This window comes from Lysobacter sp. P5_B12, from assembly GCF_056400425.1.
The window spans coordinates 113,186-169,758 of record NZ_JBFULG010000007.1 but is presented as its reverse complement, the minus strand read 5'-3'; the positions used below and the strand labels follow the sequence as shown (position 1 = coordinate 169,758).

Below are 56,573 nucleotides of genomic sequence, written 5' to 3'. Positions count from 1 at the left end.
CTGGGCGCCAACGACGAAACGCCCGCGCTCGCCTGGCCTGCGCCGGCGGCCACGCAGTCCCCGGACATGGCCGAGGCGCTCTCGCAGCGGCTGGTCGCCCTCGACGCCGACGCCCGCCTGCAAGGCATGGCCGCCTACGAACGCCTGCGCGCACGCCAGGCCATCGATGCGCTGGCGCAGGCGCGCAAGAGCGACCGCGCCCTGGCCAGCCAGGTCGCGCAGCAGCGCGTGGAAACGGCCGAAATCGCGGCCCGCACCGAAGCCACGCGCCGTGAAGTCGATCGCCTGGATCGCGAACGCAGCGAATTGCTGGTCGAATCCAGCCGCCAGGAAGCCGAGCGCGCCCGCCAGGAAACCGAGCGCCTTCGCCTGGAAACGCAGATCCAGATGGAAGAAGCGCAGCGCCTGCGCGCGGCCGCCGAATCCGAAGCGGCCGCCCGCGCCCAGGCCGACCAGATCGTCCTGGACGTCGCCGGCGACCAGGCCGCGAAGCTCGCGGCCGCCAAGGCCCGCGACGCGGAGCTGGCCCGCAAAGAAGCGCAGCTCACCGGCGCCATCGGCGACCTGCCGCCATCCAAGCGCACCTCGGCCGGCGAAGTCTTCACCCTCGGCAGCGATGCCTTCGCTTCGGGCAAGGCCTCGCTGTCTTCCAGCGGCAGCGGTAGCGTGCGCGCGCTCGGCGCGTACATCGCCGCCGCGCCCACGGGCAAGATCCGCATCGAAGCCCATACCGACGGACAAGGGGATGCCGCCGCCAACCTGGAGCTTTCGCAGCTCCGTGCCAATGCCGTGCGCGCCGCGCTCTCCGCGGCCGGCGTCCCGAAGTCGAAGCTGCAGGCCACCGGAAAGGGTGAATCGGATCCGGTCGCCAGCAACGACACCGCGCAGGGTCGGGCGCGCAACCGCCGCGTCGAGATCATTGTTGCCGACAAATAACCTTTTATTTTCAATACGTTGACATGGCCTTGCCGGCTGTCGGCAAGCGGCCGCAAATCGACGATCGTCCCCTTGCCGAGTCGTGGGGGGAGGAGTAGCGTCGATCTCCCGAGCAGACTCTTGCTCGGCTTGCGAGAGACCAGGCCGATGACGCAAACGCCCGCATCCGAGGAGCGTGCCGCCGGACGAAACGTCCGGTCAGGCGCCGAATCGAATGCCCCGGCGGCCTGCGGAACCATCGACCCGATGATCCTCGCCCCCATGGACGCCCCGTGCCCCAGGCCCGGGGCGTTCGCGTTTTTGAAGGTCGTGCGATTTTCAGGAGGCTGACATGTTCGAAGGGCAACCGCAGGCGGAACTCGACGCGCTGATGAAGACCAATCCCGAGTTCAAGAGCCTGTATCAGCGCCACAAGGAACTCGACAAAAAAGTGCTCGACGCCGAACTCGGCGTGCTGGCCGTCGACGACCTCACCTTGACGAAGATGAAACGCGAAAAGCTCGCCGCGAAAGACCGCCTCGTCACGATGTACGACGGACGACACTGACCTTTCCTACCGTCGTGGGCGGCACCGGCGTCCTCGTCCGCCGGTGCCGCCCGCGGGGGCATCAGCCGCGCCGATAAGCGCCGCCCTTCATAAGCGATAATCCGCCCTCTCGCCGCGCAACGCGGCCGCACCCGGGCGATCTCGCATGCCGATCCACCAATCCGTGCTCGAATTGATCGGGCAAACCCCGGTCGTCCAGGCCCAGCACCTCGACACGGGCCCATGCACGTTGTTCCTCAAGCTCGAAAGCCAGAACCCCGGCGGCTCGGTGAAGGACCGCATCGGCGTGTCGATGATCGAAGCGGCGGAAAAGCGCGGCGACATCAAGCCCGGCGACACCCTGGTCGAAGGCACCGCGGGCAACACCGGCATCGGCCTTGCGCTCGTCGCGCAGCAGAAGGGCTACAAGCTGATCCTCGTCGTGCCCGACAAGATGAGCCGCGAGAAGATCTTCAACCTCAAGGCGATGGGCGCGCAGGTCGTGCTCACGCGCAGCGACGTCGCCAAGGGCCATCCGGATTACTACCAGGACATGGCCGAACGCATCGCGCGCGAAACCCCCGGCGCGTATTTCATCAACCAGTTCGGCAATCCCGACAACCCCGCCGCGCACGAGTTCGGCACGGGCCCTGAAATCCTGCAGCAACTTGATGGCGACCTCGACGCGATCGTCTTCGGTTGCGGCAGCTCGGGCACGATGACGGGCCTGTCGCGTTGCTTTTCGCAGCACTCGCCGAAGACCGAGTTGATTCTCGCCGACCCCGTCGGCTCGATCCTCGAGGAATACATCAACCGAGGCACGCTGTCCGACAAATCGGCGAGCTGGATGGTCGAAGGCATCGGCGAGGATTTCCTGCCGCCGATCTCCGATTTCTCGYGCGTGAAGAAGGCTTACGCGATTTCCGACAAGGAAAGCTTCCTCACCGCGCGCGAACTGCTCTCGAAGGAAGGCATCCTCGGCGGTTCGTCGACCGGCACCTTGCTCGCGGCCGCGTTGCGTTACTGCCGCGAGCAGACGAGCCCCAAGCGCGTGCTCGTCTTCGTCTGCGACACGGGCAACAAGTACCTGTCGAAGATGTACAACGATTACTGGATGCTCGACAACGGCTTTTTGGAGCGCGAAACCCACGGCGACCTGCGCGATCTCATCCTGCGCCCGTACTCGCGCAAGGACACGGTCGTGGTCGCCCCGACCGACCTGCTCATCACCGCCTACCAGCGCATGAAGCTCTACGATGTCTCGCAGCTGCCCGTGATGGACGGCGAGAAGATCGTCGGCATCGTCGATGAATCCGACGTCCTGCTGCACGTCTACGGCAACGAAGACCGCTTCCGCGACCCGGTGTCCACCGCGATGGTTTCCAAGCTCGACATCCTCGACGTGCGCTCGCCGGTGGAAGCCCTGTTGCCCGTTTTCGACCGGGGGCATGTGGCGATCGTCACGGAGGGGACGACGGAGGGCACACGTTTCCTCGGCCTCATCACGCGCATCGACCTGCTCAACTGGCTGCGGCGCCGGGTCCAGTAAAGCGGGTATGGGCTAGACTTCCCGCCTTGATTCCACGAGGCGGGCAGGCATGAAGGACGCGAAAAACCACGGGCGGGGCACCCTGGCCATCCACGCTGGACAGTCTCCCGATCCGTCGACCGGCGCGGTCATGCCGCCGATCTACGCCACCTCCACGTATGCGCAGTCCAGCCCCGGCGAACACCAGGGCTTCGAATACTCGCGCACGCACAACCCGACGCGCTTCGCGTACGAGCGCTGCATCGCCGGCCTGGAAGGCGGCACGCGCGGGTTCGCCTTCGCCTCGGGCCTGGCGGCCACGTCCACCTTGCTCGAGTTGCTCGACACCGGCGACCACGTGGTGGCGATGGACGATGTGTACGGCGGCACCTTCCGTCTGTTCGAACGCGTGCGCCGCCGTTCGGCGGGCCTGGACTTCAGCTGGGTCGACCTCACCGATCCGGCGCAGTTCGAAGCGTCGATTCGCCCGAACACCAAGATGGTGTGGATCGAAACGCCCACCAACCCCTTGCTGAAGATCGTCGACATCGGCGCGATCGCGAAGATCGCGAAGAAGCACGGCCTGCTGGTCGTGGTCGACAACACCTTCTCCTCGCCGATGGTGCAGCGTCCGCTGGAACACGGCGCCGACATCGTCATGCATTCGGCGACCAAGTACCTCAACGGCCACAGCGACATGGTCGGCGGCATCCTCGTCGTCGGCGACGACAAGGCGCTCGGCGAACAACTCGCGTTCCTGCAGAACTCCATCGGCGCCGTGCAGGGGCCGTTCGACAGCTTCCTCGCGCTGCGCGGCCTGAAGACACTGCACCTGCGCATGCGCGCGCATTGCGAGAACGCGCTCGCGCTCGCGCAGTGGCTGGAAACGCAGCCTGCCGTCGAACGCGTCGTCTACCCGGGCCTGGCCTCGCATCCGCACCACGCGCTGGCCAAGCGCCAGATGGACGGCTTCGGCGGCATCGTCACGATCTTCGTCAAGGGCGGGCTCGAGGCCTCCAAGCGGTTCTGCGAACGCACGGAGTTGTTCACGCTGGCCGAATCGCTCGGCGGCGTGGAAAGCCTCGTCAACCATCCGGCGATCATGACGCACGCGTCGATCCCGCCCGAGCGCCGCGCGCAACTGGGCCTGTTCGACAACCTCGTGCGCCTGAGCGTCGGCGTGGAAGACCTCGCGGATCTGCAGGCCGACCTGGCGCACGCCCTGGGCTGACGGATGCAGGACGCGATGGAATTCACCGGCGAGCGTTACGTGCCCACGGAGCAGGGCGAAATCCGCCAGGAACACCTGCACCGCTACGCGTGGGCGCAACCGCTCGCGCGGGGGCGCGAAGTGCTCGACATCGCCAGCGGCGAAGGCTACGGCTCGGCGATGCTCGCGCAATCGGCGCGGAGCGTCACGGGCGTGGACATCGATCCCGACGCCGTGCGCCATGCCACCGCGCGTTATGCCGCGGCCAACCTGCGCTTCATCGAAGGCAGCGCCGCGCAGATCCCGCTGGCCGACGCGAGCATCGACCTGGCGGTCTCCTTCGAAACGATCGAACACCACGACCGCCACGAAGAAATGCTGCGCGAACTGCGCCGCGTGCTGCGGCCCGATGGCGTGCTCGTGCTGTCTTCGCCCAATCGCGTCGTGTATTCCGAACTCGCCGGGCACCACAACGAATTCCACGTCCGCGAGCTCGATTTCGCGGAACTCGATGCGCTGCTGCGCCGGCATTTCCCCGCGGTGCGCTATTACGGCCAGCGCATGTCCGCCGGTTCGCTCGTGGTGCCGATCGGCGCCGGCGACGGCACGACGATCGCGCCGCTGGCCGATGCGCCGGCCGGCGTCGTCGCGCGCGCACCGAAGATGCCCGACCCGGTGTATTTCATCGCGCTTGCCGCGGCCGACGAAGCCTTGCTGCCCGCGCGCGATGGCTCGGTGTTGTTCTCCGACGAGGAAGATTTGTACGCACGCACGCGCCAGGTCGCCGATTGGGCGCGCCAGCAGGACACGACGGTGCAGGCCCTGCGCGAACGCGTGGGCACGCTGACCGAGGAACACGCCGGTGCGGTGCGCTGGGCGCAATCGCAGGCCACCGAAGCCGACACGCTGCGCGCGCGCGTCGGTGCGCTCACGCAGGAGCATGGCCAGGCGGTGCAGTGGGCGCAGTCGGAAGCGGCGCGCGTCCAGGCGCTGACGGCCGAACACGGGCAGGCCGTGGCCTGGGCGAAAAGCCTCGAGACCGAACTCGAAGACCTGCGCCGCCAGCACGCGGCCCTGGTCGGTGAGCACGGCCGTACCGTCGCCTGGGCGCAATCGCTGGATCGCGACGTCCACGCATTGCGCGAGCGTGTCGTGCAGGCGACCGACGAAGTGCGCAACATGCTGCAGATGCTCGCCGATACGCATCGCGAACTCGCCGCGGAAATCGACGCGCGCGATCGTTATGCGTTGCAACTGCGCGGGGCCATCGAACAAATCCGCGGCTCGGCCGCATGGCGCATCACCGGTCCCTTGCGTCGCGCGTTGTCGAAACTGCGCGGCACCGCGCCCGAAGTGGCGCTGCCCGCGCCACCGGCGCCGGCGGGCCCGCGGTCGGTGCGCTTCGCCGACCTGCGCTTCGAGCCCGTGGACGCACCGCGCGTCACCGTCGTCGTGCCGACCTACGGCAATGCCGCCTACACCGCGGCGTGCCTGCGCGCGCTGATGATCGCCGGCGCGTCGGTGCCCTACGAAGTGCTCGTGCTCGAAGACGCCTCGGGCGATGCGGCGATGGCGGCCTTCGCCGAGGTGCCGGGCCTGCGTTACCACGTCAATGAAACCAATCTCGGCTTCATCCGTTCGTGCAACCAGGCCATCGCGCTCGCGCGCGGCGATTACCTGGTGTTCCTCAACAACGACACCGAAGTGCGGCCGGGCTGGCTCGACGCGTTGCTGGCTGTGTTCGCCAACAACGCCGATGCGGGCCTGGCCGGCTCGAAACTGATCTATCCCGACGGGCGCCTGCAGGAAGCCGGCGGCATCGTCTGGCGCGATGGTTCGGCCTGGAATTACGGGCGCCTGGGCGATCCGAACGCCGGCGAGTTCAACTACGTGCGCCGCGTGGATTACTGCTCCGGCGCCGCGCTGATGGTGCCGCGCGCGCTGTTCGAACGACTGGGCGGTTTCGACGAACGTTACGTGCCGGCCTACAACGAAGACTCCGACCTGGCCTTCCGCATTCGCGAACAGGGCCTGCAGGCGTACTACACGCCGTTCTCGGTCGTCGTCCACCACGAAGGCATCTCGCACGGCACCGACACCGGTTCGGGCATCAAGGCCTACCAGGTCGAGAACCAGCGCAAGTTCCTGGAGCGCTGGAACGACACGCTCGCTGCGCACTACCCGAACGCGCATTGCGTGGCGCGTGCGCGCGATCGCGCCTGGGATCGCCCGGTCGTGCTCGTCATCGACCATTACGTGCCGCAGCCCGACCGCGATGCGGGGTCGCGCACGATGGTGGCCTTCCTGCGTCGCCTGGTCGAAGCCGGCTGCGTCGTGAAGTTCTGGCCGGACAACCTGTACTTCGATCCCGCGTACACGCCCGCACTGCAGGCGCTGGGCGTCGAGGTGTACAGCGGCGGCAACTGGGTGCGCGGTCTGCCCGCGTTGCGCGAGGCGATCGGCGAGGAAGTCGACGCCATCCTGCTCTCGCGCCCCGACGTCGCCGATAAATTCCTGGCGCAGGCGCGCGAAGCGTTCCCGCGTGCGCGCATCGCGTACTACGGGCACGACCTGCATTTCCGTCGCGTGCGGCAGGAAGCGGACGTGCTCGGCCAGCCGGCCTTGCTCGCGCATGCCGACAAGCTCGAAGAACTCGAACGCGAAGTGTGGCGTGGCGTCGACGTCGTGCTCTATCCCTCGCAGGATGAAGCCGACGCCGTGCATTCGCTCGAAGGCAAGGTCGACGCACGCGCGATCCTGCCCTACGCCTACGACGCGTTCCCGCGCATGGACGGTCCGGCCGAGCGCATCGGCCTGCTGTTCGTCGCCGGTTTCGCGCATCCGCCGAACGTCGATGCCGCCGAATGGCTGGTCTACGACATCATGCCGCGCGTGTGGGCCAAGCGCCCCGAGGCGCGCCTGTCGCTCGTCGGCGCGAATCCCACGCCGCGCGTGCAGGAGTTGGCGGAAGAACGCGTCGAGGTGACGGGTTTCGTCAGCGATGAGGCTTTGTTCCGTCGTTATGCAATGGCGCGCGCATGCGTCGTGCCGCTGCGCTTCGGCGCGGGCGTCAAGAGCAAGGTCGTCGAAGCCTTCCAGCAGGGCACGCCGCTGGTGACCACGCCGGTCGGCGTGCAGGGCCTGCCCGGTGCCGAGGCGGTTTGTGCCGTCGCCGACGATCCGCAGGTCATCGCCGACGCGATCGTCGCGCTGCTCGACGACGATGCGCTCTGGACGCAGCGTTCGCACGCCGCCACCGATTACGTCGCGCAGCGTTTCTCGCGCGAGGCGATGGCGGCCACGCTGCTCGATGCACTCGGCCTTCCCGCGGGAGCCACGCGATGATCGTCCGCGCACGCGCGCCCCTGCGCCTGGGCCTGGCCGGCGGCGGCACCGACGTCGCGCCGTATTGCGACTTGCACGGCGGCTTCGTGATGAACGCGGCCATCGACAAGTACGCCTACGCGATCGTCGATCCCTCGCCCGATGGACACGTCGAACTGCACGCGCTGGACCGCGAATGCGCGGTGCGCTGCAAACCCGATGCCGTCGCCACGAGCGACCGCGACCTGCAGTTGCTGCTCGGCACCTACCTGCGCATCTGCCGCGATTTCCTCGACGACACGCGCCCCGCGATCCGCCTGCGCAGTTTTTCCGATGCGCCGCCGGGCTCGGGCCTGGGCTCTTCGTCGACGATGGTCGTCGCGCTGGTCGCCGCGCTCGCCGAATACTTCGGCCTGGCGCTGGGCGAGTACGAAATCGCGCGCCTGGCCTACGAGATCGAACGCCAGGACCTCGCGCTCGCCGGCGGCAAGCAGGACCAGTACGCGGCGGCGTTCGGCGGTTTCAATTTCATGGAATTCCACGCCGACGACCGCGTCATCGTGAATCCGCTCCGCGTGAAGGACTGGGTGGTCGCCGAACTGGAGGCCTCGCTGGTGTTGTATTTCACCGGCGTCTCGCGCGAGTCGGCGCGCATCATCGACGAGCAGGCGCGCAACGCGAAGGCCGGTACCGCGGCGCCGCTCGAAGCGATGCACCAGCTCAAGGCCGAGGCCGTGGCGATGAAGGAATCGCTGCTGCGCGGCGACCTGGCGGCGTTCGCGCGCACGATGCAGGCCGGCTGGGAAGCGAAGAAACAGATGGCGGCCTGCATCACCAACCCGATGATCGATGCCGTCGAAGCCGTCGCGCGCGCCCACGGCGCAACCGCCACCAAGGTGAGCGGCGCGGGTGGCGGCGGTTTCATGATGTTCGCGTGCGATCCGGCCGACCGGGTCGGCCTGTCGCGCGCGTTGTTGTCGCAAGGCGGCACGTTGCTGGATTTCCACTTCAATCCCGGCGGCGCGGTCGCATGGAGAACCCCATGAAGGACGTCATTGCAAGCGAGTTCTCGAAGGCGCTCGCCAATTTCTCGGCGATGGCCGGCGATGCGGCGCTTTCGAAGCGCATCGAAGACGCGGTCGAGCTCTGCATCAAATCACTGCGCGAAGGCGGCAAGATCCTCTTCGCCGGCAACGGCGGCAGCGCGGCCGACGCGCAGCACTGGGCCGGCGAGCTGGTCAGCCGGTTCTATTACGACCGCCCCGGCCTGCCGGGCATCGCGCTGACCACCGACAGCAGCATCCTCACCGCGATCGGCAACGACTACGGGTACGACTACGTCTTCGCGCGCCAGGTCGAGGCGCTCGGCAAGGCCGGCGATGTGTTCGTCGCGATTTCCACCTCGGGCAATTCCCCCAACATCCTGCGCGCGATCAAGGCGGCGAAGGAGCGCGGGATGCGCGTGATCGGTTACACCGGCAAATCCGGTGGCGCGATGGCGCCCGATTGCGACGTCTGCTTCCAGGTGCCGTCCAACGAAACGCCCCGCATCCAGGAAGGCCACGAATTCCTCGGCCACATGCTGTGCGCGCTGATCGAAGCGCGCATGCATCCGCGCGAAGCGGCGCCGGAAGCCAAGCCCGCCGCGGCGGCCGCGCCCGGCGAAGACGCGGCCTACGCCGCGCGCCTGGCGAAGGAACAGGATTACTACCGCGAAGTCGCCGACGTGCACGCGCTGCCGGACATCTTCCATTACTGGTCGCATACCCACCTGCGGCCGATGCTGGAGGAATTCGGCATCCACGGCATGGACGACTGGTTCGTCGCGCACCTGCTGGAGAGTGCGCAGCGCACCGGTACCGCCTCGCCGGTATTCGTCAGCATCGGCGCGGGCAACTGCGACACCGAGGTGCGCATCGCGCAACTGCTGCGCGAGCGCGGGCTGAAGGATTTCACGATCGAATGCCTGGAGATCAACCCGGCGATGCTCGCGCGCGGACGCGAACTCGCGCAGGCCGCCGGCGTGGCGCAACACCTGCGTTTCGTCGAGGCCGACTTCAACCGCTGGCGACCGACGGGCACCTACGACGGCGTGATGGCGAACCAGTCGCTGCACCACGTCGTGAACCTGGAAGGCTTGTTCGACGCGATCCGCGCTTCGATGCATCCGAAGGCCTACTTCGTGATCAGCGACATCATCGGGCGCAACGGGCACCAGCGTTGGCCCGAGGCGCTGGAGAAGTTGCATGCGTTCTGGCAGGAACTGCCGTCGGCGTATCGGTTCAACCGCGTGCTCAATCGCCAGGAAGACCTGTACGAAAACTGGGATTGCTCGACCGAAGGCTTCGAGGGCATCCGCGCGCAGGACATCGTGCCGCTGCTCGACGCGCGCTTCGAGTTCTACCGCAACATCGCCTTCGGCAATCTCGTCGACGTGTTGATCGACCGAGGTTTCGGCCACAACTTCGACGCGAAGGGGCAGTGGGACCGCGACTTCATCGATCGCGTGCATGCGGCCGACGAAGCGGGCTTCCGCGACGGCACGCTCACGCCCGCGCACATGATCGCGGTGCTGACCGTCGGCGAGCCGCCGGCGCGGCAGTATTCGCGCGGGCTCTCGCCCGAGCGTTGCGTGCGGCACCCCGGGTGACAGCGCGCATCGACGAAGCGATCGTGCTGGCGGGCGGTCTCGGCACGCGCTTGCGCACTGTCGTACAGGATTTGCCCAAGCCGCTCGCGCCGGTGGCCGGGCGTCCGTTCCTGGCCTGGGTGCTCGATCGGCTCGCAAGCGCCGGCATCCGCCGCACGATCCTCGCGACCGGTTACGGCGCCGCGACGATCCGCGACACGGTCGGCGACGCGTGGCAAGGCATGGACATCGTGCATTCGGTGGAAACCCAGGCGCTCGGCACCGGTGGTGCCGTTGCGCTCGCCGCACGCGCGTTGCAGGGCGATGGCGTGCACGTGCTCAACGGCGATACGTGGCTCGCGTATGACCCGCATGCGCTCGAAGCCGCCATGCGCGCGGCCGGAACGCGGGCGGCGATCGCACTCGCGCACGTCGACGACGCCGGCCGCTATGGCGCGGTCGATGTCGATGGCGGGCGCGTCGTCGCATTCCGCGAAAAGAGCGGGCAGGGCGGCGGTGCGATCAACGCCGGTTGCTATTGCCTGTCGCGCGCTGCGCTCGCGGCATTCCCGGAGCGCGATGCGTTCTCGCTGGAGCGCGACGTCCTGCCGGGCCTCGCGGCCGCCGGCGAGCTCGTGGCGTTCGACGACACCCGCGACTTCATCGACATCGGCGTGCCCGAGGATTACGCGCGCGCGCAATCGTGGTTCGCACGCACGTGAGCGATCCGATCCGCAGCCATCGCGATATCGGCGCCGACGCGCAACTGGCCGCCTGGCAGGGGCCGCGCCGCGCGCTGTTCCTGGATCGCGACGGCGTGATCAATGTCGACCACGGTTACGTGCACGCCGCCGCGAACACCGACTTCGTGCCGGGCATCTTCGATCTCGTGCGCGCCGCGCGCGCGGCCGGATACCTGCCGATCGTCGTCACCAACCAGGCCGGCATCGCGCGCGGTTACTACGACGAGGCCACGTTCCGCGATTACACCGCGTGGGTGCATCGCAGGTTCGACGCCGAAGGCGCGCCGCTCCTCGCAACGTATTTCTGTCCGCACCATCCCACCGCCGGGCTCGGCCCCTTGTTGCAGGACTGCCTGTGCCGCAAGCCGAAGCCGGGCATGTTGCTGCAGGCATCGCGCGATTTCGCGATCGACCTGGCCGGCTCGCGCCTGCTCGGCGATACGCAGGCCGACCTGGATGCCGCGCGCGCCGCGGGCCTCGGTGAGTGGCGGCGCCTCGTGGGAGAGGGCGCCGTGGCGCCGGATTTCACGGAACTGAAGCAAGCCACAGCCTGGGCCGGGCAGGCACGCTGATACACTGGGGTCCGAAATTGAAAGGTCTTTTTGCACGCATGCGCCAAGTCATCAACCAAGCCGTGGCCGCCGCGCCCGGCACGGACGAACATTCCCTCCTGAACCGCCTCGTCGGCCTCGCGCCGCGGCCCTGGCAACTGGATCGCGGTCGCGCCATCCAACTCGGCCATCTGCGGGGCTGGGGGCTGGAGTTCGGCACCCTCCAGCAGGAAATCGCCGCGCAGCCGGATTTCCAGGAAGCGCTGGCCCTCGCGCATGGGCGCGGTTCGCTGCTCACCCCGCACAAGTTGATGAACCTGTACCTGCTCATCAAGCTCGGCCTGCCCGAGCTCGAACAGGGCGACATCGTCGAGTTCGGCAGTTACAAGGGCGGCTCGGCGATCTTCATGGCCTCCCTGCTGCGCGCCAACGGGTCGAAGGCGCGTGTGTACGCGCTGGATACCTACGGCGGCATGCCGAAGACCGACGCCGTGCGCGACCTGCATTCGGAAGGCGACTTCCGCGACACCAGCTTCGAGGACTTCCGCGACGCCATCGCGCGCGCCGGCCTGGATGCGTGGCTGATCCCGGTGAAGGGCCTGTTCGACGAAACCTTCCCGGGCATCGTGGCCGAAGGGCGCAAGGTCGCCATCGCGCACGTGGACTGCGACATCTATGAAGGCGTGAAGTACGCCATCCTCGCCAGCAAGCCGCACATGGTGCGCGACGGCTACTTCGTGTTCGACGATCCGTTGTTCGGTTCGTGCCTGGGCGCGATGCAGGCCATCGAGGAAACGCTGCTGCACGAAGACCGCCTGTTCGCCGAGCAGATGTACCCGCACCCGGTCTACCGCTGGCCCCCGCTGTCCTGATCGAGCCGATGGACGTCTCCCTGCCGGCCGCCGCGCCCGCTCCTTCGCTCGCGGTGTCCGCGTGGCGCGACTGGTCGCGCAGCTTCAGGATGTGGCGCCTGTGGACGGCGTTGGGGATGGAAGACCTCTCCGACCGCTATCGCCGCACGCTGTTCGGCATCTCGTGGGTGATCACGTCCTTCGCGGTGTTCGTGTTCGTGAAAGTGGTCATCTTCGGCCAGATGTCGAAGGTGTCCTTCGCCGAGTTCGCGATGTTCGTGACCGTGGGCTTCGGCCTGTGGACCTTCATCAACAGCATGGTGATCGACGCGTGCATCGCCTACGCCGGTTCGGCGAACTGGCTGATGGGCACGTCGATCCCGTATCCGGTGTATTTCCTGCAATCGATCTATCGCAACTGGATCGTCTTCGCGCTGACGCTGGTGGTGATGTTCGCCGCGGTGGTGTGGCAGAAGGCGCACTGGACGCCGACGATGCTCTGGGCCTTGCCGGGATTGCTGGTCTACGTGATCACGCCGATGTGGCTGTGCGCGATCCTGGCGCCGGTGTGCCTGCGCTGGCGCGATGCGTACCACGCGATGCAGACCATCATGCGCCTGCTGTTCTTCGTCACGCCGATCATCTGGATGCCCGGGCAGACCCCGGCGCTGGAGAAGATCGCGGCGTACAACCCGGCGACGCATTTCATCGAGATCGTGCGCCAACCGCTGGTCTACGACACCGTGCCGTGGACCAGCTGGACGGTCGTCCTGGCGACCACCGTCGGCGGCCTGGCCCTGGGCGCGGTGGCGTATGCGACCACCCGCAACCGCATCGCGTTCTGGCTCTGACATGCACCTGCGTGCCCACGATCTATCGCTGAGCTTTCCCCTCCGCGCACGCCGCGGCGGGCATGCCGAATTCGCCGGCCTGCGCGGCAAGCTGGGCGGACGCGTGGAAGGAGGCGAGGGCCATCGGCGCGTGCTCGCGCTCGACGGCGTGAACCTCGACCTGCGCCAGGGCGAACGCCTGGCGATCATCGGCCACAACGGCGCGGGCAAGTCGACGCTGCTGCGCGTGCTCGCGGGCATCTACCATCCGCAGCGCGGCTACGTGGATGCGAGCCATCCGGTGTCGGGGCTGTTCAACATTTCCTTCGGCTTCCGCCAGGAAGCGACGGGCTATCGCAACATCGTCCTCAAGGGCCTGATCGCCGGGAAGACACGCGCCGAAATCGATCGCGCGCTTCCGGAGATCGTCGAGTTCACCGGGCTCGGCCCCTACCTCGACATGCCGCTGCGCACGTACTCGCAGGGCATGTCGATGCGCCTGGCCTTCGCCATCGCCACCGCGTTCTCCAGCGACATCCTCGTGATGGACGAATGGATCGGCGCGGGCGATGCGGCGTTCCGCGAAAAAGTCGTCGCGCGCATGAACTCCTTCGTCGAAGCCGCGCACATCCTGGTGGTGGCCTCGCACAGCGCCGCGCTGCTCAAGCGCATCGCCACGAAGGCGATCTGGATGGAAGGCGGGCGCATCCGCGCCGTCGGCGCACCGACCGACCTGATCGAAGAATACGAAGAAGAGGCGAAGGACGAATTGCGTCGCTCCACGCCGCCGATCGACAAGTCGCTGATCGACTTCAGCGCGCGCAACATCGCGCCGGGCACCGCGGAAATCGCCTGGGACGTGCGCGAGAGCGGCGCCCGCCACATCGAGATCGTGGTGCGCCGTCTCGACGGCCGGGAAGTCCACTGGATGCGGGGCGGTCACGCCGGCAAGCAGAAAACCGGCCCCTGGGTGCAGCCGGGCATGGAATTCCAGTTGGTCGCCATGGGCACCGACGAAGTGCTCGCCACCATCGTCGCGGGCGAAGCGGAGTCGGGCGGGGCGGTGCATCCTTCGCCCGTCGAACCGATCGTGGGTCGCGCCGTCGATCTCTCGCGCATCGACTTCCAACTGCGCAACGTCGCGCCGCGCACCGTCGAAGTGTCGTGGGACCTGCGCGACAGCGGCGCCGAAGACGTGCAAGTCGTGGTGACGCGCCCGGACGGCAGCGAAGTCAACTGGACGCGCGGCGGCCGCATCGGCCGCCAGGTGACCGAGGCATGGGTGCGGCCGGGCATGGCCTTCCATCTCGTCGCACCGGGTACCAACGAAGTGCTGGCGCGCGTGGTGGCCGGCCAAACCGAAACCGGAGAGATCGAACACTCGTGATGGATGGAATGCACGACCAGGATGCGACGCTGAACTTCGTCGTCGGCGGCATGCCGCGCGGCGGCACGACCTACTTGGGCCAGTTGTTCAACCTGCATCCGGACGTCTTCTGCTACGTCATGGAGACGGCGCTGTTCCGCGAGCTGTCGATCTTCGCCGCCGATCGCCCGTTGCCGCCGGAAAACATGCCGGTGCTCGAAGCCTACCTGCGCGCCGACCTGCGCATGACGGTGGTCGACGGCACCGAGGAAAGCCGCCTGGCGACGTTCCCCCGCCTGCCGAAGTACCGCAACCTGATGTTGTTGCATGGCCTGGCCGAGCCCTCGGGCCCGGGCCTGCGCGTGTGGGATGCCGCGCGTTTCGAAACCTTCCTGGAGGCCTTGCTCGCGCTGTTCCGCAACGGCCTGTACGGACCGGAATTGTTCGCCGAAGGCGCGCGCCTGCTCGCGCGGCAGTTCCGCCAGGTCACCGCGCGTCCGGTGCTCGGCGAGAAGACACCCGACAATCTGTTCCACCTGGATGCGCTGCACGCCGCGGATCCGAACCTGAAAGTCTTCGCCGCCGTGCGCGAGCCGCACGCGACGATCGAATCGATGAAGCGTCGCGCGCTGCGCAACCGCGGTTTCGGCGACAGCGCCTTCGCGGCGGAAGTGCGCGGCGCGATCGCCGACTACTACCACCACCTGCGTCCGGCCTACGAGTTCTCGCTCGAAGCCCCGCCCGGCGTCTTCCACGTGCATCGCTACGAAGACCTGCTGCGCGACCCGGCCGCCGAGATGGAGCTTGCGTTCGCGCAACTCGGGCTCGAGACGCCGAAGGTCACGCGCCGCATGTTGCCGCAGATGTCCTTGCCCACGCCCGAACGTTTCCTCACCGACGAGGGCGTGACGCCGGCCGAGCATCGCCTGGTCGAAATGATCTGCGGGCCGATGCTGCGTGCCTTCGGTTACGAGGACAACGCACCGCCGCTGGTGGATGCGGCAGGCTTCGAGGAAGGGATCATCCCGTTGTCGGGCTTCCACGCACCGCGCGGCGCACCGATCAACGAAGTGTGGATCGGCCGTCGCGCCGATCTGTACGTGCTGTACCAGGGCCATCGCAAGTCGCTGTACTTCAACCTCGGCGTCAACCTGCCGCCGGCGCTGAGCGTCTACGACGTCGCCGTCGAGTTCGAAGTCGACGGCGTGGTGATGCACGTCGAACGCGTGCCGGCGCAAACCCCGTGGTTCGTCGTGGAGTTGCCGTTGCCCACCGACGAGGCGCACCACGCGATCGGCGCCTTCTTCGGCGCGCGCATCATCGTGCGCGCCTCGGCCTGGTACGTGCCCATCTCCGTGGCGGGCGCCGGCCCGGACCTGCGCGAGATCAGCGTGCTCGTCCGCGAAGCCCGGCTGGTCTGATCGGTTACGCTTTCCGCCTGCTGCAAACCCATTCCCTTCCCAGGTCGTCGCCCATGCGCCTCCACTCGAAGCTCGCTGTCCTTGTCCTGTCCGTCGCCGCGGTCGCCGCCTGCCAGCGCGAAACGCCGGCGCCGGCTTCCAACGCCACCGTCGCCCCGGCCGCCACGATCGCAGCGCCCGCCACCGTTGCCGGCGCGCCCGCGGCAGCGCCCGCCGCCGCGCAGGTGTTGTGGTTCGAGCCGGCTGCGATCGAGACCTGCGACACCAAGGGCGTCGCGGTGACCGTCCATTGGAACGCCCGCACCATCGCCGGCGTGAAGACCGTCGAAGTCAAGGGCATCGGCCCGGGCGGCAAGGAATCGCTGTTCACCCGCGGCGGCCCGCGCGGCGAGCGCGAAACCGGCGCATGGATGACCGCCAACCGCGTGATGGTGCTGCGCGATGCCGACAACGGCAACGAACTCGCACGCGCCCGCATGGCCGGCGCGGCCTGCACGAAGTAAGACCACCGAACCGATCGCGATCGGAAACACGATGAGCCCCGCGCTGCGTCGCGCCGCGTTGCTGGTGCCGGCGATCGCGTTGCTCGTCCTGCCGATCCGATCGCTCATCGTCGAAGGTCCGTTCGACTGGCATCTCGCGCAGCCGGCGGCCATCGAAGGCGGGCTGGAAGCGATCGGCTTGTTCCTTTGCGTGCTGCTCGGCCTTGCGTTGCCGGCGCGTCGCGTGGGGGGCTGCATCGTGGCGCTCGCGACCTGGTGGGTCGCGCGACGCCACGGCGTGGATGTCTCGATCCTTCTCGTCGCGTTGTATGCCGAAGGCCTGTTCGCGCTCGGCTGGCGCCTGTTGCCGTTCGCGGGGTTCACGCAGCGCACGCGCGTGGACGTGTTGCCCGTCGCCGGTTTGCTCGGTGTCGTGGCGTGGTCGCTGATCGCGTGGACGCTCGCGCTCGTGGGCGCTGCCACGCCGACGGCGTTCCGTTTCGCGGCGATCGGCGTCCTCGGGGTCGCGCTGCTGTTGCATCGCGGTCCGACACTGTCGGCGCTCGCGTGGCGCGCGGCGCATCGCGCACAGGGTTGGTCGCGCGTCGCGGCTGCATTCGCCATCGCGTTCTTCGTCGTCCTCTTCGCCAAGGCGTCGGTGGCGATCGACTACGACTCGATGTGGTACGGGCTGCGCGGCGAATCGGTGTTGCTGGGCGAGCACGGCCTGTTCGAAAACCAGGGGCTGGTGGCGGTCGTCCACTACTACCCGAAACTCTACGAAGTGTTGCTGCTGCCCTTCGTCGGCCTGGACAGCACGTCCCTGGTGTTCGGCGTGGGCATCGTGGCATCGCTGCTCGCATCCGCCATGGTGGTCGCGATCGTGTCCACGCTCGGCGTGCGCGGGCCGCTGCGCCTGTTGGCGGGCTTGCTCGCGATGACCTTGCCGGCGCTCGCGAACATGGCGGTGTCGGCGAAGGGCGATGCGATGTCCGCCTGGTTGTTGCTGGTCGGCGTGTTCGCGCTGTTACGCCTGCGCCGTTCGCGTGCACCGCGTTGGCTCTGGGTGGGTCTTTCGGCGGCCGGGCTGTCGGTGATCTGCCGCTTGTCGAACCTGCCCTATGCGGCCTTGCTCGTCGTGCTGCTCGCTTTCGCGCTCGTGCGTGCCGATCGCTGGCGCGATGCATGGCGCGATCGTGGCCTCGCGGTGTTCGCCGGTGCGGTCGCGCTCGCCGCCATCGTCACGTGGCGCACCTGGCTGGTGGCCGGCGTGCCGTTGATCGCACCCAATGCGATCGTTTCGCTCGAACAGCAGATGGGCTTCGCACTCGCGTATCCGGTGTCCTTGTTGCCGGGTGGCGGCGCGCTGCCGCGGCTTCCCGTGTTGTCCGGCCTCTGGCAGTTCCTGTTCGCGCCTGCCGCGTTGCCGCACATCCTGATCACGTGGACGGGCAACGCCTGGGCGCTGCTGCCGTTTGCCGCGTTGCTGCTGGGCGGACGCGTGCGCCCGACATCGCGCGACTGGCCGCTGCTCGCGATCGGCCTGCTGTTCTTCGCGATCCTGTTCTCCTATCACTTCCTGGTGCCCGGGGGCGACGGCAACTATTTCATCGTGCCGATCCTCGCCCTGCTCGCGTGGGGCATCGTGCGCGTGGCATCGGTGCGCTCGCCGAACTTCGTGCCGGCCGTGCTGTTCGCCTTCGTGCTCGCGCAAGCATCGATCGCGTTCGTGACCGGGTCGTGGAGCGGCGGAACCCGTGGCATCGATGTGGTGTACACGCGCACGCCGACGGAATTGCGCACGCGCGGCGCCGCCGAAATTCCGCGCGCGAACCTGGCGGGCGTGGCGCGTTTCTTCGACGGCATGCCGGCGGGAACGCGCGTGGTCGGCATGCCCGATCCCGGCGTGAAGGCGCTCATGCCGGTGGAATGGTTCCTGGGCGTGCGCTACGAACCGCTGGATTCGATCGCAGGCTTCCGTCCCGAGCTCGTGCGCGACCTGCGCGCGCTCACGCGATTCCTGCGCACGACGCGCATCGCCTACGTCGTCCTGCCGGCGCGATCGACCGACGTGATCGACGCGGCGAACCCGCGCGAGGTGCTCGACGCGCGCGTGCGTGCGTCGCTCGCGGCGCTCGCCGCGGACGGCGTCGCGCGCGAGGTCTATCGCGACGCGCACTACGTGGTGTGGTCGCTCGACGCATCGCCGATCGCGACCGTTGCGCTCGCCGGCGGCGGCGAAGCGAGTCTCGCGTATGACGCATCCGCGCTGTGCGAGAGCGGGGCAGCGCAGGTGGCGACCGTGGCCTGGCATGGCGCGGTGCCGAACGTCGCGATCGAAGTCCGCGCACCGAATGCGAACAAATCCGTGCTGTTCGCGCAGGGCGCGAACCGCGGCCGCGCGAAGACGGGGCCCTGGGTCAAACCGGATGCGGCGTTCATCCTGCGCGCAGGGCGCGAGGGCAGGGTGCTCGGCGTGCTGCGCGCGCAGTGCGACTAGCGGTGCGTCAGCCCGGCCAGCGCTTGAAGACCCAGCGGTCCAGCAGCAGGAACACGACCACGGGGACGAAGGTCATCGTCGCGACGACGCCGTACAGGTAATCGGCGTGCAGGATCGCGACGATGAAATGCATCAGCGCCGCGGACGCGACGATGTTGCCCACATGCACCAGCAGGTAGCGTGGCAAGTCGCGGTGCAGCCGGTTTTCCGAACGGAAGGCGAAGCCGCGTTGCAGCAGGAAGTTGAGCGGTGCGGCCGCAAGGTACGCCAACACCGAAGCCGGCACCGGCGCCACGTGCGCATGCTCGACGAGCGCCCACGCCACCACGCCGTAGAACAGCGTGCTCACGCCGCCGACCATCGCGAAGCGGACGAACCGCGCCGCGACCGCGTTCAGATCCCGTGTCATTCGCGCGCCGTCAGGCGGCCGATCGTCTTGCGCACGACGTACTGCGGCTTGCCGTTGAGCGTGAGCAGCACGCGCCCGACGTATTCGCCGATCGCGCCGAGCGACAGCAGCTGGATGCCGCCGAGGATCAGCACGGTGACGATCATCGAGGCCCAGCCGACGACCCACTCGGGATGCAGCAACTTCAACGCGACGACCACGCCCGCCATCACGAACCCGACGATCGACGAAAGCGCACCGATCAGCGAAACGAAGCGCAGCGGCACGACCGAGAAACTGGTCGCCATCTGCGACCAAAGCGAGACGAGCTTGCCGAAGCTGTAACCCGAACGCCCGTCGCTGCGCGCGTGGTGCGCCACCTCGACCGTCGCGATGTTGCGCGTGGCCTGCAGGATCAAGCCGTCGACGTAGACGAAGGGCCCGTCGTAGCGCAGCACTTCATCGCGGATCTCGCGCCGCATCGCGCGGAAGGGCGAGAGGTACAGACCCTTGGGCTTCTTCAGCAAACGCTGCGCGACCCAATCGTTAAAACGGCTGCCGAGCACCTTCCACGCCGCGTGCTCGCGGCTGGCGAAGTGCGCGTAGGTCACGTCCGCGCCGGCTTCGATGGGCGCCACGAGCGAAGCGATATCGGCGGGCGAATGCTGCAGATCGTCGTCCATGGTGACGACGATCGCGCCGCGCGCATGCGCCAGGCCCGCCATCACCGCGTTGTGCTGGCCGGCGTTCATGCGCAGGTCGACGCCGCCGAGCCACGGATGTTGCGCGGCGAGCGATTCGATCACCGGCCACGCGTCGTCGGGACCGCAATCGTGTACGAGCACGGCTTCGAAACCCACGAGCCCGTAACGCGGCGCGAGCGCGGCTTCGAGCTGCCGCGCGAGCTCCGGGAGGATGCGCGCGCTGCCGTAGACGGGAATCACGACCGACAGGGCGATGCCTGGCTCAACCATAGTATTTCCCGATGACGCGTTCGAGGTAACCGTCGCCGAAGTCGATACGCAGGCGCCGTGCGATGTCGTGCGCGAGCGCGGCATCGATCGGCATCGGGCGTCCGAGATCCAGGGAGGTGAAGTTCGCCTTGCGGCCGAGCACCTGTTCGAACACCGGCACCAGGCGCGGCATCGGCGTGGAAACCGGGCAGGCGACGGCGATGGTCTGCATGTCGCGCGGCCAGTCGTCCAGCAGCGCGCCGAGGATGCGCGCGACGTCGTCGACATCGACGAGGTTGCGTTCGGCCTTCGCCCACAGGTCGAAGTGTTCGCCGCGCAGGATGCGATCGCGCAGGTAGTTGGTCAGCGTGTGCGGGTTGTCGGTGTGCCCGACGACTTGCGGCAAGCGGATGATGCGGCCGCCGTGCGCACGCACCAGGTCTTCCATCGCCTGCTTGTGGCGGATGTAGGGACGGCGCGCTTCGAAGGCATCGGCGACGCCGCAACTGCTGAAGTACAGCAGCGTGCGCGGGTCCTGGAGGTGTTCGCGCAGCAGCGCTTCTTCGCGTGCGAAGGCGGTCGGGTCGGTTTCCGTCGAATTGGAAACGCCCGAGGCGAACACCACGCAGCCGTGGCGCGCCTGCACGACGGGCGCCATCGCGCGCGCCAACATCCCGTGGCCCACGATGGCGGGCGCGTGTGCGTGTGCGCGTTGCGTCATGGGGTCAGGCACGTCCGCTCGCGACGTACTGCGCGCCCATCGGCACGCGCGTGAGCAGGCGTTCGAGGGGGCGCAACGCGGCGAGCGCGTGCGGGAAGAAGATCGTGTAGTCCACGCGCGTGCCGTCGAAGCCCGCATCGCGCAGCAGCCCGCGGGTTTCGATGCTGCTGAGCAGGATGGCGTCCTCGTCGAATTCGCAATCGCGCACGACCTTGCGCGTCAGCGGATTCCAGGGATTGTGTTCGAACACGAACAGGCGGCCGCCGGGCTTGAGCACGCGGCGCAATTCGCGCAGCCAGTGCGCGCGTTCGACCGGCGGGATGTGGTGGAAGACGCACGCGGCCACCGCCACGTCCATCGCGTCGTCCTCCATCGCCAGGCGCTCGCCTTCGATCACCGACAGCGCGACGTCCGGGTGCGCCTGGCCCGCCATCGCGAGGCTTTCGCGCGAGACGTCCATGCCGTGCAGCGTCGTGTTCGGCAGCGCCTCGCGCAGGAAGCCGAGCGTTCCGCCGATGCCGCAGCCGAAGTCGAGCAATTGCGCCGGCGGCCGATCGGCAACGGCGCGCGCCACGTAGGCGGCCTTGGAGGCGGCGAAGTACGCCGGCTCCTCGCCGCTGGCGCGGATGCTTTCGCCGTGCAGGCGCGCGTAATCGCGCGCGTAACGGTCGAATTCGGGTGGCTGCTCCATGGGCGCTTACAGCGCCTGCTGCAATTCCGGCAGCAGCTTGAACAGATCGCCGACCAGGCCGATGTCGGCGATCTCGAAGATCGGCGCTTCGGGATCCTTGTTGATCGCCACGATCGTGCCCGCGTCCTTGATGCCGGTCAGGTGCTGGATCGCGCCGCTGATGCCGACGGCGACGTACAACTCGGGCGAGATGATCTTGCCGGTCTGGCCGACCTGCATTTCGTTGGGCACGTAGCCGGCGTCGACGGCTGCGCGCGAGGCGCCGACCGCGGCGCCGAGCTTGTCGGCGAGCTCGTACACGATCTTGAAGTTCTCGGCCGAACCCACGCCGCGGCCGCCGGAGACGACGCGGCGCGCGCTCTGCAGGTCGGGGCGATCGGACTTGCCGGCGGCCAGACCCTGGAAACGCGTGTGCGTCGGCAGCGTCGCATCGGCGCTCGCCGATTCGACGGCGGCGTTGCCATCGCGCGCCACTTCCGGCCACGAGGCCGTGCGCACGGTCGCGACGACGGGGCGACCTTGCGGCGCTTCGACGGTCACGATGGCGTTGCCCGCGTAGATCGGGCGCTTGAACGTGTATGCGCCTTCGACGGCCATGACGTCGGACACCTGCGAGACGCCGAGCAGCGCGGCGACGCACGGCATCAGGTCTTTACCGAAGGTGGTGCTCGGGCCGAACACATGGGTGTAGCCGTCGGCGAGCTTCGCGATCTGCGGTGCCTGCACCTGCGCGATCGCATTCGCGTTCGCGGCGTTGGCAACGCCGAGCACGCGCGCGACGCCCTGCAGCTTCGCCGCTTCGCCGGCGACCGCGGCCGGATCGGCGGCGAGCACGAGCACGTCGATGGAGTCGGGATTCAGCGCCTTCGCCGCGGACACGCACTTGGCGGTCGACGCATTGAGCTTGCCGTCGAGATGTTCGGCAACGATCAGGACCTTGGACATCAGAGCAACCCCTTCGCTTTCAGTGCGGCGACCAGTTCGGCCGCGTCCTTCACCATCACGCCCTTGCTGCGCTTGGCAGGCGGCGCGTAGTGCGTGGTCTTGAGTTCGTCGCCGGCATCGACGCCGAGATCTGCCAACGGGATCGATTCCATCGGCTTGCTCTTGGCCTTCATGATGTCGGGCAGCTTGATGAAGCGCGGCTCGTTGAGGCGCAGGTCGGTGGTGACCACCGCGGGCAGGTCGACCTCAAGCGTTTCCAGACCGGCGTCGACTTCGCGCACGACCGTGGCCTTGCCGCCGGCGACGTCGAGCTTGGAAGCGAAGGTCGCCTGCGGGCGGCCCCACAGGGTGGCGAGCATCTGGCCGGTCTGGTTGGCGTCGTCGTCGATGGCCTGCTTGCCGAGGATGACCAGGTCGGGCTGTTCCTTCTCGACCAGCTTCAGCAGCACGCGCGCCGCGGTGAGCGGGGCGATGGCGCCGTCGGCGACCACGTGGATCGCGCGGTTGGCGCCCATGGCCAGGCCGTTGCGCAGGTGGGCCTGGGCATGGGCGGGGGCGATGGTGGCCACGATCACTTCGGTCGCGATGCCCTTGTCGCGCAACCGCAGGGCTTCCTCGAGCGCGATTTCATCGAAGGGGTTGGCCGAGAGCTTGACGCCGTCGGTGACCACGCCCGAGCCGTCGGGTTTGACCTGGATGCGGACGTTGTAGTCCACCACGCGCTTGTAGCCGACGAGGATCTTCATGGGGGGCGGGCAATCCGGTGAACGAAGCGGACCGCGATTTTAGCCCGGCCGGCGCTAGAATCCATGCTCTTTGCATCGGAGGTTCCATGGCCGGCAACAAGCTATTCCCGGACGCGGCCACGGCCCTGGCCGGCCTCGTGGCGGACGGACAGACGCTCGCGGTCGGTGGTTTCGGCCTGTGCGGCATCCCCGAGGCGCTCATCGCCGCGCTGCGCGACACCGGCGTGAAGGGCCTCACGGTCATTTCCAACAATGCCGGCGTCGACGGCTTCGGCCTCGGCCAGCTGCTTGCGACCCGGCAGATCCGCAAGATGATTTCCTCGTACGTGGGCGAGAACAAGGAATTCGAACGCCAGTACCTCGCCGGCGAACTGGAACTGGAATTCAACCCGCAGGGCACGCTCGCCGAGCGCCTGCGCGCGGGCGGCGCCGGCATCCCGGCGTTCTTCACGCGCACCGGCTTCGGCACGATCGTCGCCGACGGCAAGGAGACGCGTGAGTTCGACGGCCACAGCTATGTGCTGGAAACCGCGCTGCACGCCGACGTCTCGCTGGTGAAGGCGTGGAAGGCCGACAAGGCCGGGAACCTGGTATTCCGCAAGACCGCGCGCAATTTCAATCCGGCGTGCGCGATGGCCGGCAAGACGACGGTCGTCGAAGTGGAACAACTGGTCGAGGTCGGGCAGATCGATCCCGACCAGGTCCACCTGCCCGGCATCTACGTCGACCGCATCGTCGTCAATGCGACGCCCGAAAAGCGCATCGAACAGCGCACCGTCCGCCAGGGAGGCGTGTAATGGCCTGGACCCGCGATGAGATGGCGCAACGCGCCGCACAGGAACTCACCGACGGCGCGTACGTCAACCTCGGCATCGGCTTGCCGACGCTCGTTGCCAACTACATTCCCGACGGCATGGACGTGTGGCTGCAGTCGGAGAATGGATTGCTCGGCATCGGTCCGTTCCCGACGGAAGCCGAAGTCGACGCCGACCTGATCAACGCCGGCAAGCAGACGGTCACCGCGCGCGAGGGCGCGAGTTACTTCGGCAGCCACGATTCCTTCGCGATGATCCGCGGCGGGCACATCGACCTGGCCATCCTCGGCGCGATGCAGGTCACCGACCAGGGCGATCTCGCGAACTGGATGGTGCCCGGCAAGATGGTCAAGGGCATGGGCGGCGCGATGGACCTGGTCGCCGGCGTCAAGCGCGTGGTCGTGCTGATGGAGCACACCGCGAAGAACGGCGAACACAAGTTGCTGTCGCAGTGCACGCTCCCGCTGACCGGCGTGGGCGTGGTCAATCGCGTGATCACCGAACTGGGCGTGTTCGACGTGACGCCCGGGGGCCTGCGCATGGCGGAACTCGCGCCGGGCGTCGCGCTGGACGAAGTGCGCGAAAAGACCGGCGTCCCGCTCGTCGAATGACGGGCGCGACCGACGCGGCGTCCGCGCAGCTTCCAGCGTGCGCCGTGTGCGGCGCGCGGGACTATCTCGACCGCGCGGTGCTCTGGCCCGCGCTCGTCGCCGAATGGGAACTGCAACCCCACGAGGCCGCCTTCATCGATCGGCAGCAGGGCACGGTGTGCACGCAGTGCGGCGCCAACCTGCGTTCGATCGCGCTCGCCGCCGCGCTGTGCCGCAGCGCGGGTTTCGCCGGAACGCTCGATGCGTGGATCGCATCGGTGCCGGCCATGTCGCTGTTGGAAGTGAACGAAGCCGGCACGCTGCATGCGCGCCTGCAACGCCTGCCCGGGCACGTCTACGGCGCATGGCCGCAATTGGACTTGCAGGCGATGGCGTATCCGGATGCGTCGTTCGACCGCATCGTCCATTCCGACACGCTCGAGCACGTGCCCGATCCGAAGGCCGCGCTCGTGGAAATGCGACGCGTGCTCAAACCCGGCGGCGCGGCGGTGTTCACCGTACCGATCCTCCCGGGCCGCCTGACGCGCGACCGCCGCGGACTTCCGCCGAGTTTTCACGGCGATCCGACGACGGCCACCCAAGACTTGCGCGTGCACACCGAATTCGGGGCCGATGCGTGGGCCATGGTGCTCGAAGCGGGTTTCGGCGCCTGTACCTTGGTCGGTTTCGATCCGCCGGCCGGCCTGGCCGTGATCGCCTGCGCCTGAACAGGTCCGGGAGTGACCTGGCCGGTCATTGCTGAACCAATCGGGTCACTTCACGGTAACCGCAGCAAAACGCCTTCCGTCATTTGTGACGGCACGGGGCTTGCGTCGGCCATCGCATCGGGATAATTGTTGAGCGAGCGGGACTGGGACGTCCCGCGCACGCTGCATCAGGGGGCCGTCTCCCACGGTTCGCGGCGGTACACCACATCACAGGGAACCTATTCGAATGCGCCTTCCTCTGCTCCTCGCCAGCGCGCTTGCCCTGGCGGCCTGCACAGCACACGACACGCCTTCCGGCGCCAACGGATCGGCGGCCGCGCAAGGCACCGCCAAGGCCTCCGCCTCGCATGCGCCCGCGGGCCTGCGCGACCATCGCGCGCGCGCCATCGCCGGCCTGCCGGACCGCGGGCAATTGCTCGCCTACACCGCCGGCGCGCCGGTCACCCGCAGCGCATACACCTGGCACGACATCGCGCTGAGCGAAGCGCACGCGATGAACGCCATCGCGACGGGCACGCTCGACGTGCCGGCGCCCGATGGTTCGACGATCGTGCTGAAGTACGACCACGTGGTCGACCACGGCGACGGCAACTGGACCTGGGTCGGTCGCCCCGCGGGTGCGAAGCCCGGCACCGAAGCGATCATCACCTTCGGTCCGAAGGCGGTGTTCGGCACCGTGCCTTACGGCCGCAAGCCGTCGCTGCGCATTTCCTCGGCGCAGGGCCGCACGTTCCTGATGGAAACCGACCCGTTGAAGCTGGCGGGCATGCACAACGATCCGCGCCGGCCCAAGGGCCCCGATGCCGTGCTGCCGCCGTCGATCCTCGCCGGCGCGCGCGCCAAGGTGCTCGAGCGCGCCGCCGCGGCGCCGAAGGCGCAGGCGCTGGTCGCCTCACGCCTGGTGCCGGAGTCGAGCACCGTGGATGTCGTGCTCGGTTACACCAACGCCTTCGCCGCGCGCCTGGGCGGCACCTCGCAGGCGAACACGCGCCTGACCTTCCTCGTCGCGGTCGCGAACCAGGCCTTCGTCAACAGCCAGATCAATGGCCGGCTGCGCCTGGTCGGCACCGTGCCGGTGGACTATCCGGACGCGACCGACAATGAAGTCGCACTGCGCGAACTCACCGGCGTGACGTGCACCGAGCTGTCGGACGGCAGCCTGGACTGCAACGACGCGCCGATCCCGGCCGCGCTGCAACCGCTGACCAACGCGCGCGAATCGCTGCATGCCGACCTGGTGTCGCTGGTGCGCAACTTCAGCGAGTCGAACAACAGTTGCGGCATCGCCTGGCTCGTCGGCGGCGGCGAAACGGCGATCACGCAGAACGATTCCTACGCGGCCGTCTCGATCGTCAGCGATTCCAACGGCAATGGTAACGACGACAGCAGCGGCAGTCCGTTCCCCGACAACGGGTGGGTCTGCCGCAACGAAACCCTGGCGCACGAACTCGGCCACAACATGGGGTCGGCGCACGACGCGACGACCTCCGCGGGCGACGATGGCGTGCTGACGATCGACGAACACGGGCGTTATCCGTACTCGTTCGGTTACAAGACCAGCGCGGGCAATTTCTTCACGATCATGGCCTACGAAGACGATGGCCAGGTGGCCTACCGCGTCTTCTCCAACCCGCGCATCAACTACTGCGGCACGATGGCGTGCGGCACGGCGGATGCGGACAACGCGCAAAGCCTGTCCAACACGATCCCGGTCATCGCCTCGTTCTATGCGTCGCTCGCGCCGCGCACGCGCCTCCCGCGTTCGGATTTCAACGGCGACGGCAGGGCCGACATCCTGTGGCACGACACCAACGGCACGAACGTGCTCTGGTACAACCCCACCGGCACGTCGACGCTCCCCCTCGCGAGCACGGCCGCGCCGTGGACGCTGGGCGGCATCGGCGACATCAACGGCGACGGGCGCGGCGACATCGTCTGGCGCAACACCTCGACCGGCGGCAACTCGATCTGGCTGTCGGGCAACAACCAGACGCGCGCGACGATGGCTTCGGTCGCGACCGCCTGGACCATCGCGGCGGTGGCCGACTTCGACGGCGACGGCAAGGCCGACGTCTGGTGGCGCCACCCGGCGACCGGTGCGAACGTGTTGTGGCGCTCGGCGAATCCGGCGACCAAGGTGACTGTCGCGAACGCGGCGACGGTGTGGCAGTTCGTCGCGGCGGACGACTTCAACGGCGACGGCAAGGCCGACGTGCTGTGGCGCAACACCACCACCGGCGCGAACCTGATCTGGCGCGCGGGCAACGGTGCAACGACGCAGTCGGTCAACAACATGCCGACGCAGTGGATCGTCGCGGGCGTGGGCGATTTCGACAACGACGGCAAGGCCGACATCCTGTTCCGCAACAACACCACCGGCGCGAACGAAATCTGGCGCTCGGCGTTGTCGGCGACCAAGACCGCGGTGGCGACCGTCGCCAACCTGAGCTGGCGTGTCGCGGGCGTCGGCGATGTCGACGGCGACGGCCGCGCGGATATTTTCTGGCGGCACACCAACGGTTCCAACCAGATCTGGAAGTCGGGCACGCAGGCGCAGATCGCGACCAAGGCCTCGGTGGCCACGTCGTTCCAGCCCAGCATGTAACGCGTTACTTCAACAGGCTTCGCAAGACCCTCACGCCCCGCGCCCCGTGCGCGGGGCGTGTTTGTTTGCGGAGCGTAAAAAAGCCGCCGACGATCGGTGCGTTTTCATCACATCGCCTCCATGAACCCTGCCGTATCACCTGCAGACCTTCCACGGGGGAACCCCACCATGCGTAATCTGCTCGCGATCTCGATCGCCTGCGGGCTGCTTTCGGCCTGCAGCGGCACCAGTACTTCCACCGCGGGCGCCGACACGCGCCACGCCGTGGCCCATCCGCAATCCCAGACCGCCGCGCACATGGCCTCCGGCATCGCGTCGCTGCCCGACCACGGCGCGCTCGTCGCGTACGAAGGTGCGCCGGTCCAGCGCGGCGCCACCACCTGGCGCGACGTGCAGATCAGCGAAGCGCACGCGCTGCGCGCTGCCGTCGACGGCGGTGCGTTGACGCTGCCGACGCCCGACGGTTCGACGATGAAGATCGGCTTCGTCCGCCGCGTCGAATCGCCGGACGGCAACTGGTCCTACGTCGGTCGCGCGGAAGGCGCGCCCGTCGGCAAGGAAACCATCCTGACCTTCGGCGACAAGGCGGTCTTCGGCACGATCCCCTACAAGAAGGGCGCGCCGCTGCAGATCACGACGGTCGGCAACCGCACCTTCATGGTCGAAAACGATCCGAAGAAGGCGATGGCGCTGGGCATCAAGGATCCGACCGGCCAGGACATGCTCAACCTGCCCGCCGAAGCGGCGTCGTTCGCGAAGGACATGGGTCCGCGCGCCTCCGCGACGATGGCTTCGCGCGTCGCGGGTGCTTCGCGTGCGCAGTCGCTCGTCGCCTCGCAGGCGCCGGTGACCACGAGCACCGTGGACATCATCATCGGTTACACCGTCGGCTTCGCCACGCGTCTTGGCGGCACGTCGCAAGCGATCACGCGCCTGCGCTTCCTCCTGGACACGACGAACCAGGCCTTCGTCAACAGCCGCGTCGGCGGCACGCTGCGCGCGGCGCAGTTCGTCCAGGTGGACTTCCCGGACGAGACGAACAACCGCGAAACGCTCTTCCAGTTGACCGGCGTGGCGTGCTCGCCCGTCGCCAACACCGGTGAACTTCCCGACGGCGGCGTGAGCTGCTCCCTGGCCACGCGCCCGGCTGCGCTCGAAGTGCTCTCGCAGCGCCGCGAACAGTTCGGCGCCGACCTGGTCACGCTGGTGCGCGCGTTCGACAACGACACCAACGGCAGCTGCGGCATCGGCTGGAAGCTCGGTGGCGGGCAGACGCCGATCACCGCGGCGAGCGCGGCGTTCGCCTATTCGGTGGTGAGCGACTCCAGCGGCTCGATCTTCACCGACGGCGGCGCGAACTGCCGCGACGACAACCTCGCGCACGAGGTCGGCCACAACTTCGGCCTGCAGCACGACGTCGCGATCGCGGCGGGTGCCGACGACACCAACGGCGACGGCAACCTGCTCGACCCCGAGGAGTTCGGTCGCTTCGCCGATTCCTTCGGCTATTTCGCCGCGCCCGAGGCCGGCGATTTCTTCGACACGATGGCGGTGCGTCGCTCGGGGAAGGACGGCATCCTGGTGTACTCCAACCCGAGCGTCGGCACGTGCAACGGCTTCGCCTGCGGCGTGACGAACCAGGCGAACGCGGCGCGCACGCTGAGCCTGACGATTCCGCAGGTCGCGGCCTTCCGCAACAACATCGTGCCGGTCGTCGCCACGGGTTACCGCGGCGACTTCGACGGCGATGGCAAGAGCGACCTGTTGTGGCGCAACCTGTCCTTCGGCGCGAACATCGTGTGGCGCGGTGCGATTTCGCAGCAGTCGCTGGCGCTCAAGCCGGTGGCGAACCAGGTCTGGCAGATCGCCGCCACCGCCGACTTCGACGGCAACGGCAAGTCCGACATCGTCTGGCGCAACCGCAACACGGGCCAGAACCTGATCTGGCGCGATGGGCTGAACACCCAGGCCGGCCCGCTCGGTTCGCCGGTGGCGCCGTGGGGCATCGTCGGGAGCGGCGACTTCAACGGCGACGGCAAGGCCGATCTGTTGTGGCGCAATGGCGGCACGGGCCAGAACGTTTATTGGCGCGGCGCCGTCAACACGCAGCCGACCCCGATCACCAGCGCGCCGGACCTGGATTGGGTGGTCGCCGCGATCGCCGACTTCAACGGCGACCACAAGGACGACATCCTCTGGCGCCACAGCACCACGCGCGCGACGGTCATCTGGTTGTCCGCCAACTCGGCGACCACGCAGGCCGTCACGTCCTGGGCTGCGCAATGGAACGTGGTGGGTGCCGGCGATTTCAACGGCGACGGCAAGGAAGACATCTTCCTGCGCAACTTCATGACGGGTGCGAACGTCATCTGGCGTTCGGGCAACTCGACGACGCCGCAGGGCATGTCGGCCCAGCCGAACATGGACATGGTCCCCGTCGCCGTCGGCGACTTCAACAACGATGGCAAGGACGACATCCTGTGGCGCAACGTGACCACCGGACAGAACCTGCTCTGGTTGTCGGGCAACGCGGGCACGGTGATGAACCTCACCACCGCGCCGCCGCCGGCCTGGTTGCAAGCCGGCTGATGCCAGCGCCGACGTAGTGCGGAAAGACACCGGGCGCCTCGTGCGCCCGGTTTTTTTTGGGTCAGAGATTCTGGTAGTTCGGGCCCGAGCCGCCTTCGGGCGTGACCCAGGTGATGATCTCGTACGGATCCTTGATGTCGCAGGTCTTGCAGTGCACGCAGTTGGCGGCGTTGATCTGCAGCCGCTTGCCGGTGCCCGCGGGGCCGTCGGGATCGTCGACGATCTCGTACACGCCGGCAGGGCAGAAGCGCGTGCACGGGTTGTCGTATTCGGCGGCGCACCGCGTGACGCACACGCTCGGATCGTGCACCACCAGGTGCACGGGCTGGTCCTCGTCGTGTTCGGTCGCGGCGAAATACACGCCGGCCAGGCGGTCGCGCGGCGCGAGGTCGCGCTGCACGTAATCGCGCGTGGCCTGCTCGCGTTCGGCGACTTTTTCCAGCGCGTTCCAGTCGGGCTTGTTCTTCAGCGTCCAGGGCGAGAGGCCGAACGTCACGGTTTCCCATGCAGCGTTGGCCAACCCGAACCAGAGACCGCGCTTGAAGCCCGGCTTGATGTTGCGCACGCGCTTGAGCTCGCGGAAGACCTTGGACTTGCGCACCTTGCGGTCGAAGCCGGTCGTGTTCGTGTCGAACTCCACGATGTGCTCGGCCGCGAGCAATGCCGTTTCGATGGCCTGGTGCGTCCCCTTGATCTTCGGCACGTTGAGCGTGCCGGCGGCATCGCCGATGAGGATCGCGCCGGGCATCTCGAGTTTCGGCAGCGATTGGTAGCCGCCGGTCACGATCGCGCGCGCGCCCGCCGACACGATGGTGCCGCCTTCGAGCAGCGACTTCACGGAAGGATGGTTCTTCCACTGCTGGAAGGCTTCCCACGGCTTGTATTGCGGATCGTGGTAATCCAGGCCGCTGATGTAGCCCAGGGCGATGCGGCCCTTGTCCAGGTGGTAGAGGAAGCTCCCGCCGTAGGTGTGGTTGTCCGCGGGCCAGCCGACCGAATGCACGATCTTGCCTGGCGTGACGCGGTCTTCGGGCACCTGCCAGAGTTCCTTGATGCCGATCGAGTAGCCCTGCGGATCGCAGCCGGCATCGAGCCCGAAGCGCTTGATGAGCCGCTTGGTGAGATGGCCGCGCGCGCCTTCGGCGAGCACGGTGACGCGCGCATGGATGTCGATGCCCTGGGTGTAGGCGGCCTTGTGCGTGCCGTCCTTCGCCACGCCCATGTCGCCGATGCGCACGCCGATCACGCGGCCGCTTTCGTCGTGCAGCGTTTCCGACGCGGCGAAGCCCGGGAAGACATCCACGCCCAGTGCTTCGGCCTGCGGTGCGAGCCATGCGCACAGCGCGCCGAGGCTGACGATGAAGTTGCCCTTGTTGTGCATCTGCGGCGGCGTGATCGTCCGGAACCCGCCGGTCTTGGTCAGGAACCAGAATTCGTCCTTCGCCGCGGGAACGCAGATCGGCGGCGGGTTGTCGCGCCAGCCGGGCAGCATTTCGTCGAGCGGGCCGGGCTCGATCACCGCGCCGGACAGGATGTGCGCGCCGATGGTCGAGGCCTTCTCGATCACGCAGACGGTCATGTGCGCGTTGTGCTGCTTGACGCGGATCGCACAGGCCAGGCCGGCGGGGCCGGCGCCCACGACGACGACGTCGTACTCCATCACGTCGCGTTCGGTTTCGGTCATGGCGCCCTCCATTGGATCGCGCCATTCTAAAGCGCATGGCGGCGCAGGCGATTCATCTGCCGGGTGCGGACGTGGTGTTGCATCCGGACTGGCTGGGGGAAAAGGCGGCGTGGGCGCTGTTCGAGGCGCTGCGCGCGGGCCTGCCGTGGGAGCGCCACCGGATCACGGTCTACGGGCGCACGCTCGATGCCCCGCGGCTCAGTTGCTGGATCGGCGATGCGGCCTACACGTATTCGGGGACCGTGTTCGAACCGCATCCCTGGCCCTTGGCGCTGGCGCCGGTGCGCGCGCGACTGGCGCGCGAACTGCAGGGCGAATTCAACAGCGTGCTCGCCAACCTCTACCGCGACGGCGCCGACCGACTGGGCTTCCATCGCGACAGCGAACCCGAACTCGGCCCCGAACCGCTGATCGCATCGGTGAGCCTGGGGGCGACGCGGCGTTTCCGCTTCCGTGCGCGCGACGGGAAGGGATCGCTCGGGCTCGACCTCACGCACGGCAGCCTGCTCGTGATGGCGGGCGCGACGCAACGCAATTGGCTACATGCGGTGCCGCCGACCGCGCGCGCGGTGGGGCCGCGCATCAACCTGACCTTCCGGCATGTCGCGCCGCGATGAGGCTCAGTCTTCGTCGACGAGCAACTCGAGCGCCATGACCAGCGCATCTTCGCGCCCGTCCTTCGCCGGGTAATAACGCGGGCGCCGGCCGATCTCGTTGAAGCCTTCGTCGTGGTAGAGCGCGATGGCCGCCGCGTTGGACGGACGCACTTCGAGGAACACGCGCTGCGCGCCGCGACCGCGCGCCAGTTGCAGGATCGCGCGCAGCAACCGGCGGCCATGGCCGCGGCCCTGGACTTCCGGCGCGGTGCACACGTTGAGCACGTGCGCTTCGCCGGCGGCGACGCTCAACACCGCGTAACCGAGGATGTCGCCGTCCTGCACCAGCACCCATGCCGGATGGTTGGCGAGCAGGCAATCGCGGAACACGCCCTGCGTCCACGGAAACGCGTAGGCGCGTTGTTCGATCGCCATGATCTCGGGGAGATCGGCTTCGCGCATCGGACGCAGCGAGGCGATGGGCAGGCTGTCGGCGGCGAGGGCGCTCATCGGGGTGCGGCCTTGCGCAACGCGCGCAGCTGCGGCCACAGCGCGCGCTTGGCGGCGGGCGTGCGCAGTTGCGCGGGCGAAGGGAGTTTCGGGAGCGAGGAGAGGTCGGTTTTCGCCGCGCGCGCGATGGCCTGCGTCAGCGGCGTGTCTTCGATCGCATCGGGATGCTGCACGCGGAACACGACATGCCCGAGTGCATCGAGCACCTCGCGTTGGAAGTCGTCCCACGGCGGCGCTGCATCGCTCATGTGGCTTCGCCCACGAGCTTGCGGCGACGGAACCACATCAGCGGCCCCGACAAGGCATACAGCGCGGTCACCGCGAGCAGCACGCGCGGCGGATCGATCCACAGCGCGATGAGCGCGGCCACCGCGATCACGATCGTGGTGAACGGCACGCGCTCGGCGCGCGCGCCCTGGCCGCTGCCCTTGAAGCTGTTGTAGCGCACGCGGCTGACCATCAGCAGGCCGGCGACGATCGCCACCGCGGCGGCCGGATAGCGCAGTTCGGTGCCCGAAAAACCGATCTCGTCGCAGGTCCACACGAAGCTCGCCATCAATCCGGCGGCCGCGGGACTGGCCAGCCCGATGAACCACCGCTTGTCGACCGTGCCGACCTGGCTGTTGAACCGCGCCAGGCGCAACGCGGCGCACGCGGCATAGAGGAAGGACACCAGCCAGCCGACCTTGCCGAAGACCGCGCCGTCGAGCTTCATCGACGACAGCGCCCAGTGGTACATCACCAGCGCGGGCGCCATGCCGAAGCTGACCAGGTCGGCGAGGGAGTCGTACTGCACGCCGAACTCGGTCTGCGTGTTGGTCATGCGGGCCACGCGGCCGTCGATGCCGTCGAGGATCGCGGCGATGAAGATCGCCAGGCACGCCGCCTCGTATTTGCCCTGGGCGGCCGCGATGATCGCGAAGAACCCCCCGAACAGGCCGCCGGTGGTGAACAGGTTGGGCAGCAGGTAGATGCCGCGCGGACGTGGCCGCGCCGGTTCGATGGGCTCCATGGCCGAAGTGTAGCGCCTGCGACGCAGGTCGCTTGCGCGCTCCCCGTCGCAGTGCTGCAATCGCCCCACGCCAATCGGCGATGTCCTCCGGGGGAAGCGCCATGAACCGTTCGATCCGCCTGCTCTTGGGTGCCTGCGTCCTGTTGTCGTTCGCGCCCGCCTTCGCGCAGGCCGTCTATACGTGGAAGGACGACAAGGGCGTCACCCACTATTCCGATTCCCCGCCGCCGGCCGGCGCGAAGAAAAAGAACGTGCGCACCGCCGCCGACCCCGTGCCTTCGTCCACGCCCGTCGCCGCCGTGAAGCCCGCCGATGCGGCCGATGCCGCGGCCAAGCCGGACAACGCCGCCGACCAGGCCGCCCAGCAAGCCGCGCAACAGGCCAACGCCGAAAAGCAGGCCAAGCAGCGCGACCAGGCCTGCAAGCAGGCCCAGGCCAACCTCGCGGTGTTGAACAGCCAGGCCGGCGTGTCGGTCGACCGCGATGGCGACGGCAAGGCCGACGCCGTGCTGGACGACAAGCAGCGCCAGCAGGAAGTGCAGGCCATGCAATCGGTCGCCACGGCCAACTGCAACTGACGCCATCGGGGGCGCGGGCAGGGGCCCTGCGGGGTCCCGTGGCAGAATGCGGCTCTTTCCGCCGCTCCGAAGTCCCCCGATGCGCCTGTCGCAATTCCATCTCCGCACCGTCAAGGAAACGCCCGCCGACGCCGAAGTCGTCAGCCACCAGCTGATGCTCCGCGCGGGCATGATCCGCAAGCTCGCCGCCGGCCTGTACACGTGGTCGCCGCTCGGCCTGCGCGTGCTGCGCAAGGTCGAAGGCATCGTGCGCGAGGAAATGAACCGCGCCGGCGCGATCGAACTGCTGATGCCGTCGATCCAGCCGAAGGAACTGTGGGAAGAGACGGGCCGCTGGCAGAAGTTCGGCGGCCAGCTGCTGAAGATCAGGGATCGCAAGGAAGCCGAGTACTGCTACGGCCCGACGCATGAAGAGGTGATCACCGACTTCGCGCGCAACGAGCTGTCCAGCTACAAGCAGTTGCCGGTCAATTTCTACCAGATCCAGACCAAGTTCCGCGACGAGATCCGCCCGCGCTTCGGCGTGATGCGCGCGCGCGAGTTCCTGATGAAGGACGCGTACTCCTTCCACGTCGACGAAGCCTCGCTCGCCGACGAGTACCGCAACATGTACGACACCTACACGCGCATCTTCACGCGCCTGGGGCTGAAGTTCCGCGCGGTGTTCGCCGACACCGGCGCGATCGGCGGCAATGCCTCGCACGAATTCCAGGTGCTCGCCGATTCGGGCGAGGACGCGATCGCGTTCTCCGATGGGTCGGACTACACGGCCAACATCGAACTGGCCGAAGCGCTTGCGCCCGGCCCGCGGCAATCGGGGGCGGAATCCCTGCGCAAGGTGGAGACGCCGACGCAGAAGACATGCGAAGACGTCGCTGCGTTGATGGGCATCGCTCTGGATCGCACCGTGAAGTCGGTCGCCGTGATGGGCGACGACGGCTTCGTTCTGGTGCTCGTCCGCGGCGACCACGTCGTCAACGAGGTCAAGCTGCGCAAGCTCGCGGGGCTGTCGGACTATCGCCTCGCGACCGAAGCGGAAATCGCGACGCATCTGGGCGCGGATCCGGGCTTCCTCGGTCCGCTCAAGCCGCGCGCCGACATCACCATCGTGGCCGATCGCAGCGTCGATGCGATGCACGATTTCGTCGTCGGTGCCAACGAAAACGGCTGGCACGTCGCCGGCGTGAACTGGGTGCGCGACCTGCCCGAAGCCGACATCGTGGCCGACGTGCGCAACGTCGTCGCCGGCGATGCCTCGCCCGACGGCAAGGGCACGCTGGGCATCGCGCGCGGCATCGAAGTGGGGCACGTGTTCCAGCTCGGCCGCAAATATGCCGAAGCGATGCAGTGCACCGTGCTCGACATGGCGGGCAAGGCCGTCGTGCCGATGATGGGTTGCTACGGCATCGGTGTTTCGCGCATCGTTGCCGCCGCGATCGAACAGAACCACGACGCCAACGGCATCCTGTGGCCCGAAGCGATGGCGCCGTGGCAAGTGGCCGTGTGCATCATCAACCCGAAGAACGATGCGAACGTCGCCGCCGCCGCCGAAACGCTGCACCGCGAGCTCAACGCGGCGGGCATCGAGGCGGTGCTCGACGACCGCGGCCTGCGCCCCGGCCAGATGTTCGCGGACATCGAGCTGATCGGCGTGCCGCACCGTGTCGTCGTGTCCGAGCGCGGCCTGGCCGCGGGCACGTTCGAGTATCGTGCGCGGACCGCGGCGGATGCCGAACAACTCGATCGGCAGGCGCTCTTCGAACGTTTGCGCGCCTGAGTCTTCCCTTCACCTTGCCGAGGAACGCCCCGATGTCCATCGATCTCAACGGCCTGTCGGCCAAGGAACTCGACGCGCTGATCGCGCAAGCGAAGAAGCGTCGCACCACGATCAGCAAGCGCAAGCCGATCGCGCTGGTCCGCAAGAAGCTCACCGCGCTCGCGCGCGCCGAGGGCTACACCATCGGCGAGCTGTTCGGCGGGAGCGCGGGCGCCGCGCCGGCGAAGAAGGCCGCGACGACGGGTGCCGCGACGGCGCGCAAGTCGACCAAGGGTTACAAACTCGGCAAGGTCGCGCCGAAGTACCGCAATCCGCAGAACTCGGCGGAAACCTGGGCCGGCCGCGGCCAGCAACCGAAGTGGATGGCCTCGCAGATCGCCGCGGGCCGGAAGCTCGAAGACTTCCTGATCCGCTGACCCTCAGAGGTTGCGGCGGGCGGAGACCAGCAGGTTTCCGAACAACAGCCCCGCGACCAGCGCCATCAGCGAATTGAGCACCGCGATCGCCGCGACGCTGCCGGCATCGACGTTCTGCTGCTGCACCAGGTTGATCACGCCGCGCAGCGCCACGCTGCCCGGCACCAGCATGATGATGCCGGGCACGCGCACCAGCGCGCCCGGCCGTTGCGTCACGCGCGCGTAGGCGTTGCCGAATGCGGAGGTGAACAGCGCGGCGAGGAAGACGCCGGCCGGGCTGTCGAACATCTGCCCGCCGAAGCGCGCGATGAGATAGCCCATCGCCGCCGACAACATCACCACCCAGTAGTCGCGCAGCGCCGCGCGGAACAACACGGCGAATGCGAACGCGCCGCTGATCAGCGCCACGCCTTCCACCCAGTCCGGTTGCGGCCGCGACGCGCGGACGTGCGGTTCCAGGCCGATGTAATGCGCGAGCTTGAACGCGATGACCGTCCCGATGGTGAGCTTGAGGATCGTCGTGAGCGCACCGGCGAAGCGCGCGGTGCCCGACACCAGGTGGCGGCTGGTGAGTTCGTTCACCGCGTTGGTGAGCGTCATGCCGGGCAGCAGCACGATGAGCGAAGCGATCGTCACCGTGTTGAGGTTCAGCGGCCCGACCAGGCTCGCCACGGCGATCGCGACCAGGCCCGCGACGACGCCGGCGATCGCATCGCTGGCTTCGTTCAAACGCGCGCGGCCCTGCGATGCGAGTTCGACCATGCCGATCAGCAGGCCGATCAAACCGGCGGTGCCGATGTCGAGCCAGGGCAGGCGCAGCAGCCCCGCGACCGCGGCGGAGGCCAGGCCGAAACCGAAGATCTGGATCGCGCGCTGTCGACGCGTCGGCGGTTTGGAGAGTGCGCGAAGTTGCGCATGTCCTTGCGCGATTCCGACGCGGCCGGCCATCACGTCTTCGGCGATGCGATCGGCCTCGCACAACTTGTAGAGGTCCGTATCTCCGGGCGCCAAACGGATCACGCGCGTCGTATCCGAGACGCCGGCGGGTCGACGCGGATCGCTGAAGGACAGGATCATGCCCGTGGGGTTCGACCACGGTTCGCAGTCCAGTCCAAGGCGTTGCGCCACCGCCACCACCGCGCCCTCCAGGCGTTGCGCGGTGGTGCCGTAGGCATGCAGGTGCTCGGCGACTTCGAGCACGAATTCGATGCGCTCGGCGTAGCCGGCGCTCGCCGCGTCGGCCGTTGCCGGCGCCGGTGTCGGAACCAACGAAGGAGGGGCGCTCATGTTCGAAGCATCGCACGAGGCTTGGATTCGCCAAGAGGGCGATGGGGGAAGTGCGGTGTCCGTCAATGGACGGATCATTGCAATCCGTCCCTTGATGGATTACAAAGGGTTTGCCTCCCGCCTGGGGTCCGCCATGGCCCAACCGCTCGAAACACCGCAAGCGCATGCGCCGGACCTGTCTTCGGCGCAGTCCGCCGCTGCAGCGTTGCGCACCTTCTTCCGCATCGCCGATGCTTGGGGTCTGTCCAACGACCAGCAACGCCAGTTGCTCGACTGCGGCCGCAGCACGTTCTACGAATGGAAGAGCGGTCGGGTGAAGCGCGGGCTGGACAACGCCACGCTCGAGCGCCTTTCGCACGTCTTCGGCATCTATTCGGCACTGCAGTTGCTGCTGCCCATTCCCCAACGCGCGCACGACTGGATCAAGCGCGACAACGCAGCGCCGCTGTTCGGCGGAAAGTCCGCGCTCGATCGCATGCTCGCCGGGCAGGTGTCGGATCTGTTCGTCGTGCGCCAATACCTCGACGCGCAACGCGGCGGGTGGTCCTGAGTCGCGTGCGGTTGGCGCATGTCCAGCTCGCGTGGGACACCTCGTGCCGGCTCGTCGCAAGCCGGTATCCCGCGGTGGGCCTGTTCGATGCCGTCGCCGATCCGATCGACCTGGAGGTCGTGTTCGCCGTCGAAGCGCTCGGCAACCCGCGCCTGCGGCAGGAACACGGCGCGCTTTCGCTCCTGCCGCAGGACCAGCGCATCAGCGGCCCGGGCACGACGCCGGTGATGTCGGCATTCACCCACCTCAACCCCGAGGGGTCGCGGTTTTCCGACGGCACCTGGGGCGTGTACTACGCGGCGAACGATCTCGACACGGCCGTCGCCGAAGTAAGCCACCACCGCGCCCGTTTCCTCGCACGCACCCGCGAGCCGGCGATCGAAATCGACCTGCGCTGCTATCGCGTGCCGGTGCGCGCGCGCTTGCTCGACCTGCGCGGCCGCCGCGCGCCCGCGGGCATCCTCGATCCCGCCAGCTATGCCATCTCGCAGCCGTTCGCGCGTGCGCAGCGCGATGCGCGCGAGCCCGGCCTGGTCCACGACAGCGTGCGCCGCCGCGCCGGGCAATGCGTCGCGCTGTTCACCCCGAAGGCGACGGTGCCGCCCGCGCAGCAGGCCGAACACGTCGCCCTGTGCTGGAACGGCGAGCGCATCGCCGCGTGGTACCGCAAGTCGGACGCCCGCTTGCTCTAGGCGCCGTCGACGCCGGGTCCAAGCCGGACTCTGTATGCTCCGCGCAAAGGGGACCCGATGCGCGACGAGAGCCGCCCGCCCAGTGTTGAAACCGATGCCGAAGGCCGCTTGCGCCTGCTCGGGAGCTGGACGCTCGTGCATGCCGCCGGCATGGCCGAGCAACTGCGCACGGCGCCGGACACCATCGAAGCCGTCGACGCCCACGACATCGAACACCTCGACTCGGCCGGCGTGCTCCTGCTGCTGCGCTACGCGCGGCGCCGCAACCTGGACGTCGACAGCTTCCACTTCCGGGACGACCACGTTTCGCTGGTGTCGGCCATCGAGGACGTCGCCGACGACCGCCCCAAGAAGAAGCGCGAATACGGCGTCAGCGCCGCCCTCGCGCGACTGGGTTACGCGGTGCACGACAACTGGCGCGAGATCCTCGCGCTGGTCGGCTTCCTCGGCGAGAACCTGATGAAGTTCGGCCGCATGCTCGCCCAGCCCAGGCGCTTCCGCCTGACGGCCACCGTCTTCCACATGGAACAGGTGGGCCTGGACGCGGTGCCGCTGGTGTTCCTGCTGTCCTACCTGGTCGGCGCGGTGATCGCCTTCCTCGGCGCGAACATCCTCCGCGACTTCGGCGCGGAGATCTACGTCGTCGAACTGGTCAACGTGGCCTTCCTGCGCGAATTCGGCGTACTGCTCACCGCCATCATCCTCGCCGGCCGCACCGCGAGCGCGTTCACCGCGCAGATCGGCGCGATGCAGAGCCGCGAGGAAGTCGATGCGATCCGCACGCTCGGCATGGACCCCATCGACCTGCTCGTGTTGCCGCGCGTGATCGCACTGTTGGTGATGCTGCCGCTGCTCACCTTCATCGCGATGATCGCGGGTTTGCTCGGCGGCCTGTCGGTCGGCGCCTTCAGTCTCGACATTCCACCGCAGGCGTACCTGTCGCGCATGGAAGCGACGATCGAAGTCCGGCATTTCCTCGTGGGTCTGTCGAAGGCGCCGTTGTTTGCGCTGGTGATCGGGCTGATCGGTTGCCTGGAAGGCCTGCAAGTCGAAGGCACCGCGCAGTCGGTGGGCGAACGCACCACCTCGAGCGTGGTGCAGACCATCTCGCTGGTGATCGTGATCGACGCGATCATGGCGCTGTGGTTCCTGCAGATGGACATCTGACCCATGGCCATCGACGAAAACGACATCGTCATCCGCATCCGGGGCCTGACCAACACCTTCGGCGAGCAGATCGTGCACGAGAACCTCGACCTGGACGTGCGCCGCGGCGAGATCATCGGCGTGGTGGGCGGCTCGGGCGCGGGCAAGTCGGTGCTGATGCGTTCGATCATCGGCCTGCGCCGGCCCGATGCGGGCACGATCGAAGTGCTCGGCGTCGACGCGCGCAGCGAAGACGAGGACGTGCGCAACCATATCCAGCGCAACACCGGGGTGCTGTTCCAGGACGGCGCGCTGTTCTCCTCGCTCAGCGTGGGCGAGAACGTGCAGGTGCCGCTGAAGGAAGAGCATCCGGACCTGCCCGATTCGCTGCGCTACGAACTCGCGTTGCTGAAGGTGAAGCTCGCCGGCCTGCCGGCCGACGCGGTGAACAAGCTGCCTTCGCAACTGTCCGGCGGCATGCGCAAGCGCGCGGGCCTGGCGCGCGCACTCGCGCTCGATCCGCCATTGCTGTTCCTCGACGAACCCACCGCGGGCCTGGACCCCATCGGCGCGGCCGCGTTCGACCAACTCATTCTCACCCTGCAGCAGGCCCTGGGCCTGACGGTGTTCCTGATCACGCACGACCTCGACACGCTGTACGCGATCTGCGATCGCGTCGCGGTGCTGGCCGACAAGCGCGTGGTGGTGAACGCCCCCATCGAGGAGGTCGAGCAGTTCGACCACCCGTGGGTGCAGGAATATTTCCACGGCCCACGCGCCCGCGCCGCCCGCACGGCGGGCGCTGGCACAATGGCCTGAAGGGAGGAACCATGGAAACCAAGGCCAACTACGTCCTGATCGGCGCCTTCACGCTGGCGGTCAGCATCTTCGGCCTGCTGTTCGCCCTGTGGGCCGCCAACTGGTCCTCCGAACGCGAATGGAACAAATACAGCATCGTCTTCAACGAGGCGGTCACCGGTTTGTTCGAAGGCGGCAGCGTGCGCTACAACGGCATCACCGTCGGCACGATCGACGCGCTGCGCCTGGCGCCCAACGATCCGCGCAAGGTGATCGCCACGGTGCGCATCAACACCAACACGCCGATCAAGACCGACACGCACGCCAAGATCTCGCAGGACGGCCTCACCGGCCCGACCTTCATCCAGCTCAGCGGCGGCAGCCCCAACGCACCGCTGCTGGTGTCCAACGACAGCGACGTGCTGCCGACCATCGCCACCGAGCCTTCCGCGCTGCAGAACATCGCCGATACCGCGAACCGCCTGGTCGCGCGCATGGACGTGTTGCTCAGCGACGAGAACGTGCGCCGCATTTCCGATTCACTCGCTAACATCGAAGCGCTCACCGATTCGGTCGCCGCGCAGCGCCAGGACATCGGCGCGCTGATCGTCAATGCACGCCAGGCCAGCGAGCAGTTGAAGGTGACCTTGAACACCACCAACGGCGCGGTCGAACGCCTGGATCGCGACGTGGTTCGCCAGTTGCCCCCGATCATCGACAAACTCGATCGCACGCTCGCGCAATTCGAATCCGTGGCGACCAATGCCAACGGCGTGATTGCCGACAACCGCGCGCCGCTCGCCAATGGCCTCCAGCAACTCGGGCCGGCCATGACCGAATTGCGCGGCCTGGTGCGCGACCTGCGCCGCGTCGCCAGCCGCCTCGACGCCAACCCGGCGGGCTACGTGCTCGGCCGCCAGCAACCCAAGGAGTTCGTGCCCGAATGAGTACGCGCATTCGCCTGGTGGTCGCCACCGCCGTGCTGGCCACGCTCGCCGGCTGCAGCACCATCGTTGGGAAAAAGGAATCCATCGCGCTCTACGCGCCCGAGGCGACGGTGCAGCCGGACGCGTCGTGGCCGCAGGTACAGTGGGCGCTGCAGATCCCGCGTCCGCACGCGTCGGAACTGCTGGATTCCCCGCGCATCGTGGTGCGTCCGGCCGATGGCGAACTGCAGGTCTACCACGGCGCGATCTGGGCCGAGCCCGCACCCGACCTCGTGCAGGACGCGGTGCTGCGTGCTTTCGAAGACAGCGGACGCATCGGGAGCGTCGCGCGCCGCGGCAGCGGCGTCACCGGCGACTACGAACTGTTGCTCGACATCCGCAACTTCCAGTCCGACTACGCGGGCGGCGCGACGCCGAGCGCGGAAGTGGAAATCGTCGCCAAGCTCATCGCCAATCGCAGCAACACCGTCATCGCCACGCGCATGCTCAAGCAACACGTGCCGGCGGCATCGACGAAGATCGGCGATGTCTCGCGCGCATTCGAAGCCGCGCTGACGGCCACCGTGCAGGACCTGGTCGGCTGGACGCTGGTGGAAGGGCAGAAGTACGACATGGCGCATCCGGCGCCGGTCAAGCCGGTCAAGCCGGTCAAGCGCTGAGTTTCTTCCGCGCCAGCGCCGGCTTTTCGACGAGGTGCCACGACAGCACGGCCAGCGTGATCGTGATCGCGCCCGAGGCCAGGATCATCTGCACGGGCGTGATGCCCGGCACGGTCGACACCAGCAACTGCTGCATCGGGAAGGCGTAGATGTAGATGCCGTAGGAGTAGTCGCCGAGCTTGTTGAAGTGGCGCAACCAACCGCCCGGCACGTAGGCCACCCACATCACGATGTAGGGCGCGGTGAGCGGATAGAGCCAGAAGAACGCCTTCGGCTGCACGATGCCCGCGACCAGCAGCACGCAAGCGGGCACGAACAGCTTCCAGGTCATCGGAATGCGGTCGCGGAAGATCCACATGCCCGCGCCGCAGAAGAAAAAGAAGAACAGGCGGAAGGTGTGCCAGTGCTTGTAGGCGTGCGCGTGCGCGATCCAGAACGCGACCAGCATCAACGCCGTGCCCACGACCACGATGCGCGTGAAGGTGCGCACCTTGTCCGATTTGAACCAGCCCGCCACCCACCACACCAGGGCGAGCGTGAGGTAGCAGCGTAGTTCGAAGGGCAGGGTCCACAACGAACCGTTGACGACCCGCATCTGGTTGGATTCGAACACGCCCGGCAGGCTGAACTTCAGGCCGGTGAGGACCGTCGTGTTCTTCCAGATGAATTTCCACACGGTCGAATCGCTGAAGTACTCGCCCAGCGGCAACGTGGTGATGAACGGCCCCATCACCAGCGCGAGCAGCACCGACATCACCAGCAGCGCGGGGAAGATGCGCAGCGCACGCGCGCGCACGAAGGCCTTGAAGTTGTCCAGGCGCAGCAGGCTCGCGGTGACGAGGAAGCCGCTGGTGACGAAGAACACGTCGACCGCGACACCGCCCGGCGTGTAGCCGAGCCACTGCACCCACGGCTCGAAGGCCGGGCTGATCACGATCGCGTAGCTGTGGCTCCACAGCACGGCGAAGGCCGCGATGAAGCGGACCAGGTTGAAGTTGTTGTCGCGACTGGTCGCGTACTGCGATAGCCGCATCGTCAACCCAATCGCGCCCGTTGCGCGGCCAGCGCATCGCGTTGCGCGGTCCAGTCGGCCAGGCGCTGGCGCTCCTGTTCGACGACCGCCGCCGGCGCGTTCTGCACGAAGGTTTCGCTGGCGAGCTTGTTGGTCGACTTCACCAACTCAGCTTCGACACGCTTGAGTTCCTTGTCCAGCCGCGTGCGTTCTGCCGAAAGGTCGACGAGTCCTTCGAGCGGGACGAACAGGCGCATCTCGCCGACCAGGCCCGCGGCCGCGGCCGGCGGCTCGCCTTGCAGCACGTCGATGGATTCGATTCGGTTGAGGAAGCGCAACTGCGAATCGAAGCGGCCCAATCGCTTGCACTCGGCTTCGCCGCCGCCCTGCACGAGCAACGAGATTTGCCTGGTCGGAGAAACGCCGAGCTCGCTGCGGATGCGGCGCAATGCGCTGACCATCGCCTGGAGCCATTCGATGTCGGCTTCGGCGGCGGTGAAATCCCCGGCGTTTTCGCCGGGCTGCGGGTAGGGCTGCAACGAAATCGTCGGTGCGTCGATCGACAGGCGCGGTGCGACGGTGCGCCACAGCGCCTCGGTCACGAAGGGCACCAGCGGATGCAACAGCCGCAGCAGCGACTCGAGGACGTACAGCATCGTGTGGCGCGTGCTATCGGCGACGCCTTCGTCCGTGCCTTCGAGTGCCGGCTTGGCGAGTTCGGCGAACCAGTCGCAGAACTCGTTCCAGGTGAATTCGTACAGCGCCTGCGCCAGCAAGTCGAAGCGATACGCGGCGAAGTGCGCCGCCGCATTCGTCGATGCGTTTTCCAGACGCGCGAGGATCCACTTCTCGGCGTCCGTCGCAGGCGTCGGCTTGCCGGCGAACACCTTGCCCTCGGTCTTCATCAGCGTCAGCCGCGTGACATTCCACAACTTGTTGCAGAAATTCTTGTAGCCCTCGGCGCGGCCGAGGTCGAACTTGATGTCGCGGCCGGGACCGGCGAGGGCGCACATGGTGAAGCGCAACGGATCCGCGCCATGCGCGGCGATGCCGTCGGGGAATTCCTTGCGCGTGACCTTCTCGATCTTCTCGGCCATCTTCGGTTGCATCAGGCCGGTCGTGCGCTTGGCGATCAGCGCATCGAGCGCGATGCCGTCGATGATGTCGAGCGGGTCGAGGATGTTGCCCTTCGACTTCGACATCTTCTGGCCATCTTTATCGCGGACCAGGCCGGTGATGTAGACGTCGCGGAAGGGCACGCGCCCCGTCAGGTGATCGGTCGCCATGATCATGCGCGCGACCCAGAAGAAGATGATGTCGAAACCGGTGACGAGCACCGACGACGGCACGTAGCGATCGAACCCGAGCTCGCCCATCTTCGCTTCGTCGGGCCAGCCCATCGTGCTGATCGGCCACAACTGCGAGGAGAACCAGGTTTCCAGGACGTCGTTGTCCTGCGACAACGCGACATCGGCGCCCAGCGCATGCTTCGCGCGCACTTCGTCTTCGTTGCGGCCGACGTAGATCTTGCCGTTTGCGTCGTACCACGCCGGAATGCGATGGCCCCACCAGAGCTGGCGGCTGATGCACCAGTCCTGGATGTTCTCCATCCAGTGGCGATAGGTGTTGATCCAGTTCGGCGGGACGAACTTCACTTCGCCGCTTTCGCACAGCTCGAGGCCGCGCTTGGCGAGCCCATCCATCTTCACGAACCACTGGTCCGTGAGATACGGCTCGATCACCTGGCCGGTGCGGTCGCCGCGCGGCACCTGCAGCTTGTGCGGCTTGGTTTCGACGAGCAGGCCGAGCGCTTCCAGATCGGCGAGCACCTGCTTGCGCGCGATGTAACGATCCAGGTCGCGATACTTCTCCGGCACGTTGCCGTTGGTGACCGCGTCCGGGGTGAAGATGTTGATCAGCGGCAGCGCATGGCGCTGGCCGACCAGGTAATCGTTGAAGTCGTGCGCCGGCGTGACCTTGACCACGCCCGTGCCGAATTCGCGATCGACATACGCGTCGGCGATGATCGGGATCTCGCGATCGGTCAGCGGCAGCTTCACCGTCTTGCCGATCAGCGGCGCGTAGCGCTCGTCGTCGGGATGCACCATCACCGCGGTATCGCCCAGCATCGTTTCGGGGCGCGTCGTGGCAACGGTGAGGATGCCGCTGCCGTCGCTCAACGGATAGGCGATCGACCACAGGTGGCCGTCTTCTTCTTCGTTGACGACCTCCAGGTCGGAGATCGCGGTCTTCAGCACCGGATCCCAGTTGACCAGGCGCTGGCCGCGATAGATCAAACGGTCTTCATGCAAGCGCACGAAGGATTCGATGACCGCTTCGGCATTCATCGGATCCATCGTGAACACGCTGCGCGACCAATCGCCCGAGGTGCCCAGGCGGCGCATCTGGCGTTCGATCGTGTGGCCGCTTTGTTCGCGCCACTCCCATACCTTGTCGATGAAACCCGCGCGGCCGAGGCCGTCGCGCGTCAGGCCATCGCGCGCGAGGTTGCGCGCGACCACCATTTCGGTCGCGATGCCGGCGTGGTCGGTGCCCATCTGCCACAGCGTGTCGAACCCGCGCATGCGGTGATAGCGCACCAGCGCGTCCTGCAGCGTGTGCTGGAACGCGTGGCCCATGTGCAGCGTGCCGGTGACGTTCGGCGGCGGCAACAGGACCACGTAGGGCTCCCCGGTGCCGCGCGGCTTGAACGTGCCGGCGCTTTCCCACGCCGTGTACAGGCGGGATTCGAAGGAAGACGGGTCGTAGCTGGGGGCGAGGGCGTCGCTCATCGGGTCACATGTCGTGCTTGGTTACATCGAAGCCGCGCGCGGCGTACTGCTTCCAGCGTTCGCGCAACGGGCCGCGTGCGCTTTCGTCGGCGGGCACCACTTCCAGGACGCGTTCGACGGCGCCGTCCACCGCGCCGTCGCGCAGGTTGATCACGATCGGCCGCAGGCCCGCGTCGACGTCGGGCGGCGCGATCAACACCGCGGCTTCGTCCTCGTCGTCGTCCTGGCCTGCGATCTGGTGCGGGATGTAGGCATCGTCGCCCATGTCCCACAACAGATCATCGAGCGTCTCGGCCTGCTCGGCATCGCGTGCGAGGATCAGGGTCCAGATCCCCGCATCGTGCGCCTTGCGTGCGAGCTCGCATACCAGCCGCAGCGGTTCATCGCGGAACCGCGGCTTCGCGATCAGGTAGAAATCGGCGCGTGGCACGTCAGGCCGCGCGGTCCAGCAACCACTGCGACAGCAGGCCGACCGGACGACCCGTGGCCATGCCGCGCTTGCCTTCGTCGTTCGCCACGCCCGCGATGTCCAGGTGCGCCCAGCGCTGGCCTTCGGCGAAGCGCGCGAGGAAGCAACCGGCGGTGATCGCGCCGGCCCAGCGGCCGCCGATGTTGTAGACGTCGGCGAAGCTGGACTCGAGCAGCGACTGGTATTCGTCCCACAGCGGCAGGCGCCATGCGCGGTCGAAGGTGGTTTCGCCGGCGGCGAGCAGTTCGTTCGAAAGATCGTCGTGCTTGCTCATCAGGCCGCTGGCGTACTTGCCCAGCGCCACGACGCACGCGCCGGTGAGCGTGGCCACGTCGACGAGCGCCTGCGGTTCGAAGCGTTGCGCGTAGGTGAGCGCGTCGCACAGGATCAGGCGGCCTTCGGCGTCGGTGTTGCCGACTTCGATGGTCTTGCCCGACATCGAGGTGATGACATCCGACGGGCGATAGCTGTCGCCGTCGGGCATGTTTTCCACCGCCGGCACGATGACGACCAGGTTGATCGGCAACTGCATGCCGACCGCGGCGACGAAGGTGCCCATCACCGTCGCGGCGCCGCACATGTCGTACTTCATTTCCTCGATGCCGCCCTGGACCTTCAGGTTGATGCCGCCGGTATCGAAGGTGATGCCCTTGCCCACGAGCACATAAGGTTTGGCGGCACCGCCGTTGTTCCACTTCATGACGACCATGCGCGGCGGGTTGGCCGAACCGCGCGCCACCGCGAGCAGCGAGCCCATGCCGAGCGCATCCATCGCATCGCGGTCGAGCACGTCGCACTCGGCCTGCGGGAAGCGCGCGGTGAATTCCTGCGCCTGCTGCGCAAGGTAGGCCGGGTTGCAGATGTTGGGCGGCAGGTTGCCCAGTTCGCGCGAGAACGCGACGCCCGCGGCGATCGCCTTGCCCTGCGCGAGCGCCTGCGCGTCGTCGCCTGCAATGGCCATCGCCTTCAGGCCCGTCTCTTCGCGCTTCTTGTTCTTCGCGCCGAGCGTGGCGGTGTAGCGATAGCAGGCGTGCGCGGCGGCGACGACGGCCTGGCGGATGTTCCAGGCAGCGTCGCGGTCCTTCACGGCGATTTCGGTCAGCGTGAACAAGGCCGAGGCGGCCGGGCCGGTGCGCAGCGCTCGCGCGGCGTCGCCGACGGCCTTGAGGTATTGGGCGGTGCCGAACTTGTCGCGTTCGCCCAGGCCGATGACGAGCACGCGCGGCGCGGCCACGCCCGACAGGTCGTGCAGCAGCGCGGTGCGGCCGGTCTTGCCGCTCGCGTCGCCACGGGTGATGAGCGCGGCGATTCGGCCGCCGCTGGCGGCATCGATGGCCTGCGCGGCGGGCGAGAGGCTGCCGTCGGCAAATGCGCCGACGACGACGCAATCGGTCGCGACGCCGGCAACGGCCGCGGAATTGAGGGTGAATTCGAGGGACATCGCAACGTTCCGGGGGGTGAGAAGGTCGCCCGCGACTTCGGGGTCGCGTCGGTTTCCGTACAATCGCCCGGCGTTTCATGCCGCGCGGCCGGACTTCCGGCGAACGAAGGCGGAATTCTAGAGCAACGAGGCCCGATGCCGAAGCTGGACCGCTATCTCTCGCGCGAATTGGCCCAGTCCGTCATGGCGGCTTTCGTGGTCCTGGGCCTGATCAGCCTCGGGGGCGTGTTCGCCGACCTGCTCAGCGAGATCGCCCGCGGGCGCGTTCCCGCCGGCCTGATGCTCTCGCAGCTGGGCCTGCGCATCATCACGTTCCTGCCGATCCTGCTGCCCCTGGCGCTGATGCTGGGCATCCTGCTGGCGATGGGCCGGCTGTACCGGGATTCGGAAATGCCGGTGCTGGCCTCGGTGGGCGTGGGCCCCAGGCGGCTCCTCAAGCCCCTGTTGCTGGTCGTCGGCCCCGCGGTGGCGATCGTGGGCCTGTGTTCGCTGTGGCTCGGGCCCGCGGCGCTGCGCCTGGGCGAGCAGATGATCTGGGACGCCAACCGCAACCTGGTGCTCACGGGCCTGGAGCCGGGCCGCTTCATCGCGCTGCCCAACAATGGCGGCGTCATCTATGTGGGTGGCATGTCGCCGGACGGGCGGCGCTTCTCGCGCATGTTCGTGCACCGGATCTCGGGCGACCGGATCGACGTCAGCACCTCGATGACCGGCACGCTCACGGTCGATGCCGACGGCACGCGTTATCTCAAGCTCGACGACGGCTTCCGCGTCGAAGGCCCCTCCGCCATCGGCCGCGACTATCGCCTGATGCGCTACGCCAGCAACGAACTGCGCCTGCCCGACACCGAAGCCCGGCGCGCGAAGGACGATCCGGAACTGGCGCCGACCACCGAGCTGCTGACCGATCCGCGCCCCGGCGCCGCCGCGCAGTTGCATTGGCGCATCGCGCCGCCGCTGCTCACGCTCGCCTTCGCGCTGATCGCCGTGCCGCTCGCGCGCAGCGCCCCGCGCCAGGCGCGCTACGGCAGCATCATGATCGCCTTCCTCGGTTACCTGGTCGGCATGTTCAGCATCGTGCTGGGCCAGCAGTGGATCGCCGATGGCCGCGTGCCCGTGCCGCTGGGCCTGTGGTGGTTGTTGTTGCCGCTGCTCGCGTTCGCGACGTGGCTGTATCTGCGCGATGGCCGCATGCGCCGTCCGCGCGCGGGGAGCGGCGCATGAAGCCGTTCCCGAAGGTGCACGACGTCTACATCGGCCGCGTCGTCCTGGGCTCGGTGCTCATGACCTGGGCGATCGTGACGGGGCTGGACCTCGTGCAGTCGCTGCTGCTCAGCGAGGTCAAGGACATCGGCCAGGGCCAGTACGGCTTCGTCGAAGCGCTGACCTACGTCGCCTATACCGCGCCGCGCCGTGCGTACACGCTGTTCCCGACCGCGGCGGTCGTCGGCACGCTGATGGGCCTGGGGCAACTCGCCGCGAGTTCCGAGCTCACCGCGCTGCGCGCGCTGGGCCTGTCGCGCCGTCGTTTGAGTGGCGCGGTCGCGCTCGCACTGGCCGTGCTCACGCTGCTGATGGTGGTGAACGGCGAAACGCTCACGCCCTGGAGCCAGCGCAAGGCCGACCAGCTCAAGGCGCAGGCGCGTTCGAACAACGCGATCCTCGCCCAATATGCCGGTGTGTGGGCACGCGAGGGCGACGTGTTCTTCAACGCGCTCACGGGCCAGCAGCGCAGCGCCAAGGGCGACCAGTGGCTCGAGTTGAACAACGTCAATCTCTATCAGTTCGACGACGAAGGCCGCCTGGCCTCCATCGCGCAGGCTGCGATCGCCGAGCATCGCCCGAGTGGCTGGATCCTGCGCAATGTCACGCGCACGACCTTCAACGCGCGTTCGGTGGAGCAGAAGACCATCCCCATCGAGCGTTGGAAGACGCAGCTCGACGACGCCGCGTTGGCCGCCAGCGTCACGCGCCCGCGCTTCCTGCCCTCGCGCGAACTCGCGCAGAGCATCGATTACTTCAAGCGGAACGGGCTGGCGGCCGGCGAGTTCGAAGAAATCTACTGGGGCCGCTGGTTCTATCCGATCAACGTGCTGGCCTTGTGCCTGGCGGCGGTGCCGTTCGCGTTCGGTTCGCTGCGCAGCGGCGGCATGGGCAAGCGCTTGTTCATCGGCATCGTGTTCGCGCTGGGCTTCTGGATGTTGCAGACGCTGTTCGGCAATCTCGCCCAGGCGTTCCATTTCGATGTGCGTGTCGCGATGTTCCTGCCGTTGGCGGTGATGTTCGGGGTGTCGATGGTGTTGTTCCGCCGTCGCAGCGGTTGATCAACCGGCACGTTTGGCTTCGCGCCGCATGCGCGTATCGCTCGCGCGGTCGTGCCAGGTGAGGCGGTCGCGGTCGATCCACGCCCACCAGAATCCGATTCCGGCGAGGAGCAGGGACGCCGAGCCCACCGCGTAACGCACCCACAGTGCGCGCCACGTGGGTTTGCCGCCGTCGGCCGCGACGACGCGCAGGCGCCAGGGGCGCATGCCGAGTGTCTGTCCGCCGCGTCGCCAGCTCAGGACGGCGTAGAGGCCGGCGATCGTCCAGCACACGAGCCACAGCAGCCATTGCAGGGGGCTGAAGGGGGCGATGTTCTGGTGGGTGTCGTGGTGGCCCAGGTAGGTGTAGGCGAGGGTGAAGCACAGCGACGCGATGAACCAGACCGCGATCACGGGGAATGCGTCGTACAGCAGGGCGAACAGGCGCCAGAAGACCAGGGCTTTGGGTTTGTCGGCTGGGTTTGTTGATGTTTGCATTCGTTGAAGGATACCGGTGGCTGTGGGGTCGGCTCCACCAGATTGGCGCGGCGCGCCGCCGCATTGGAGGGCCTCATTGCTCCGCAAGAGCTCACGCTCCGCAATGAGGCCCTCCAACGCGACGACCACCGCGCACCCGGCGTCGGGTTGCGCGACACCACTGTGGGGAATGGGGGCGTCGCGGTCTGGTTGCTGCGCGCCTACAGCCAGCACACCAGACGGGCCGGCGCCTCGCCCGTCGAGGACATCGCGAGTCGCGTGGGTGCTGGTCCTCGCAACCGCGATGTCCTCTCTCGGGCTTCGGCGCCTTCGCGGCGATCTGATGGGTGAAGCAGGTGCGCGGCGCTCTCAATGATCGGCGAGTGCGAAGCTTGCTTCGCACCCCCAAGCAAATGCTCGGGCGAAAAGCCCCTGATCGAAGCGACCCGCAAGGTGATGCCCCAGCGTTGTGCGTTTCAAATTTTTTTCCCAAAAAAATTTGGAACGCACAACGTTCGGGCGGCGCGCCAATGATTCCTCGCTCTCAGAGTAAGTCGGCTAAGCTCAAACCCATGCCCTCCTCCCCTTCCGAACGCCGCACACTCGCCATGCACCGTGGCCCCGTGCCCGATGCGGACGAACGCGCGATCGCCGAATTCCTCGATGCGCTGTGGGCCGAATCGGGCGTGGCGCAGGCCACGCTGGAGACGTATCGCCGCGACCTGGAAGGCTACGCACGCTGGCGAGAAGGGCAGGGCGGCGGACTTGCAGGCGCCGATCGCGCGGACCTGTTCGATTACTTCGCGCTGCGCACCCACGCCGGCTACTCGCCGCGCAGCAATTCGCGCCTGCTGTCCACACTGCGCGCGTTCTACAACCACTGCGTGCGCAGGCAAGTGCGCGAGGACGATCCCACCGCGCTGATCGATCCGCCGCGGCTGCCGCGCTCGCTACCGAAAGCCCTGTCGGAAACCGACATCGACGCCCTGCTCGATGCGCCGGACATCGACGACCCGATTGGCCTGCGCGATCGCGCGATGTTCGAATTGATGTACGCCTGCGGTCTGCGCGTGAGCGAATTGTGCAACCTGCCTTCGACCGCGCTCAACCTCCGGCAGGGCGTGCTGCGCGTGATGGGCAAGGGCAGCAAGGAACGCATGGTGCCGCTGGGCGAAGAAGCGCAGCACTGGTTGCAGCGCTATCTCACCGATGCGCGGCCGAAGATCGCGGGCAAGCGCTCGCTCGCGTCCCTGTTCCTCGAACACAGCGGCGAAGCCCCGACCCGCCAGAAATTCTGGGTGCTGGTGAAGCACTACGCCGCCGCCGCGGGCATCGACCCGCGCCGCATCAGCCCCCACGGGCTGCGCCACAGTTTCGCCACGCACCTGCTCAACCGGGGCGCGGACCTGCGCGCGCTGCAGCTCCTGCTCGGCCACAGCTCGCTCTCCACGACACAGATCTACACCCTGGTGGCGCGCGAACATTTGCAGAAACTGCACGCCAAACACCATCCGCGCGGGTGAATGCGCCCGGCGTGGGCCGATCCGTGACCAGTGGTACGCGACCTTCAGCGTGGCCGTGCCATGATCCGGCCGCCTCCCCTCTGGATCGTTCGATGATGCGTTTCGCCGCCGGCCTGCTTTGCGTCGCCCTCAGCCTGTCCGCCTGTGCGCAGGACGGCCCGCCGGCCGTGGCCGCCAAGCCGGGCGCCAAGGCGACCAAGGCGCCCAACGCCATCGAACCCTTCATCCGTGCGGGCACGCCCGAAGCGCGGGCGCGCGACGCGATCCGCCGCATCAACGACCAGGTGACGATCGAATGGATCGGCGCCGCGCCTTTCCCCGGCTTCCGCCAGTTGGTGGTCGGCGGCCAGGTCGTCTACGTCAGCGACGACGGCAAGTACTTCATGCAGGGGCAGGTGTTCGACACCCAGACCGACACCAACGTGGGCGACGCCCCGCTCAACGCCGTGCGCCGCAAGCTGATGGCCACCGTCCCACGGGCCGACCGCATCGTCTTCTCCCCGCCCAACCCCAAGTACACGGTGAGCGTCTTCACCGACGTCGAATGCGGGTTCTGCCGCAAGTTCCACAGCGAGATCGCCGAAATCAACCGCCAGGGCATCGCGGTGGAGTACCTGGCCTTCCCGCGCATGGGCCTGGGCAGCGCCGACTTCCGCAAGATGGTCTCGGTCTGGTGCGCGCCCGACCGGCGCCGGGCCCTGACCGACGCCAAGAACGACCGTCCGATCAAGGCCGTGGACTGCAAGAACCCGGTGACGATGGAGTACGACCTGGGCCGCCGCGCGGGGCTGACCGGCACGCCGATGATCCTCGCGGCCGACGGTACGGCGCTCGGCGGCTACCTCCCGCCGGAAAAGCTGCGCGCCGCGCTCGACCAGCTGGCGGCCGGCAAGCCGGTCGGGAAGTCGACCGCGACCGAGCCGGCGAGCGGCCGGGGCGGGGCCGGGAGCCGCTGACCGGTTAGAATGCCGGGCCCGTTCCCACGGTCCCGTCCCAGATGATCGTCCTCGAGGGCCTGCCGGCCCTTTCGCCGTTCCGAACCGAACGGCTCCAAGCGCGCCTGCAGGCGCTTGCTCCCGCGCTGCGCATCGCCGGCGCCTGGTTCACGTATTGGGTCGAGCCGGCGAACGCGGAGGCCCGCGTCGACCGCGACGCCCTGCATCGCATCCTCGAAGCCGGCGACACGCAGGCGCCAAGCGCCGACGGTGCGGTGTCGCGCTACGTGCTGCCGCGCCTGGGCACGATCTCGCCCTGGGCGAGCAAGGCGACCGAGTTGCTGCACGGCGCCAACCTGCCGATCAAGCGCGTCGAACGCGGCCTGCGCCTGGACATCACCGGCTGGCCCGACGATGCCGCCACGCAATCGGCGCTCGCGCGCCTGCTGCACGATCCGATGACGCAATCGCTCGTCGCCGACCGCAACGCGGGCGCGGCGATGTTCGCAACGCCCGAGCGCGCGGCACTGGAAGTGGTGCCCGTCTCGACGCTCGATGCCGCGAACGCGCGCCTCGGCCTGGCGCTGGCGCAGGACGAGATCGACTACCTGCGCGATCGTTACGGCGAACTGGCGCGCGACCCGCACGACGTCGAGCTGATGATGTTCGCGCAGGCCAACTCCGAGCACTGCCGCCACAAGATCTTCAACGCCACGTGGACCATCGACGGGCGCGAGATGGCGATCAACGGGCAGGCCGCCTCGTTGTTCAAGATGATCAAGAACACGCACGCGCGCACGCCGAAGCACACGCTGTCGGCGTACAGCGACAACGCGGCGGTGATGGAAGGCGCCGAGTCTGTTTCGCGCTTCCGCCCCGACCCGCAGACGCACGAATACCGCAGCGAACCCGGGCAGCCCGGCGCGTTCTGCATCAAGGTCGAAACGCACAACCACCCCACCGCGATCTCGCCCTTCCCCGGCGCCTCCACCGGCGCGGGCGGTGAAATCCGCGACGAAGGCGCCACCGGCCGCGGCGGCCGCCCGAAGGCGGGCCTCGCCGGTTTCTCGGTCTCGCATTTGCGCATCCCGACGCTGCCGCAACCGTGGGAAGCGCCGCGCGCGCTGAACCCGCGCATGGCGCCGGCGCTGGAAATCATGACCGACGGCCCGCTGGGCGCGGCGGCGTTCAACAATGAGTTCGGCCGTCCGAACCTCAACGGTTATTTCCGCAGCTTCGAACTGAGCGAAGGCGACGGCCTGGTCCGCGCCTACGACAAGCCGATCATGCTGGCCGGTGGCCTGGGTGCGATGGATCGCGACATGGTCGCCAAGCGCCTGCTCTCGCCGGGCGATGCGGTGATCGTGCTCGGCGGTCCGGCGATGTTGATCGGCCTGGGTGGCGGCGCCGCGAGTTCGGTGGCCTCGGGCGAAAGCGCCGAAGAACTCGATTTCGCTTCCGTGCAGCGCGATAACCCGGAGATGGAACGTCGCGCGCAGGAAGTGCTCGATCGTTGCGTCGCACTCGGTGACGACAATCCGATCCAGTCGGTGCACGACGTGGGCGCGGGCGGTCTGTCCAACGCGATCCCCGAACTGCTGCACGACTCGGGCGTGGGCGGCGTGATCGACCTGGATCGCATCCCCACCGACGATCCGACGCTGTCGCCGATGCAGTTGTGGTGCAACGAATCGCAGGAACGTTACGTGCTCGGCATCGCGCCCGATCGCATCGCGGAATTCGCCGCGCTGTGCCTGCGCGAGCGGTGCCCGTTCGCGGTCGTGGGTTTCGCGACGGCCGAAGAACGCCTCGTTGTCGCGCACGGCGCCACGCCGGAACACCTGCCCGACGATCGCGCGATCGACCTGCCGATGGACGTGCTGTTCGGCAAGGCGCCGAAGATGCATCGCAACACCGCGACGCCGCCCGCACCGCGCTGGCCGGAACTTTCGACGCAAGCCCTGGACCTCAACGACGCCGGCCTGCGCGTGCTCGCGCATCCGACGGTGGCGTCCAAGCAATTCCTGATCACCATCGGCGATCGCACCGTCGGCGGGCTCACCGCGCGCGACCAGATGGTCGGCCCGTGGCAGATGCCGGTGGCCGATTGCGCGATCACGCTCGCCGATTACGCCGGCTTCGGCGGCGAAGCGATGGCCGTCGGCGAACGCACGCCGCTGGCCCTGCTCGATGCCGCTGCCGCCGCGCGCATGGCCGTGGGCGAGGCGATCACCAACCTGTGCGCGGCGCCCGTTGCGTCGCTGGATCGCATCAAACTTTCCGCCAACTGGATGGCCGCCG

49 protein-coding genes and 2 pseudogenes (2 of these 51 running past the window's edge) are annotated in these 56,573 nt (G+C 67.8%); 35 read left to right on the top strand and 16 right to left on the bottom strand.

All coding sequences use genetic code 11. The features are described from left to right. The 15 genes and pseudogenes from AC1DOM_RS12535 to AC1DOM_RS12465 all read left to right on the top strand — a co-directional run. Positions 1–936, top strand: partial view of an OmpA family protein gene (locus AC1DOM_RS12535; protein WP_498963773.1) — the 3' portion only. Its footprint begins 285 nt before the window's first position; only the last 936 of its 1,221 coding nucleotides appear in the window; its start codon lies beyond the left edge, outside the window; it ends in the stop codon at positions 934–936. A gap of 331 nt (positions 937–1,267) precedes the next feature. Continuing rightward, a complete protein-coding gene (locus AC1DOM_RS12530) occupies positions 1,268–1,483 on the top strand; it encodes an HP1242/YdcH family protein (protein ID WP_498963771.1) in 216 nt (71 codons plus the stop codon). A gap of 145 nt (positions 1,484–1,628) precedes the next feature. Beyond that, positions 1,629–3,011, top strand: coding sequence for a pyridoxal-phosphate dependent enzyme (locus AC1DOM_RS12525; RefSeq protein WP_498963769.1), 1,383 nt, complete (start codon positions 1,629–1,631; stop codon positions 3,009–3,011). Between the two features lie 49 nt (positions 3,012–3,060). Next, on the top strand, positions 3,061–4,221 hold the full coding sequence (locus tag AC1DOM_RS12520) for a cystathionine gamma-synthase (protein ID WP_498963767.1): 1,161 nt from the start codon (positions 3,061–3,063) through the stop codon (positions 4,219–4,221). A gap of 3 nt (positions 4,222–4,224) precedes the next feature. Then, positions 4,225–7,545: a methyltransferase domain-containing protein gene (locus AC1DOM_RS12515; protein WP_498963765.1), complete on the top strand. Its 3,321-nt coding sequence runs from the start codon at positions 4,225–4,227 to the stop codon at positions 7,543–7,545. Next, positions 7,542–8,570, top strand: coding sequence for a GHMP family kinase ATP-binding protein (locus tag AC1DOM_RS12510; protein WP_498963763.1), 1,029 nt, complete (start codon positions 7,542–7,544; stop codon positions 8,568–8,570). Before AC1DOM_RS12515 ends, AC1DOM_RS12510 begins: the two co-directional genes overlap by 4 nt. After that, entirely contained in the window at positions 8,567–10,174 is a 1,608-nt protein-coding gene (locus tag AC1DOM_RS12505) for an SIS domain-containing protein (protein ID WP_498963761.1), read from the top strand. Before AC1DOM_RS12510 ends, AC1DOM_RS12505 begins: the two co-directional genes overlap by 4 nt. Next, complete coding sequence (locus AC1DOM_RS12500; RefSeq protein ID WP_498963759.1) at positions 10,171–10,875, top strand: nucleotidyltransferase family protein; 705 nt, start codon at positions 10,171–10,173, stop codon at positions 10,873–10,875. The genes AC1DOM_RS12505 and AC1DOM_RS12500 overlap by 4 nt, the downstream gene beginning before the upstream one ends. Beyond that, positions 10,872–11,468: a D-glycero-alpha-D-manno-heptose-1,7-bisphosphate 7-phosphatase gene (locus AC1DOM_RS12495; RefSeq protein ID WP_498963757.1), complete on the top strand. Its 597-nt coding sequence runs from the start codon at positions 10,872–10,874 to the stop codon at positions 11,466–11,468. The genes AC1DOM_RS12500 and AC1DOM_RS12495 overlap by 4 nt, the downstream gene beginning before the upstream one ends. Positions 11,469–11,506: 38 nt before the next feature. Continuing rightward, positions 11,507–12,319, top strand: a complete 813-nt coding sequence (locus AC1DOM_RS12490) for a TylF/MycF/NovP-related O-methyltransferase (RefSeq protein WP_498963755.1) — start codon at positions 11,507–11,509, stop codon at positions 12,317–12,319. A gap of 8 nt (positions 12,320–12,327) precedes the next feature. Continuing rightward, entirely contained in the window at positions 12,328–13,149 is an 822-nt protein-coding gene (locus AC1DOM_RS12485) for an ABC transporter permease (protein ID WP_498963753.1), read from the top strand. 133 nt (positions 13,150–13,282) lie between these two features. Further along, positions 13,283–14,515: pseudogene (locus tag AC1DOM_RS12480) on the top strand (ABC transporter ATP-binding protein); the annotation flags it as partial. Then, entirely contained in the window at positions 14,515–15,915 is a 1,401-nt protein-coding gene (locus tag AC1DOM_RS12475) for a sulfotransferase family protein (protein WP_498963750.1), read from the top strand. The pseudogene AC1DOM_RS12480 and the gene AC1DOM_RS12475, both read left to right, overlap by 1 nt. Positions 15,916–15,968: 53 nt before the next feature. Next, on the top strand, positions 15,969–16,418 hold the full coding sequence (locus tag AC1DOM_RS12470) for a hypothetical protein (RefSeq protein WP_498963748.1): 450 nt from the start codon (positions 15,969–15,971) through the stop codon (positions 16,416–16,418). A 31-nt stretch (positions 16,419–16,449) separates the two neighbouring features. Next, complete coding sequence (locus AC1DOM_RS12465; protein ID WP_498963746.1) at positions 16,450–18,897, top strand: hypothetical protein; 2,448 nt, start codon at positions 16,450–16,452, stop codon at positions 18,895–18,897. A 7-nt stretch (positions 18,898–18,904) separates the two neighbouring features. Here the strand turns inward: AC1DOM_RS12465 and AC1DOM_RS12460 are convergent, their stop codons facing one another. Genes AC1DOM_RS12460 through AC1DOM_RS12435 form a run of 6 tightly spaced genes read right to left on the bottom strand, consistent with a single transcriptional unit; the run spans position 18,905 to position 23,341 of the window. Continuing rightward, positions 18,905–19,306, bottom strand: coding sequence for a GtrA family protein (locus tag AC1DOM_RS12460; RefSeq protein WP_498963744.1), 402 nt, complete (start codon positions 19,304–19,306; stop codon positions 18,905–18,907). Beyond that, positions 19,303–20,259: a glycosyltransferase family 2 protein gene (locus AC1DOM_RS12455; RefSeq protein ID WP_498963742.1), complete on the bottom strand. Its 957-nt coding sequence runs from the start codon at positions 20,257–20,259 to the stop codon at positions 19,303–19,305. Before AC1DOM_RS12455 ends, AC1DOM_RS12460 begins: the two co-directional genes overlap by 4 nt. Beyond that, entirely contained in the window at positions 20,252–20,959 is a 708-nt protein-coding gene (locus AC1DOM_RS12450) for an NAD-dependent epimerase/dehydratase family protein (protein WP_498963740.1), read from the bottom strand. Before AC1DOM_RS12450 ends, AC1DOM_RS12455 begins: the two co-directional genes overlap by 8 nt. Before the next feature lie 4 nt (positions 20,960–20,963). Further along, positions 20,964–21,650, bottom strand: a complete 687-nt coding sequence (locus AC1DOM_RS12445; protein WP_498963738.1) for a class I SAM-dependent methyltransferase — start codon at positions 21,648–21,650, stop codon at positions 20,964–20,966. A 6-nt stretch (positions 21,651–21,656) separates the two neighbouring features. Further along, complete coding sequence (locus AC1DOM_RS12440) at positions 21,657–22,595, bottom strand: electron transfer flavoprotein subunit alpha/FixB family protein (protein WP_498963736.1); 939 nt, start codon at positions 22,593–22,595, stop codon at positions 21,657–21,659. After that, complete coding sequence (locus AC1DOM_RS12435) at positions 22,595–23,341, bottom strand: electron transfer flavoprotein subunit beta/FixA family protein (protein ID WP_498963734.1); 747 nt, start codon at positions 23,339–23,341, stop codon at positions 22,595–22,597. The genes AC1DOM_RS12440 and AC1DOM_RS12435 overlap by 1 nt, the downstream gene beginning before the upstream one ends. An 86-nt stretch (positions 23,342–23,427) precedes the next feature. Between AC1DOM_RS12435 and AC1DOM_RS12430 the strand changes: the two genes are divergently transcribed. The 5 genes from AC1DOM_RS12430 (at position 23,428) to AC1DOM_RS12410 (ending at position 30,668) form a co-directional block, all read left to right on the top strand. Then, a complete protein-coding gene (locus tag AC1DOM_RS12430) occupies positions 23,428–24,138 on the top strand; it encodes a CoA transferase subunit A (RefSeq protein WP_498963732.1) in 711 nt (236 codons plus the stop codon). Further along, a complete protein-coding gene (locus tag AC1DOM_RS12425) occupies positions 24,138–24,767 on the top strand; it encodes a CoA transferase subunit B (protein WP_498963730.1) in 630 nt (209 codons plus the stop codon). The genes AC1DOM_RS12430 and AC1DOM_RS12425 overlap by 1 nt, the downstream gene beginning before the upstream one ends. Then, a complete protein-coding gene (locus tag AC1DOM_RS12420; RefSeq protein WP_498963728.1) occupies positions 24,764–25,474 on the top strand; it encodes a methyltransferase domain-containing protein in 711 nt (236 codons plus the stop codon). The genes AC1DOM_RS12425 and AC1DOM_RS12420 overlap by 4 nt, the downstream gene beginning before the upstream one ends. Before the next feature lie 226 nt (positions 25,475–25,700). Then, entirely contained in the window at positions 25,701–28,079 is a 2,379-nt protein-coding gene (locus tag AC1DOM_RS12415; protein ID WP_498963726.1) for an FG-GAP-like repeat-containing protein, read from the top strand. 168 nt (positions 28,080–28,247) lie between these two features. Beyond that, a complete protein-coding gene (locus tag AC1DOM_RS12410; protein ID WP_498963724.1) occupies positions 28,248–30,668 on the top strand; it encodes an FG-GAP-like repeat-containing protein in 2,421 nt (806 codons plus the stop codon). Positions 30,669–30,729: 61 nt separating this feature from the next. On the opposite strand, the gene AC1DOM_RS12405 is transcribed toward AC1DOM_RS12410, so the two are convergent. Further along, positions 30,730–32,364 carry an electron transfer flavoprotein-ubiquinone oxidoreductase gene (locus tag AC1DOM_RS12405; RefSeq protein WP_498963722.1) on the bottom strand — a complete coding sequence of 545 codons (1,635 nt, stop codon included), beginning with the start codon at positions 32,362–32,364 and terminating at the stop codon, positions 30,730–30,732. A 23-nt stretch (positions 32,365–32,387) separates the two neighbouring features. Here AC1DOM_RS12405 and AC1DOM_RS12400 point away from each other — a divergent pair, with 23 nt between their 5' ends. Continuing rightward, the gene (locus AC1DOM_RS12400; RefSeq protein ID WP_498963865.1) at positions 32,388–32,969 is read left to right on the top strand and encodes an alpha-ketoglutarate-dependent dioxygenase AlkB family protein; all 582 of its coding nucleotides are present in this window, start codon (positions 32,388–32,390) and stop codon (positions 32,967–32,969) included. Positions 32,970–32,972: 3 nt separating this feature from the next. On the opposite strand, the gene rimI is transcribed toward AC1DOM_RS12400, so the two are convergent. The 3 genes from rimI to pssA are packed head-to-tail and all read right to left on the bottom strand — an operon-like array spanning position 32,973 to position 34,470. Continuing rightward, the gene (gene rimI, locus AC1DOM_RS12395) at positions 32,973–33,458 is read right to left on the bottom strand and encodes a ribosomal protein S18-alanine N-acetyltransferase (protein WP_498963720.1); all 486 of its coding nucleotides are present in this window, start codon (positions 33,456–33,458) and stop codon (positions 32,973–32,975) included. Next, a complete protein-coding gene (locus tag AC1DOM_RS12390; protein ID WP_498963718.1) occupies positions 33,455–33,706 on the bottom strand; it encodes a hypothetical protein in 252 nt (83 codons plus the stop codon). Before AC1DOM_RS12390 ends, rimI begins: the two co-directional genes overlap by 4 nt. Continuing rightward, complete coding sequence (pssA, locus tag AC1DOM_RS12385) at positions 33,703–34,470, bottom strand: CDP-diacylglycerol--serine O-phosphatidyltransferase (RefSeq protein WP_498963716.1); 768 nt, start codon at positions 34,468–34,470, stop codon at positions 33,703–33,705. The genes AC1DOM_RS12390 and pssA overlap by 4 nt, the downstream gene beginning before the upstream one ends. 101 nt (positions 34,471–34,571) lie before the next feature. Between pssA and AC1DOM_RS12380 the strand changes: the two genes are divergently transcribed. From AC1DOM_RS12380 to AC1DOM_RS12370, 3 genes and pseudogenes are all read left to right on the top strand, one after another. Beyond that, a complete protein-coding gene (locus AC1DOM_RS12380; RefSeq protein WP_498963714.1) occupies positions 34,572–35,048 on the top strand; it encodes a DUF4124 domain-containing protein in 477 nt (158 codons plus the stop codon). 79 nt (positions 35,049–35,127) lie between these two features. After that, a complete protein-coding gene (locus tag AC1DOM_RS12375) occupies positions 35,128–36,825 on the top strand; it encodes a proline--tRNA ligase (protein ID WP_498963712.1) in 1,698 nt (565 codons plus the stop codon). Positions 36,826–36,857: 32 nt separating this feature from the next. Then, positions 36,858–37,235, top strand: a pseudogene (locus AC1DOM_RS12370) (H-NS histone family protein); the annotation flags it as partial. 9 nt (positions 37,236–37,244) lie between these two features. Here AC1DOM_RS12370 and AC1DOM_RS12365 read toward each other — a convergent pair. Further along, positions 37,245–38,528, bottom strand: a complete 1,284-nt coding sequence (locus AC1DOM_RS12365) for a threonine/serine exporter family protein (RefSeq protein WP_498963710.1) — start codon at positions 38,526–38,528, stop codon at positions 37,245–37,247. Between the two features lie 133 nt (positions 38,529–38,661). Here AC1DOM_RS12365 and AC1DOM_RS12360 point away from each other — a divergent pair, with 133 nt between their 5' ends. From AC1DOM_RS12360 to AC1DOM_RS12335, 6 genes are read left to right on the top strand one after another with little or no spacing between them, the layout of a single operon-like run. Continuing rightward, positions 38,662–39,078: an MbcA/ParS/Xre antitoxin family protein gene (locus AC1DOM_RS12360; protein WP_498963708.1), complete on the top strand. Its 417-nt coding sequence runs from the start codon at positions 38,662–38,664 to the stop codon at positions 39,076–39,078. Further along, positions 39,069–39,770 carry an RES family NAD+ phosphorylase gene (locus AC1DOM_RS12355; protein ID WP_498963706.1) on the top strand — a complete coding sequence of 234 codons (702 nt, stop codon included), beginning with the start codon at positions 39,069–39,071 and terminating at the stop codon, positions 39,768–39,770. Before AC1DOM_RS12360 ends, AC1DOM_RS12355 begins: the two co-directional genes overlap by 10 nt. A gap of 57 nt (positions 39,771–39,827) precedes the next feature. Further along, positions 39,828–40,937 (top strand): MlaE family ABC transporter permease, encoded by a 1,110-nt coding sequence (locus AC1DOM_RS12350; protein ID WP_498963704.1) that lies wholly within the window; start codon positions 39,828–39,830, stop codon positions 40,935–40,937. A gap of 3 nt (positions 40,938–40,940) precedes the next feature. Then, on the top strand, positions 40,941–41,735 hold the full coding sequence (locus AC1DOM_RS12345) for an ABC transporter ATP-binding protein (RefSeq protein ID WP_498963702.1): 795 nt from the start codon (positions 40,941–40,943) through the stop codon (positions 41,733–41,735). Positions 41,736–41,746: 11 nt separating this feature from the next. Continuing rightward, positions 41,747–42,661, top strand: a complete 915-nt coding sequence (locus AC1DOM_RS12340; protein ID WP_498963700.1) for an MlaD family protein — start codon at positions 41,747–41,749, stop codon at positions 42,659–42,661. After that, positions 42,658–43,320, top strand: coding sequence for an ABC-type transport auxiliary lipoprotein family protein (locus AC1DOM_RS12335; protein WP_498963697.1), 663 nt, complete (start codon positions 42,658–42,660; stop codon positions 43,318–43,320). Before AC1DOM_RS12340 ends, AC1DOM_RS12335 begins: the two co-directional genes overlap by 4 nt. On the opposite strand, the gene AC1DOM_RS12330 is transcribed toward AC1DOM_RS12335, so the two are convergent. Genes AC1DOM_RS12330 through AC1DOM_RS12315 form a run of 4 tightly spaced genes read right to left on the bottom strand, consistent with a single transcriptional unit; the run spans position 43,310 to position 49,034 of the window. Further along, positions 43,310–44,353, bottom strand: coding sequence for an acyltransferase family protein (locus AC1DOM_RS12330; protein ID WP_498963695.1), 1,044 nt, complete (start codon positions 44,351–44,353; stop codon positions 43,310–43,312). The genes AC1DOM_RS12335 and AC1DOM_RS12330 overlap by 11 nt on opposite strands. 2 nt (positions 44,354–44,355) lie before the next feature. Continuing rightward, positions 44,356–47,124, bottom strand: coding sequence for a valine--tRNA ligase (locus AC1DOM_RS12325; protein ID WP_498963693.1), 2,769 nt, complete (start codon positions 47,122–47,124; stop codon positions 44,356–44,358). Between the two features lie 4 nt (positions 47,125–47,128). Continuing rightward, positions 47,129–47,554, bottom strand: a complete 426-nt coding sequence (locus tag AC1DOM_RS12320; RefSeq protein ID WP_498963691.1) for a DNA polymerase III subunit chi — start codon at positions 47,552–47,554, stop codon at positions 47,129–47,131. 1 nt (position 47,555) lies between these two features. Next, the gene (locus AC1DOM_RS12315; protein ID WP_498963689.1) at positions 47,556–49,034 is read right to left on the bottom strand and encodes a leucyl aminopeptidase; all 1,479 of its coding nucleotides are present in this window, start codon (positions 49,032–49,034) and stop codon (positions 47,556–47,558) included. A 135-nt stretch (positions 49,035–49,169) separates the two neighbouring features. On the opposite strand from AC1DOM_RS12315, the gene lptF reads away from it, so the two are divergent. Beyond that, the gene (gene lptF, locus AC1DOM_RS12310; RefSeq protein ID WP_498963687.1) at positions 49,170–50,258 is read left to right on the top strand and encodes an LPS export ABC transporter permease LptF; all 1,089 of its coding nucleotides are present in this window, start codon (positions 49,170–49,172) and stop codon (positions 50,256–50,258) included. Further along, positions 50,255–51,358 (top strand): LPS export ABC transporter permease LptG, encoded by a 1,104-nt coding sequence (gene lptG / locus AC1DOM_RS12305; protein WP_498963685.1) that lies wholly within the window; start codon positions 50,255–50,257, stop codon positions 51,356–51,358. Before lptF ends, lptG begins: the two co-directional genes overlap by 4 nt. On the opposite strand, the gene AC1DOM_RS12300 is transcribed toward lptG, so the two are convergent. Beyond that, a complete protein-coding gene (locus AC1DOM_RS12300; RefSeq protein ID WP_498963683.1) occupies positions 51,359–51,835 on the bottom strand; it encodes an RDD family protein in 477 nt (158 codons plus the stop codon). A gap of 509 nt (positions 51,836–52,344) precedes the next feature. Between AC1DOM_RS12300 and xerD the strand changes: the two genes are divergently transcribed. The 3 genes from xerD to purL form a co-directional block, all read left to right on the top strand. Continuing rightward, positions 52,345–53,337 carry a site-specific tyrosine recombinase XerD gene (gene xerD, locus AC1DOM_RS12295; RefSeq protein ID WP_498963681.1) on the top strand — a complete coding sequence of 331 codons (993 nt, stop codon included), beginning with the start codon at positions 52,345–52,347 and terminating at the stop codon, positions 53,335–53,337. Positions 53,338–53,429: 92 nt separating this feature from the next. Next, the gene (locus AC1DOM_RS12290; protein WP_498963679.1) at positions 53,430–54,293 is read left to right on the top strand and encodes a thioredoxin fold domain-containing protein; all 864 of its coding nucleotides are present in this window, start codon (positions 53,430–53,432) and stop codon (positions 54,291–54,293) included. A 41-nt stretch (positions 54,294–54,334) separates the two neighbouring features. Beyond that, positions 54,335–56,573: the 5' portion of a phosphoribosylformylglycinamidine synthase gene (gene purL, locus AC1DOM_RS12285; RefSeq protein ID WP_498963677.1), read on the top strand. It continues 1,682 nt past the right edge of the window; the window shows 2,239 of its 3,921 coding nt (coding positions 1–2,239); the start codon lies at positions 54,335–54,337; the stop codon falls past the right edge of the window.

Bases quoted from the DNA above. Each gene is read 5' to 3' on its own strand.
- AC1DOM_RS12415 (WP_498963726.1), top strand. From the start codon at position 25,701: ATGCGCCTTCCTCTGCTCCTCGCCAGCGCGCTTGCCCTGGCGGCCTGC.
- AC1DOM_RS12520 (WP_498963767.1), top strand. From the start codon at position 3,061: ATGAAGGACGCGAAAAACCACGGGCGGGGCACCCTGGCCATCCACGCT.
- lptF (WP_498963687.1), top strand. From the start codon at position 49,170: ATGCCGAAGCTGGACCGCTATCTCTCGCGCGAATTGGCCCAGTCCGTC.
- AC1DOM_RS12475 (WP_498963750.1), top strand. From the start codon at position 14,515: ATGGATGGAATGCACGACCAGGATGCGACGCTGAACTTCGTCGTCGGC.
- AC1DOM_RS12380 (WP_498963714.1), top strand. From the start codon at position 34,572: ATGAACCGTTCGATCCGCCTGCTCTTGGGTGCCTGCGTCCTGTTGTCG.
- AC1DOM_RS12435 (WP_498963734.1), bottom strand. From the start codon at position 23,341: ATGAAGATCCTCGTCGGCTACAAGCGCGTGGTGGACTACAACGTCCGC.
- AC1DOM_RS12350 (WP_498963704.1), top strand. From the start codon at position 39,828: ATGCGCGACGAGAGCCGCCCGCCCAGTGTTGAAACCGATGCCGAAGGC.
- AC1DOM_RS12440 (WP_498963736.1), bottom strand. From the start codon at position 22,595: ATGTCCAAGGTCCTGATCGTTGCCGAACATCTCGACGGCAAGCTCAAT.
- pssA (WP_498963716.1), bottom strand. From the start codon at position 34,470: ATGGAGCCCATCGAACCGGCGCGGCCACGTCCGCGCGGCATCTACCTG.
- AC1DOM_RS12345 (WP_498963702.1), top strand. From the start codon at position 40,941: ATGGCCATCGACGAAAACGACATCGTCATCCGCATCCGGGGCCTGACC.
- AC1DOM_RS12375 (WP_498963712.1), top strand. From the start codon at position 35,128: ATGCGCCTGTCGCAATTCCATCTCCGCACCGTCAAGGAAACGCCCGCC.
- AC1DOM_RS12405 (WP_498963722.1), bottom strand. From the start codon at position 32,364: ATGGAGGGCGCCATGACCGAAACCGAACGCGACGTGATGGAGTACGAC.
- AC1DOM_RS12510 (WP_498963763.1), top strand. From the start codon at position 7,542: ATGATCGTCCGCGCACGCGCGCCCCTGCGCCTGGGCCTGGCCGGCGGC.
- AC1DOM_RS12485 (WP_498963753.1), top strand. From the start codon at position 12,328: ATGGACGTCTCCCTGCCGGCCGCCGCGCCCGCTCCTTCGCTCGCGGTG.
- AC1DOM_RS12315 (WP_498963689.1), bottom strand. From the start codon at position 49,034: ATGTCCCTCGAATTCACCCTCAATTCCGCGGCCGTTGCCGGCGTCGCG.
- AC1DOM_RS12470 (WP_498963748.1), top strand. From the start codon at position 15,969: ATGCGCCTCCACTCGAAGCTCGCTGTCCTTGTCCTGTCCGTCGCCGCG.
- AC1DOM_RS12400 (WP_498963865.1), top strand. From the start codon at position 32,388: ATGGCGGCGCAGGCGATTCATCTGCCGGGTGCGGACGTGGTGTTGCAT.
- AC1DOM_RS12410 (WP_498963724.1), top strand. From the start codon at position 28,248: ATGCGTAATCTGCTCGCGATCTCGATCGCCTGCGGGCTGCTTTCGGCC.
- rimI (WP_498963720.1), bottom strand. From the start codon at position 33,458: ATGAGCGCCCTCGCCGCCGACAGCCTGCCCATCGCCTCGCTGCGTCCG.
- AC1DOM_RS12390 (WP_498963718.1), bottom strand. From the start codon at position 33,706: ATGAGCGATGCAGCGCCGCCGTGGGACGACTTCCAACGCGAGGTGCTC.
- AC1DOM_RS12530 (WP_498963771.1), top strand. From the start codon at position 1,268: ATGTTCGAAGGGCAACCGCAGGCGGAACTCGACGCGCTGATGAAGACC.
- lptG (WP_498963685.1), top strand. From the start codon at position 50,255: ATGAAGCCGTTCCCGAAGGTGCACGACGTCTACATCGGCCGCGTCGTC.
- AC1DOM_RS12445 (WP_498963738.1), bottom strand. From the start codon at position 21,650: ATGGAGCAGCCACCCGAATTCGACCGTTACGCGCGCGATTACGCGCGC.
- AC1DOM_RS12330 (WP_498963695.1), bottom strand. From the start codon at position 44,353: ATGCGGCTATCGCAGTACGCGACCAGTCGCGACAACAACTTCAACCTG.
- AC1DOM_RS12325 (WP_498963693.1), bottom strand. From the start codon at position 47,124: ATGAGCGACGCCCTCGCCCCCAGCTACGACCCGTCTTCCTTCGAATCC.
- AC1DOM_RS12365 (WP_498963710.1), bottom strand. From the start codon at position 38,528: ATGAGCGCCCCTCCTTCGTTGGTTCCGACACCGGCGCCGGCAACGGCC.
- AC1DOM_RS12455 (WP_498963742.1), bottom strand. From the start codon at position 20,259: ATGGTTGAGCCAGGCATCGCCCTGTCGGTCGTGATTCCCGTCTACGGC.
- AC1DOM_RS12340 (WP_498963700.1), top strand. From the start codon at position 41,747: ATGGAAACCAAGGCCAACTACGTCCTGATCGGCGCCTTCACGCTGGCG.
- AC1DOM_RS12515 (WP_498963765.1), top strand. From the start codon at position 4,225: ATGCAGGACGCGATGGAATTCACCGGCGAGCGTTACGTGCCCACGGAG.
- AC1DOM_RS12460 (WP_498963744.1), bottom strand. From the start codon at position 19,306: ATGACACGGGATCTGAACGCGGTCGCGGCGCGGTTCGTCCGCTTCGCG.
- AC1DOM_RS12360 (WP_498963708.1), top strand. From the start codon at position 38,662: ATGGCCCAACCGCTCGAAACACCGCAAGCGCATGCGCCGGACCTGTCT.
- xerD (WP_498963681.1), top strand. From the start codon at position 52,345: ATGATTCCTCGCTCTCAGAGTAAGTCGGCTAAGCTCAAACCCATGCCC.
- AC1DOM_RS12300 (WP_498963683.1), bottom strand. From the start codon at position 51,835: ATGCAAACATCAACAAACCCAGCCGACAAACCCAAAGCCCTGGTCTTC.
- AC1DOM_RS12430 (WP_498963732.1), top strand. From the start codon at position 23,428: ATGGCCGGCAACAAGCTATTCCCGGACGCGGCCACGGCCCTGGCCGGC.
- AC1DOM_RS12335 (WP_498963697.1), top strand. From the start codon at position 42,658: ATGAGTACGCGCATTCGCCTGGTGGTCGCCACCGCCGTGCTGGCCACG.
- AC1DOM_RS12450 (WP_498963740.1), bottom strand. From the start codon at position 20,959: ATGACGCAACGCGCACACGCACACGCGCCCGCCATCGTGGGCCACGGG.
- AC1DOM_RS12290 (WP_498963679.1), top strand. From the start codon at position 53,430: ATGATGCGTTTCGCCGCCGGCCTGCTTTGCGTCGCCCTCAGCCTGTCC.
- AC1DOM_RS12465 (WP_498963746.1), top strand. From the start codon at position 16,450: ATGAGCCCCGCGCTGCGTCGCGCCGCGTTGCTGGTGCCGGCGATCGCG.
- AC1DOM_RS12425 (WP_498963730.1), top strand. From the start codon at position 24,138: ATGGCCTGGACCCGCGATGAGATGGCGCAACGCGCCGCACAGGAACTC.
- AC1DOM_RS12490 (WP_498963755.1), top strand. From the start codon at position 11,507: ATGCGCCAAGTCATCAACCAAGCCGTGGCCGCCGCGCCCGGCACGGAC.
- AC1DOM_RS12420 (WP_498963728.1), top strand. From the start codon at position 24,764: ATGACGGGCGCGACCGACGCGGCGTCCGCGCAGCTTCCAGCGTGCGCC.
- AC1DOM_RS12505 (WP_498963761.1), top strand. From the start codon at position 8,567: ATGAAGGACGTCATTGCAAGCGAGTTCTCGAAGGCGCTCGCCAATTTC.